At 46.2% G+C, this 55,814-nt stretch carries 69 protein-coding genes, 1 rRNA gene and 1 other annotated feature (1 of these 71 running past the window's edge); of the genes, 69 read left to right on the plus strand and 1 reads right to left on the minus strand.

Annotated elements, in window-relative coordinates:
- The 9 genes from rrf to pssA all read left to right on the plus strand — a co-directional run.
- A 5S ribosomal RNA gene (rrf, locus tag BMW94_RS27880) occupies nt 1-93 on the plus strand; the annotation flags it as partial.
- A 232-nt stretch (nt 94-325) separates the two neighbouring features.
- A complete protein-coding gene (locus BMW94_RS27885) occupies nt 326-1,501 on the plus strand; it encodes a GNAT family N-acetyltransferase (protein ID WP_091001932.1) in 1,176 nt (391 codons plus the stop codon).
- A 472-nt stretch (nt 1,502-1,973) separates the two neighbouring features.
- Nucleotides 1,974-2,435 (plus strand): CtsR family transcriptional regulator, encoded by a 462-nt coding sequence (locus BMW94_RS27890; protein WP_091001933.1) that lies wholly within the window; start codon nt 1,974-1,976, stop codon nt 2,433-2,435.
- Nucleotides 2,436-2,465: 30 nt separating this feature from the next.
- Nucleotides 2,466-2,990, plus strand: coding sequence for a protein-arginine kinase activator protein McsA (locus tag BMW94_RS27895; RefSeq protein WP_091001934.1), 525 nt, complete (start codon nt 2,466-2,468; stop codon nt 2,988-2,990).
- A gap of 28 nt (nt 2,991-3,018) precedes the next feature.
- Entirely contained in the window at nt 3,019-4,089 is a 1,071-nt protein-coding gene (locus BMW94_RS27900) for a protein-arginine kinase McsB (RefSeq protein ID WP_053779232.1), read from the plus strand.
- A 178-nt stretch (nt 4,090-4,267) separates the two neighbouring features.
- Nucleotides 4,268-6,730, plus strand: a complete 2,463-nt coding sequence (gene clpC, locus BMW94_RS27905) for an ATP-dependent protease ATP-binding subunit ClpC (RefSeq protein WP_091001935.1) — start codon at nt 4,268-4,270, stop codon at nt 6,728-6,730.
- Nucleotides 6,731-7,024: 294 nt separating this feature from the next.
- Complete coding sequence (gene radA / locus BMW94_RS27910; RefSeq protein WP_090905261.1) at nt 7,025-8,392, plus strand: DNA repair protein RadA; 1,368 nt, start codon at nt 7,025-7,027, stop codon at nt 8,390-8,392.
- A gap of 13 nt (nt 8,393-8,405) precedes the next feature.
- Nucleotides 8,406-9,482, plus strand: a complete 1,077-nt coding sequence (gene disA, locus BMW94_RS27915) for a DNA integrity scanning diadenylate cyclase DisA (protein ID WP_091001936.1) — start codon at nt 8,406-8,408, stop codon at nt 9,480-9,482.
- A 43-nt stretch (nt 9,483-9,525) separates the two neighbouring features.
- Nucleotides 9,526-10,257, plus strand: a complete 732-nt coding sequence (gene pssA / locus BMW94_RS27920) for a CDP-diacylglycerol--serine O-phosphatidyltransferase (protein WP_091001937.1) — start codon at nt 9,526-9,528, stop codon at nt 10,255-10,257.
- A 123-nt stretch (nt 10,258-10,380) separates the two neighbouring features.
- On the opposite strand, the gene BMW94_RS27925 is transcribed toward pssA, so the two are convergent.
- Nucleotides 10,381-10,776 carry a nucleoside triphosphate pyrophosphohydrolase family protein gene (locus BMW94_RS27925; protein WP_024633611.1) on the minus strand — a complete coding sequence of 132 codons (396 nt, stop codon included), beginning with the start codon at nt 10,774-10,776 and terminating at the stop codon, nt 10,381-10,383.
- Between the two features lie 175 nt (nt 10,777-10,951).
- Between BMW94_RS27925 and BMW94_RS27930 the strand changes: the two genes are divergently transcribed.
- The 60 genes from BMW94_RS27930 to BMW94_RS28230 form a co-directional block, all read left to right on the plus strand.
- A complete protein-coding gene (locus BMW94_RS27930) occupies nt 10,952-12,037 on the plus strand; it encodes a PIN/TRAM domain-containing protein (RefSeq protein WP_091001938.1) in 1,086 nt (361 codons plus the stop codon).
- 93 nt (nt 12,038-12,130) lie between these two features.
- A complete protein-coding gene (ispD, locus tag BMW94_RS27935; protein ID WP_091001939.1) occupies nt 12,131-12,823 on the plus strand; it encodes a 2-C-methyl-D-erythritol 4-phosphate cytidylyltransferase in 693 nt (230 codons plus the stop codon).
- On the plus strand, nt 12,820-13,296 hold the full coding sequence (gene ispF, locus BMW94_RS27940; RefSeq protein WP_053779226.1) for a 2-C-methyl-D-erythritol 2,4-cyclodiphosphate synthase: 477 nt from the start codon (nt 12,820-12,822) through the stop codon (nt 13,294-13,296). Before ispD ends, ispF begins: the two co-directional genes overlap by 4 nt.
- 33 nt (nt 13,297-13,329) lie before the next feature.
- Nucleotides 13,330-14,793, plus strand: a complete 1,464-nt coding sequence (gltX, locus tag BMW94_RS27945; protein WP_091001940.1) for a glutamate--tRNA ligase — start codon at nt 13,330-13,332, stop codon at nt 14,791-14,793.
- A 596-nt stretch (nt 14,794-15,389) separates the two neighbouring features.
- A complete protein-coding gene (cysE, locus tag BMW94_RS27955; RefSeq protein WP_063567438.1) occupies nt 15,390-16,055 on the plus strand; it encodes a serine O-acetyltransferase in 666 nt (221 codons plus the stop codon).
- 29 nt (nt 16,056-16,084) lie between these two features.
- Nucleotides 16,085-17,485, plus strand: coding sequence for a cysteine--tRNA ligase (gene cysS, locus BMW94_RS27960; RefSeq protein WP_091001942.1), 1,401 nt, complete (start codon nt 16,085-16,087; stop codon nt 17,483-17,485).
- Nucleotides 17,482-18,006 (plus strand): Mini-ribonuclease 3, encoded by a 525-nt coding sequence (locus BMW94_RS27965; RefSeq protein ID WP_254790400.1) that lies wholly within the window; start codon nt 17,482-17,484, stop codon nt 18,004-18,006. Before cysS ends, BMW94_RS27965 begins: the two co-directional genes overlap by 4 nt.
- Before the next feature lie 86 nt (nt 18,007-18,092).
- Nucleotides 18,093-18,839, plus strand: coding sequence for a 23S rRNA (guanosine(2251)-2'-O)-methyltransferase RlmB (gene rlmB, locus BMW94_RS27970; RefSeq protein ID WP_062329492.1), 747 nt, complete (start codon nt 18,093-18,095; stop codon nt 18,837-18,839).
- 5 nt (nt 18,840-18,844) lie between these two features.
- A complete protein-coding gene (locus BMW94_RS27975; protein ID WP_076292158.1) occupies nt 18,845-19,366 on the plus strand; it encodes an NYN domain-containing protein in 522 nt (173 codons plus the stop codon).
- 171 nt (nt 19,367-19,537) lie between these two features.
- Nucleotides 19,538-20,182 carry an RNA polymerase sporulation sigma factor SigH gene (sigH, locus tag BMW94_RS27980; RefSeq protein ID WP_024633601.1) on the plus strand — a complete coding sequence of 215 codons (645 nt, stop codon included), beginning with the start codon at nt 19,538-19,540 and terminating at the stop codon, nt 20,180-20,182.
- A 304-nt stretch (nt 20,183-20,486) separates the two neighbouring features.
- The gene (gene rpmG / locus BMW94_RS27985; RefSeq protein WP_072735843.1) at nt 20,487-20,636 is read left to right on the plus strand and encodes a 50S ribosomal protein L33; all 150 of its coding nucleotides are present in this window, start codon (nt 20,487-20,489) and stop codon (nt 20,634-20,636) included.
- Between the two features lie 21 nt (nt 20,637-20,657).
- Entirely contained in the window at nt 20,658-20,849 is a 192-nt protein-coding gene (gene secE / locus BMW94_RS27990; protein ID WP_053779219.1) for a preprotein translocase subunit SecE, read from the plus strand.
- A gap of 22 nt (nt 20,850-20,871) precedes the next feature.
- A complete protein-coding gene (gene nusG / locus BMW94_RS27995; RefSeq protein WP_024633599.1) occupies nt 20,872-21,405 on the plus strand; it encodes a transcription termination/antitermination protein NusG in 534 nt (177 codons plus the stop codon).
- A gap of 68 nt (nt 21,406-21,473) precedes the next feature.
- Entirely contained in the window at nt 21,474-21,899 is a 426-nt protein-coding gene (gene rplK / locus BMW94_RS28000) for a 50S ribosomal protein L11 (protein ID WP_024633598.1), read from the plus strand.
- Nucleotides 21,900-21,994: 95 nt separating this feature from the next.
- On the plus strand, nt 21,995-22,687 hold the full coding sequence (gene rplA / locus BMW94_RS28005; protein WP_024633597.1) for a 50S ribosomal protein L1: 693 nt from the start codon (nt 21,995-21,997) through the stop codon (nt 22,685-22,687).
- Between the two features lie 67 nt (nt 22,688-22,754).
- Nucleotides 22,755-22,903: a sequence feature (ribosomal protein L10 leader region), on the plus strand.
- A 23-nt stretch (nt 22,904-22,926) separates the two neighbouring features.
- Nucleotides 22,927-23,430: a 50S ribosomal protein L10 gene (gene rplJ, locus BMW94_RS28010; protein WP_091001943.1), complete on the plus strand. Its 504-nt coding sequence runs from the start codon at nt 22,927-22,929 to the stop codon at nt 23,428-23,430.
- 73 nt (nt 23,431-23,503) lie between these two features.
- The gene (gene rplL, locus BMW94_RS28015) at nt 23,504-23,866 is read left to right on the plus strand and encodes a 50S ribosomal protein L7/L12 (RefSeq protein WP_024633595.1); all 363 of its coding nucleotides are present in this window, start codon (nt 23,504-23,506) and stop codon (nt 23,864-23,866) included.
- A gap of 96 nt (nt 23,867-23,962) precedes the next feature.
- Complete coding sequence (locus BMW94_RS28020; protein WP_091001944.1) at nt 23,963-24,580, plus strand: class I SAM-dependent methyltransferase; 618 nt, start codon at nt 23,963-23,965, stop codon at nt 24,578-24,580.
- Between the two features lie 391 nt (nt 24,581-24,971).
- A complete protein-coding gene (rpoB, locus tag BMW94_RS28025; protein WP_090905283.1) occupies nt 24,972-28,517 on the plus strand; it encodes a DNA-directed RNA polymerase subunit beta in 3,546 nt (1,181 codons plus the stop codon).
- Between the two features lie 112 nt (nt 28,518-28,629).
- Nucleotides 28,630-32,244: a DNA-directed RNA polymerase subunit beta' gene (rpoC, locus tag BMW94_RS28030; protein ID WP_091001945.1), complete on the plus strand. Its 3,615-nt coding sequence runs from the start codon at nt 28,630-28,632 to the stop codon at nt 32,242-32,244.
- A 216-nt stretch (nt 32,245-32,460) separates the two neighbouring features.
- Nucleotides 32,461-32,709 (plus strand): ribosomal L7Ae/L30e/S12e/Gadd45 family protein, encoded by a 249-nt coding sequence (locus BMW94_RS28035; protein WP_091001946.1) that lies wholly within the window; start codon nt 32,461-32,463, stop codon nt 32,707-32,709.
- A gap of 153 nt (nt 32,710-32,862) precedes the next feature.
- The gene (gene rpsL / locus BMW94_RS28040; protein ID WP_056697677.1) at nt 32,863-33,285 is read left to right on the plus strand and encodes a 30S ribosomal protein S12; all 423 of its coding nucleotides are present in this window, start codon (nt 32,863-32,865) and stop codon (nt 33,283-33,285) included.
- A gap of 87 nt (nt 33,286-33,372) precedes the next feature.
- On the plus strand, nt 33,373-33,843 hold the full coding sequence (gene rpsG / locus BMW94_RS28045) for a 30S ribosomal protein S7 (RefSeq protein WP_024633590.1): 471 nt from the start codon (nt 33,373-33,375) through the stop codon (nt 33,841-33,843).
- A 47-nt stretch (nt 33,844-33,890) separates the two neighbouring features.
- Nucleotides 33,891-35,969: an elongation factor G gene (gene fusA, locus BMW94_RS28050; protein WP_063567424.1), complete on the plus strand. Its 2,079-nt coding sequence runs from the start codon at nt 33,891-33,893 to the stop codon at nt 35,967-35,969.
- Between the two features lie 95 nt (nt 35,970-36,064).
- On the plus strand, nt 36,065-37,255 hold the full coding sequence (gene tuf / locus BMW94_RS28055) for an elongation factor Tu (RefSeq protein WP_091001947.1): 1,191 nt from the start codon (nt 36,065-36,067) through the stop codon (nt 37,253-37,255).
- Nucleotides 37,256-37,691: 436 nt separating this feature from the next.
- Nucleotides 37,692-38,000: a 30S ribosomal protein S10 gene (gene rpsJ / locus BMW94_RS28060; RefSeq protein WP_017692074.1), complete on the plus strand. Its 309-nt coding sequence runs from the start codon at nt 37,692-37,694 to the stop codon at nt 37,998-38,000.
- Between the two features lie 46 nt (nt 38,001-38,046).
- Nucleotides 38,047-38,670, plus strand: a complete 624-nt coding sequence (gene rplC, locus BMW94_RS28065; RefSeq protein ID WP_091001948.1) for a 50S ribosomal protein L3 — start codon at nt 38,047-38,049, stop codon at nt 38,668-38,670.
- Nucleotides 38,671-38,695: 25 nt separating this feature from the next.
- On the plus strand, nt 38,696-39,319 hold the full coding sequence (gene rplD, locus BMW94_RS28070; protein ID WP_063567425.1) for a 50S ribosomal protein L4: 624 nt from the start codon (nt 38,696-38,698) through the stop codon (nt 39,317-39,319).
- Nucleotides 39,319-39,609, plus strand: coding sequence for a 50S ribosomal protein L23 (rplW, locus tag BMW94_RS28075; RefSeq protein WP_024633586.1), 291 nt, complete (start codon nt 39,319-39,321; stop codon nt 39,607-39,609). The genes rplD and rplW overlap by 1 nt, the downstream gene beginning before the upstream one ends.
- 30 nt (nt 39,610-39,639) lie before the next feature.
- On the plus strand, nt 39,640-40,470 hold the full coding sequence (gene rplB, locus BMW94_RS28080; RefSeq protein WP_024633585.1) for a 50S ribosomal protein L2: 831 nt from the start codon (nt 39,640-39,642) through the stop codon (nt 40,468-40,470).
- A gap of 71 nt (nt 40,471-40,541) precedes the next feature.
- Nucleotides 40,542-40,820 carry a 30S ribosomal protein S19 gene (rpsS, locus tag BMW94_RS28085; RefSeq protein WP_024633584.1) on the plus strand — a complete coding sequence of 93 codons (279 nt, stop codon included), beginning with the start codon at nt 40,542-40,544 and terminating at the stop codon, nt 40,818-40,820.
- 35 nt (nt 40,821-40,855) lie between these two features.
- Nucleotides 40,856-41,188 carry a 50S ribosomal protein L22 gene (rplV, locus tag BMW94_RS28090; RefSeq protein WP_024633583.1) on the plus strand — a complete coding sequence of 111 codons (333 nt, stop codon included), beginning with the start codon at nt 40,856-40,858 and terminating at the stop codon, nt 41,186-41,188.
- A 15-nt stretch (nt 41,189-41,203) separates the two neighbouring features.
- Nucleotides 41,204-41,869, plus strand: a complete 666-nt coding sequence (gene rpsC / locus BMW94_RS28095) for a 30S ribosomal protein S3 (RefSeq protein WP_024633582.1) — start codon at nt 41,204-41,206, stop codon at nt 41,867-41,869.
- Nucleotides 41,870-41,871: 2 nt separating this feature from the next.
- Nucleotides 41,872-42,306: a 50S ribosomal protein L16 gene (gene rplP / locus BMW94_RS28100; protein WP_024633581.1), complete on the plus strand. Its 435-nt coding sequence runs from the start codon at nt 41,872-41,874 to the stop codon at nt 42,304-42,306.
- A complete protein-coding gene (gene rpmC / locus BMW94_RS28105; protein ID WP_017692083.1) occupies nt 42,296-42,493 on the plus strand; it encodes a 50S ribosomal protein L29 in 198 nt (65 codons plus the stop codon). The genes rplP and rpmC overlap by 11 nt, the downstream gene beginning before the upstream one ends.
- Before the next feature lie 48 nt (nt 42,494-42,541).
- Nucleotides 42,542-42,808 (plus strand): 30S ribosomal protein S17, encoded by a 267-nt coding sequence (rpsQ, locus tag BMW94_RS28110; protein ID WP_017692084.1) that lies wholly within the window; start codon nt 42,542-42,544, stop codon nt 42,806-42,808.
- Nucleotides 42,809-42,843: 35 nt separating this feature from the next.
- Nucleotides 42,844-43,212 carry a 50S ribosomal protein L14 gene (gene rplN / locus BMW94_RS28115; RefSeq protein ID WP_024633579.1) on the plus strand — a complete coding sequence of 123 codons (369 nt, stop codon included), beginning with the start codon at nt 42,844-42,846 and terminating at the stop codon, nt 43,210-43,212.
- 39 nt (nt 43,213-43,251) lie between these two features.
- Complete coding sequence (rplX, locus tag BMW94_RS28120; RefSeq protein WP_024633578.1) at nt 43,252-43,605, plus strand: 50S ribosomal protein L24; 354 nt, start codon at nt 43,252-43,254, stop codon at nt 43,603-43,605.
- A 32-nt stretch (nt 43,606-43,637) separates the two neighbouring features.
- On the plus strand, nt 43,638-44,180 hold the full coding sequence (gene rplE, locus BMW94_RS28125) for a 50S ribosomal protein L5 (protein WP_024633577.1): 543 nt from the start codon (nt 43,638-43,640) through the stop codon (nt 44,178-44,180).
- A gap of 73 nt (nt 44,181-44,253) precedes the next feature.
- Nucleotides 44,254-44,439 (plus strand): type Z 30S ribosomal protein S14, encoded by a 186-nt coding sequence (locus tag BMW94_RS28130; protein WP_013312154.1) that lies wholly within the window; start codon nt 44,254-44,256, stop codon nt 44,437-44,439.
- Nucleotides 44,440-44,471: 32 nt separating this feature from the next.
- Nucleotides 44,472-44,870: a 30S ribosomal protein S8 gene (rpsH, locus tag BMW94_RS28135; protein WP_017692088.1), complete on the plus strand. Its 399-nt coding sequence runs from the start codon at nt 44,472-44,474 to the stop codon at nt 44,868-44,870.
- A gap of 30 nt (nt 44,871-44,900) precedes the next feature.
- Nucleotides 44,901-45,443, plus strand: a complete 543-nt coding sequence (rplF, locus tag BMW94_RS28140) for a 50S ribosomal protein L6 (RefSeq protein WP_024633576.1) — start codon at nt 44,901-44,903, stop codon at nt 45,441-45,443.
- 117 nt (nt 45,444-45,560) lie between these two features.
- Entirely contained in the window at nt 45,561-45,929 is a 369-nt protein-coding gene (gene rplR, locus BMW94_RS28145) for a 50S ribosomal protein L18 (protein WP_091001949.1), read from the plus strand.
- Between the two features lie 27 nt (nt 45,930-45,956).
- Nucleotides 45,957-46,454, plus strand: coding sequence for a 30S ribosomal protein S5 (gene rpsE / locus BMW94_RS28150; protein ID WP_017692091.1), 498 nt, complete (start codon nt 45,957-45,959; stop codon nt 46,452-46,454).
- Nucleotides 46,455-46,466: 12 nt separating this feature from the next.
- Nucleotides 46,467-46,652 (plus strand): 50S ribosomal protein L30, encoded by a 186-nt coding sequence (gene rpmD, locus BMW94_RS28155; protein WP_017692092.1) that lies wholly within the window; start codon nt 46,467-46,469, stop codon nt 46,650-46,652.
- A 44-nt stretch (nt 46,653-46,696) separates the two neighbouring features.
- Entirely contained in the window at nt 46,697-47,137 is a 441-nt protein-coding gene (gene rplO / locus BMW94_RS28160; protein WP_062329463.1) for a 50S ribosomal protein L15, read from the plus strand.
- Nucleotides 47,137-48,435, plus strand: a complete 1,299-nt coding sequence (gene secY / locus BMW94_RS28165) for a preprotein translocase subunit SecY (RefSeq protein ID WP_091001950.1) — start codon at nt 47,137-47,139, stop codon at nt 48,433-48,435. Before rplO ends, secY begins: the two co-directional genes overlap by 1 nt.
- 90 nt (nt 48,436-48,525) lie before the next feature.
- Nucleotides 48,526-49,170: an adenylate kinase gene (locus tag BMW94_RS28170; protein WP_024633570.1), complete on the plus strand. Its 645-nt coding sequence runs from the start codon at nt 48,526-48,528 to the stop codon at nt 49,168-49,170.
- A gap of 4 nt (nt 49,171-49,174) precedes the next feature.
- Nucleotides 49,175-49,927: a type I methionyl aminopeptidase gene (gene map, locus BMW94_RS28175; protein WP_053779202.1), complete on the plus strand. Its 753-nt coding sequence runs from the start codon at nt 49,175-49,177 to the stop codon at nt 49,925-49,927.
- 10 nt (nt 49,928-49,937) lie between these two features.
- Nucleotides 49,938-50,246 (plus strand): KOW domain-containing RNA-binding protein, encoded by a 309-nt coding sequence (locus BMW94_RS28180; RefSeq protein WP_024633568.1) that lies wholly within the window; start codon nt 49,938-49,940, stop codon nt 50,244-50,246.
- A gap of 3 nt (nt 50,247-50,249) precedes the next feature.
- On the plus strand, nt 50,250-50,465 hold the full coding sequence (gene infA / locus BMW94_RS28185) for a translation initiation factor IF-1 (protein ID WP_017692098.1): 216 nt from the start codon (nt 50,250-50,252) through the stop codon (nt 50,463-50,465).
- A 152-nt stretch (nt 50,466-50,617) separates the two neighbouring features.
- Nucleotides 50,618-50,731 carry a 50S ribosomal protein L36 gene (gene rpmJ, locus BMW94_RS28190; protein ID WP_003333770.1) on the plus strand — a complete coding sequence of 38 codons (114 nt, stop codon included), beginning with the start codon at nt 50,618-50,620 and terminating at the stop codon, nt 50,729-50,731.
- A gap of 20 nt (nt 50,732-50,751) precedes the next feature.
- Nucleotides 50,752-51,120 carry a 30S ribosomal protein S13 gene (gene rpsM / locus BMW94_RS28195; protein ID WP_053779200.1) on the plus strand — a complete coding sequence of 123 codons (369 nt, stop codon included), beginning with the start codon at nt 50,752-50,754 and terminating at the stop codon, nt 51,118-51,120.
- A 19-nt stretch (nt 51,121-51,139) separates the two neighbouring features.
- The gene (gene rpsK / locus BMW94_RS28200) at nt 51,140-51,535 is read left to right on the plus strand and encodes a 30S ribosomal protein S11 (RefSeq protein ID WP_017692100.1); all 396 of its coding nucleotides are present in this window, start codon (nt 51,140-51,142) and stop codon (nt 51,533-51,535) included.
- 136 nt (nt 51,536-51,671) lie between these two features.
- Nucleotides 51,672-52,616, plus strand: coding sequence for a DNA-directed RNA polymerase subunit alpha (locus BMW94_RS28205; RefSeq protein ID WP_017692101.1), 945 nt, complete (start codon nt 51,672-51,674; stop codon nt 52,614-52,616).
- A 34-nt stretch (nt 52,617-52,650) separates the two neighbouring features.
- Nucleotides 52,651-53,016 (plus strand): 50S ribosomal protein L17, encoded by a 366-nt coding sequence (rplQ, locus tag BMW94_RS28210; protein ID WP_017692102.1) that lies wholly within the window; start codon nt 52,651-52,653, stop codon nt 53,014-53,016.
- A gap of 158 nt (nt 53,017-53,174) precedes the next feature.
- Complete coding sequence (gene truA, locus BMW94_RS28215; RefSeq protein WP_091001951.1) at nt 53,175-53,948, plus strand: tRNA pseudouridine(38-40) synthase TruA; 774 nt, start codon at nt 53,175-53,177, stop codon at nt 53,946-53,948.
- A 205-nt stretch (nt 53,949-54,153) separates the two neighbouring features.
- A complete protein-coding gene (rplM, locus tag BMW94_RS28220) occupies nt 54,154-54,591 on the plus strand; it encodes a 50S ribosomal protein L13 (protein WP_024633564.1) in 438 nt (145 codons plus the stop codon).
- Between the two features lie 19 nt (nt 54,592-54,610).
- Complete coding sequence (gene rpsI, locus BMW94_RS28225) at nt 54,611-55,003, plus strand: 30S ribosomal protein S9 (RefSeq protein ID WP_024633563.1); 393 nt, start codon at nt 54,611-54,613, stop codon at nt 55,001-55,003.
- A 648-nt stretch (nt 55,004-55,651) separates the two neighbouring features.
- Nucleotides 55,652-55,814 carry the 5' portion of a phosphoadenylyl-sulfate reductase gene (locus tag BMW94_RS28230; RefSeq protein ID WP_091001952.1) on the plus strand. 530 nt of this gene lie beyond the right edge of the window, so only the first 163 of its 693 coding nucleotides appear in the window; its start codon is at nt 55,652-55,654; the stop codon falls past the right edge of the window.

The raw sequence follows: 55,814 nt of genomic DNA on the forward strand, positions 1-55,814 counted from the left end.
CCACACGTACCCATCCCGAACACGACCGTTAAGCCCTCTAGCGCCGATGGTACTTGGACCGCAGGGTCCTGGGAGAGTAGGACGCCGCCAAGCAAAGAACCACTGCCGATGTTATTCGGTGGTGGTTTTTATTTGCGTTTTTTTACTATAATTTATAGGTGCAACCATTTTAATACACGAAAAAGTTATACCCTGAGAGATGCATGGGCATCTCTTGTTTGACTTTGTTCCGTTCCTCTGACACACTCATAAATGGATACATACATCACGTATCAGGCCATGATTTGAAAGATATCATAACTTAGAGAACGGGGTGCAGGACGACATGGAAATTCAGAAATTAACCGTAGATGATTTTGAGCCAGCTATGGCACTTTCCGAGTATGCTTTTCAAGTGGTAATGAGTGAAGAACAAATGGAGAAGCGACGGAGTCAATTTGATTCACAGGATATATGGGGTGTATTTGAGGAAGGACAATTGGGTGCCAAACTTCACATTATTCCTTTTCAAACCTATATTCACGGAAGATCGTTCGAGATGGGCGGTATTGCTGGTGTAGCTACATGGCCAGAATATAGACGCAAAGGCTGGGTAGCTGGGCTATTGAAGCATGCGCTGGAGGAAATGAACCGTAACAAACAAAGTATATCGTTTTTGCATCCGTTTTCTTTTGCATTTTATCGGAGATATGGATGGGAGACGTATGTTGAGTTTAAACGATATAAAGTGCCTACAGCTCATCTGCCTGCGAAAAAGGCAACCCCTGGAACAATTCGTCGTGGCGATCCGGGACTCAGTATATTAAAGGAAGTATACAGTGCGTACGCTGAACGCTATAACGGAACCTTGATCCGAGATGATGCGAGATGGGAGAATTCAGTTCTTTCTAATGGAGCCAGCCAGAAGGCTGTATATTATGATGAAGCTGGTAAAGCACAGGGCTATGTTTTATATGAGGTTAAGGAAAGAAAGTTTACCATTAAAGAGATCATTTATCTGAATGAAGAAGCAAGACAAGGTTTGTGGACCTTTATTGCCAACCATGATTCCATGATTGAAGAAGTTACTTTACAGGCACCAGCTAGTGATATGCTTGCATTTCAATTGGATAATCCGCGGATTCAGCAGGAAATTGTACCTTACTTCATGGCACGTATTGTGAGTGTAGAACAATTTATTTCACAGTATCCTTTTGCGAGCCCAGACTCACCAGTACAGATTAATCTCCAGGTAGAGGATGCCCACGCACCATGGAATGAAGGGGTATGGCAGTTGAATGTGGCGATGAACGGTACAGCTTCGATTTGGAAAACTTCTGAATCGGCAGCTAAAAATCAGACTGTTAAAGTAGATATTCAGGCGCTCACCGCAATACTGATGGGGTATCGTAGGCCCACAGAGATGGCTCGAATAGGTAGAATTGAAGGACCGAATGGAGCGATTAAGGCTCTGGAGCAAGCGATTCCTGTTAGGGAAACGTATTTACTTGATTTTTTCTGATCCTCATAGAGTAACTAGAATTCCAGGATCAATTTCATAGACTTAACTTGTATAGCATTGCGTTGCTATTGTGAGACAAATGGACTTCTCCAGCTCTTTTGGAGAGGTTTTTTTGTGTCAGCCGAATATTTCGTGTGAAATCGTAAAAAATGAATAGTGCTCCCTCTTGGCAAAACCACAAAATATGCTATAATGTATATAAAGTCAAAGAAAGTCAAAGTCAACTAAAGGTTAAATACTTACGTAGCTTTCTTTCTGCAATCCGGTGGTGGGAGTCATATTAAAGGTAGTACACATCAGCGGATAAAAGCAATATTAAAGGACCTTCGAGCGTCCTTCGCTCTCCTGTTAAAGACCGTTGAAGATCAGTTTCGCTGTTTCCTTGATTGGTTAAATGGGTTGAGAAGGTGTACTCTGTAGGGGCGTGTGGGTCCTTATTGACTTAACGTTTCAGACAGTGGAGGATGAGTGGATGCGTAATATCTCTGATATTATCGAACAATATCTGAAGAGTATTTTGCATGAAAGTCCCGAAGGATTGGTCGAAATTCAACGTAATGATCTGGCTGATCAATTTTCATGTGTGCCTTCCCAGATTAATTATGTCATCAGCACCCGATTTACACTCGAAAAAGGTTACCTTGTAGAGAGTAAACGTGGCGGCGGCGGTTATGTTCGCATACAGCGGATTGATTTGCCGGCTCACTCGGCTCTGCATAACCATTTGCACCATAGTATTGGAGATGAGATAGGGCAGACAGCTGCCGAAGGTCTGATCTACCAGCTGGAAGAAGCACGTTTCTTGAGCAAAAGGGAAGCCGGGTTGATGCGGGCAGCTGTATCGAGAGAGATTATATTGGTCAAACTTCCTTACCGGGATCAAATTCGTGCCAGAATGTTAAAGGCGATGTTAATATCTTTGCTCGGTAAATGAAAACTATCGGGATCAAGGGGGTACATCATTGTGCTGTGCCAAGAATGCAACAAACGTCCGGCAACACTCCATTTCACGAAGATCGTGAACGGAGAGAAGACGGAATTCCATATTTGTGAGTCATGTGCTCGTGAAAAAGGGGAAATGATTCCCGGAACATCCAACGGATTTTCCATTCACAACTTATTGTCCGGGTTACTTGATTTTGAACCCTCAGGCAAGAATGGCAGTGCGGGAGCAACACCTGCGCAATCCCTTCGTTGTGAAGAATGCGGCATGACCTATTCACAGTTTAGCAAAATCGGCCGCTTTGGCTGTAGTTCTTGTTATAAATATTTTGACAGTCGTTTGGACCCGCTATTCAAACGGGTTCATGGCAGCACTTCCCACGTGGGTAAAGTGCCTGCACGAGCTGGTGGCCGCATCAAGGTCAAAAGACAGATTGCTGATCTGAAACGGGATCTTCAGGAGAGCATTACGCAAGAGGAGTTTGAAGAAGCCGCTCAAATTCGTGATCAGATCAGGAAACTTGAAAAAGAAATAGCTCAGGAGTAAAGTTTGTGATGAGTAGGAGGGATGCGTAATGCCTAATCTTCGTTTTACAGAGAAGGCGCTCAGCGACTGGATGCGCAGTGATGCGGCTGATTCCGAAATCGTCATTAGCAGCCGGGTCCGGATCGCACGCAACCTGCAGCATTATCCGTTTCCGATGCTGGCTTCCAATGAGCAATCGGAAGAAGTGCTGAATAAGCTGAGCGAAGTACTTCAATACGATGACGTTCATGCCTTTGGAGATTTTCATACCCTGGATCTGATTGATATCGATGACCTTGACAAACGGGTGCTGGTAGAGAAACATCTGATCAGTCCTAGTCTTGCGAACGAATCCAGAAATGGTGCTGTTATTCTCAGTGAGGATGAATCTGTCAGTATTATGATTAATGAAGAGGATCATCTTCGTATCCAGTGCCTCTATCCGGGGTTCCAGGTGAAAGAAGCCTGGGAGAAAGCTTCCGCCATAGATGATGCTTTTGAAGCGCATGTGGATTATGCTTTTGATGACCGCAGAGGATATTTAACCAGCTGTCCTACGAATGTAGGTACAGGTGTAAGAGCATCTGTCATGATGCATCTGCCCGCTCTGGTGATGACACAGCAGATTGGCCGCATTCTAACCGCAGTCTCCCAAGTCGGACTGACTGTACGGGGAATTTACGGTGAAGGCAGTGAGGCGATGGGTAACCTGTTCCAGATCTCGAACCAGATCACACTGGGGCAGACGGAACAAGAAGTCATTGATAACCTGCACAGTGTTGTGTTACAGATGATTGGGCATGAGCGTACCGCCAGAGAACGGTTAATTACCGACTCCAGATTGCGGATTACCGACAGGGTTATGCGTTCTTACGGCATTCTGTCCCATGCAGCCATCGTCGATTCGAAGGAAGCTGCACAGCGTCTGTCTGATGTTCGACTTGGTGTAGATCTCGGCTTGTTGGACGGCTTGTCCATAACCGTGATGAACGAGTTGAATGTGATGACGCAGCCGGGCTTTTTGCAGAAAACATTTGGGGAAGACATGCGGACAGATGAGCGTGACATATATCGGGCTCAGTTGATTCGTGATACGATCAGTGCAGCCAATCAATCTTAGGTTGTTCAAGAGTTGGTTATAAAGGTTTCACGCCGCATCTGCGGCTTTTATATAATAGAGCATTTTCTATAAATGCTGAATGATTTTATTCGCAGCACGGCTGCAGAAAAAAATGATATAAGAACACGGTGGGATCAATAGCCCCCGTTTTATCCAAAACCATGGAGGTGCAGGAGATATGATGTTTGGAAGATTTACGGAACGGGCCCAAAAGGTGCTCGCATTGGCGCAGGAAGAAGCTGTCCGTCTAGGTCATAATAACATCGGTACAGAGCACATTTTGCTCGGCCTCATTCGTGAAGGCGAAGGCATCGCAGCCAAAGCGCTGATCGGCCTGGGACTCGGATTGGAAAAAATTCAAGATGAAGTAGAAACGCTGATTGGCCGTGGCCAAGAGCAACCTACGAACATTGCATATACGCCTCGTGCGAAAAAAGTGATTGAACTTTCTATGGATGAAGCTCGCAAATTGGGCCATACCTATGTAGGTACAGAGCATATCCTGCTCGGATTGATTCGAGAAGGCGAAGGGGTTGCGGCACGTGTGCTGAACAACCTGGGTATTAGCTTGAACAAGGCACGTCAACAAGTGCTGCAACTGCTTGGTAGCAGTGAAGCCGTGTCCAGTCATAACGGTACGCCTGCCAATGTCAGCACACCAACACTGGACAGTTTGGCACGTGACCTTACGGCCTATGCCAGAGAGAACAACCTGGACCCCGTGATTGGACGTAGTAAAGAAATCGAACGTGTGATTCAGGTGCTGAGCCGTCGTACTAAGAATAACCCGGTACTGATCGGTGAGCCAGGTGTAGGTAAAACGGCCATCGCTGAAGGACTCGCACAAAAAATCATCGCCAACGAAATTCCGGAGACTTTGCGTGACAAACGTGTCATGACATTGGATATGGGTTCCGTTGTTGCGGGTACAAAATATCGTGGTGAATTCGAAGATCGTCTGAAAAAAATTATGGATGAAATTCGTCAAGCCGGTAACATTGTTTTGTTCATTGATGAATTGCACACCCTGATTGGTGCAGGCGGAGCGGAAGGCGCAATTGATGCTTCGAACATTTTGAAACCGGCTCTGGCCCGTGGAGAATTGCAGTGCATCGGTGCAACAACACTGGATGAATACCGCAAATATATCGAGAAGGATGCTGCTCTGGAGCGTCGTTTCCAACCTATTACGGTGGATCAGCCTTCTCCAGAAGAAGCGATTCAGATTTTACATGGCTTGCGTGACCGTTACGAAGCGCATCACCGGGTGAAAATTACGGATGAAGCGATTGTACAGGCGGTTAAACTGTCTGACCGATACATTACAGACCGTTTCCTGCCGGACAAAGCAATTGACCTGATTGATGAGGCGGGTTCCAAAGTAAGATTGAATTCTTACACCATCCCACCAAACCTCAAACAATTGGAAAGCCGTCTCGATGATATCCGCAAGGAAAAAGACGCAGCGGTTCAAAGCCAAGAGTTCGAAAAAGCAGCAGCACTGCGTGACACGGAACAAAAAATTCGTGAAGAGCTGGATGTAACAAAGAATCAATGGAAAGAAAAACAAGGTCGCACGGATTCTGAAGTGACGCCTGAGGATATCGCGCAAGTGGTAGCCAACTGGACTGGAATTCCGGTGAACAAGTTGAAAGAAGAAGAAACACAACGCTTGATGAACCTGGAGTCTATTCTTCATGAACGTGTCATCGGCCAAGATGAGGCTGTGAAGTCCGTCAGTCGTGCAGTTCGTCGTGCTCGTGCCGGATTGAAAGATCCGAAACGGCCGATGGGTTCATTTATCTTCCTGGGTCCTACAGGGGTAGGTAAAACCGAGCTGGCTCGTGCTCTTGCAGAAGCCATGTTCGGGGATGAAAATGCAGTCATCCGGATTGATATGTCCGAGTATGGCGAGAAGCATTCCACTTCAAGACTCGTCGGAGCGCCTCCGGGATATGTGGGATATGAAGAAGGTGGACAGTTGACAGAGAAAGTTCGTCGCAAACCTTACTCTGTCGTCCTGCTGGATGAAATCGAGAAAGCACATCCTGAAGTATTCAACATCTTGCTGCAAGTGCTTGAGGATGGTCGTCTGACCGACTCCAAAGGTCGCGTCGTGGACTTCCGGAATACGTTGATTATTTTGACATCCAATGTGGGTGCAGAAGCGATCAAACGTAACTCTACACTGGGCTTTACAGCAGTAGTGGATGCAGGTGCGGATTACGATAACATGAAGGGTAAAGTGATGGATGAGCTGAAGAAAAGCTTCCGTCCTGAGTTCCTTAACCGGATTGATGAAATTATCGTGTTCCATTCTCTTGAAGAAAAACACATTGCTGAGATTGTTACACTGATGAGTGAAGAGCTTCGTAAACGTCTGAATGAATACGAGGTCGACTTCGAGCTCACAGACAATGCCAAGGCTTTCCTTGCCAAAGCAGGCTTCGATCCAGCCTATGGTGCTCGTCCGCTTCGTCGGGCGATCCAGAAGCATATTGAAGACAAATTGTCTGAAGAGTTGCTCACGGGTAATGTGACTAAAGGTGATTCGTTGCTCATCGATGAAGAGAATGGAGCATTGTCTGTAACTAAAAAAGACGTTGTTGTTCCTTCCACTGAGGAAATCGAAACGAAATAAGTAACACTCAACTAGTGACATAACTACTGAGTCTGATGTATAAAACAAAATCCTTCCTGGCTTTAGTCGGGAAGGATTTTTTTGTGTTTATGTGCCAGTCAGAGACCCAGAGCTGTTGTTTATCAGAAAATAAACTTTGAAGTGCTACGAACATGTGTAAAGTTTGCGATAATCCTTTACGAAAAATCTCAAACAATGGTAAACTTTTATTAACCCTGCATGTCAGGGAGTTTAGGGCAAAATTCGTCGAAAAATGCAAAATGCTGTTATAAAATAAATCCTAGGAGTGCTGAAGTGGCCAAAGTTAAAACCAAGTTTCAGTGTACGGAATGCGGCTATGAAGCCCCCAAATGGTACGGCAAATGTCCGGGTTGTCAGTCTTGGAATTCAATGGTGGAAGAAACCGAAACGGTGGTCAAAACACAAGGGAGAAATTCCCCTCTCTTTGAGAGTAAAGATAAGCCACTTCCCATCATAGATATAGATAGCGGTCAGGAACCGCGTGTACAGACTGGAATTGAAGAGCTGAACCGGGTTTTGGGCGGCGGAATTGTTCCAGGATCTCTCGTTCTGGTGGGCGGAGACCCCGGAATCGGAAAATCAACATTGATGTTGCAAACATCTCATGCTTTGACTCACTCAGGTTTGCGTGTGTTATATGTCTCAGGTGAGGAATCAGTTAAGCAAACGAAATTGCGGGCTGACCGTCTGGGTGCGCTGTCTCCTGAGTTATATGTACTATGTGAGACCAATATGGAGCGGGTAGAGGAAGCGGTAGAGCAGATCCAGCCGCATTTTCTAGTCATCGACTCTATTCAGACCGTATATCTGCCAGAAGTCACCAGTGCACCCGGCAGTGTAGCTCAGGTAAGGGAATGTACCTCACGGTTCATGCGAATCGCCAAAGGGCGAGGCATTGCAACCGTACTTGTGGGGCATGTTACGAAAGAAGGCGCCATTGCAGGTCCACGTATGTTAGAACATATGGTGGACTGTGTTCTTTATTTTGAAGGAGAGCGGCATCATACGTATCGCCTTTTACGTGCGGTCAAGAACCGTTTTGGTTCTACCAATGAGATCGGCATTTTTGAAATGGGCGAAGATGGACTTCGTGAGGTGGGCAACCCTTCTGAGCTCTTTTTGTCAGAGCGTCCACTGGGTGTGGCTGGTTCTACGGTAGTTGCCAGCATGGAGGGCACACGTCCTCTGCTTGTGGAATTGCAGGCATTGATTTCAACCACACATTTCCCTTCTCCGCGGCGTATGGCAACAGGGGTAGATCTCCATCGATTAAACCTGATTATTGCGGTACTGGAGAAACGGATGGGCATGTTCTTGCAAACACAGGATGCTTATCTGAACGTAGCTGGTGGTGTGAGATTAGATGAGCCAGCAGTAGACTTGGCAGTTGCGATCAGCATCGCATCTAGTTTGAGGGACGTACCGACCAAGCCGGATGACGTCATCTTTGGGGAAATCGGCTTGACGGGTGAGGTTCGGGCCGTTTCACGGGCTGAACAACGTGTGAAAGAAGCTCAAAAACTGGGCTTCAAGCGTGTCATTTTACCAGAAAAAAGCTTAAAGGGCTGGAAACATCCTCGCGGGATACAACTGATCGGTGTGAATACCGTGGCAGATGCACTAGCGGTTGCTTTAGATTAGGGGGCATAATAAGATGAAAGATTCGAGCCAACTGGATAATATGAACGAATTGTTAAGGCTGATCGCACCAGGTACACCTTTCCGCGAAGGTCTGGAGAACGTGCTGCGCGCCAAGACGGGTGCACTGCTGGTTGTAGGATACAGCCCTGAAGTAATGGAAGTAGTGGATGGAGGATTCTCGATTAACTGTGATTTCTCCCCGAACTATCTGTATGAACTCGCGAAGATGGACGGTGCCATTATCCTTAGCGAGGATTTAAAGCGTATCCTATATGCCAATACTCAGCTTATTCCTGACTCATCCATTTCTTCATCTGAGACGGGGATCCGTCACCGGACGGCTGAGCGTGTGGCGAAACAAACAGGGAAATTAGTCGTATCTATATCGCAGCGCCGGAATATTATCACCTTATATCAAGGAACACTACGGTATTCCCTCAAGGAAATCGGGGTTATTTTGACCAAGGCGAATCAAGCGATTCAAACCTTGGAAAAATACAAAGCTGTCTTGACACAGTCCCTTACGAATCTAAGCGCCTCCGAGTTCGAGGAACTGGTGACGATTCCTGAGGTGGTCAACGTCATTCAGCGTACGGAAATGGTTATGCGCATCAAAACGGAAATCAAACGTTACATTCATGAACTCGGCAATGAGGGACGTCTGATCTCTATGCAGATGGAGGAACTCGTCGGTACAACGGAAGAAGAAGCTTGGCTGCTGTATAAGGACTATGCCCGTGATGACAGTGATGACAAAATCCGTGACATTATCGTTGGCCTGAAAAGGTTGTCAGACGATGAATTGCTGGATGCACATCATATCGTACGTCTGCTGGGATACCCTTCGTCAGCGGCTACGTCCGAAGATTCGGTTGCACCTCGCGGATATCGGGTATTAAATAAGATCCCCCGCTTGCCGAATGTCATCATCCATAACCTGGTGGATCAGTTCGAACAATTGCCTCATGTCATCATGGCTACAATTGAAGAGCTGGACGAAGTGGACGGGATTGGAGAGGTACGCGCCCGAACCATTAAGGAAGGTCTCAAGCGTTTGCAGGAGCAGATGTTTATTGACAGACAAATGTAAGGGTTTGCCTATAACGGCTTGAAAATAATGAGGTGAAACAACGATGTTAACCAGATTCATTCCGAATCTCTTTACCTTGGGTAATCTGTTTCTTGGAATGATGGCAATCCTGCTTGCAATTGATGGGAAATATAGTTTGGCTGCCATTCTGGTCATTATTGCGATGTTGCTGGATGGCCTGGATGGCCGTGTAGCACGTGCACTCAATGCCCAGAGTGAGTTTGGCAAAGAGCTGGATTCTTTGTCTGACATGGTTTCATTTGGTGCAGCTCCTGCCCTGATTATATTCATGGTCTCGTTTCAGGACGCGACTCCGGTGCTCGCCTGGATCTCAACCGCAAGCTTTCCAATTTGCGGGGCTATCCGGCTTGCCCGGTTTAACGTTCGCCCCGGTATCCCCGGGTACTTTACAGGTTTGCCGATTCCAGCAGCCGGAGGGGTACTGGCTACACTGTCCCTGTTTAATAAGGATATCGGTCCCGTGAGTATGATGATTGCGACGTTGCTGTTATCGTATCTGATGGTAAGTTCGCTGAAATATCCCAATTTCAAAAAGGTTGGTCTGCCGCGTAAAGCGATCTGGATTGCACCTTGGGTCATCGTCTTCGCGGTAGTGGTGGCGGTCATGTTTCCAGAACAATTGTCCAAATTGATCTTTATTCCACTTGTGTTATACGCTCTATATGGGATGAAGCATAATATGCGGACGGCAGCCTCACGTAACCGAGCCAAAAAGCGTAAAGAAGAGAAGTCTTCCCGTCCTTCTGATCGTTAGGCAATCCAGTATTGTGTAAAATACAAAGAAAGCACGTACACTCCTCAACAGGAGAATACGTGCTTATTTTTGTTTTTCAAATCTATACGGTAACTTAACCATTTGCAACGAACTACGTATCGTTTACGACAAATTGAACATCCCTAACGTCGAACATTTCTGTGACTCGTGATTTACGACCTCTTCCATGTTGATGTCCAGCAGATTGCAGAGAGCCGACATATAAAACAGGTTTCGCCCCAGTTCAGAGCTGATTACCTCTTTACAATTCTCGCACAATTCACCTTCCACATGCGTTTCCAGCAGGCCTTTTGATTGAGCAATATCACTCTCAGGGGCATATTTCTGCTTGGTGGCGTGCAGCTCAATGCAGCCGCATTCGGTAATGGCCTTGGACACGGCACGGTTGACAGAGGCGCCAGCTTGTCCCGTTTTGGACAGTACATCAATCAGACTGCGATGACGCAGCAACAGCTCCGAAACTTGATCCTGAAAAGCCTGTAAACTTAGCGTACTCATTTTTGCTACTCACCTCGGGATATGAATTGAATTCATTATATGCCAATAATTTACCTTCTTTCAACTGACGATTGCAACATTTCCAAAAAGTTCTTCAAAAGCGGGATTAGCAATCTGGGAATTGGATCATACTGGATATAAAGATGAAGATATATTGAAGGAGGTGCAGGGACTTATGTGGAAAAAAGGCATTTTAACTTTTACAGGATTGTGCGGTGCATGGTTCGGCTACACGGCATATCATCTGGCAGGAAAATCCGTCCCTTGGATGGCTGAATGGATTCAGTCAGCAGGATTACTGGGGGCTGGGGTATCAACCCTACTAGGTGCTGTGTTGTTTATGTCCGTGTGTAACATCGGTGGAACATTAATGGCAACCAGACTGCATAATGGTATTGATTCTTTGGCCAAAGTACCGATGAATGAATTGGCTGCAGGTGCGGCGGGTACAGTTGCAGGACTGCTGGTGGCCTTGCTGTTATATCCTTGTGTGGCATGGCTGGGAACGGCGGGAGAGGTGCTGCAGGTGGCGCTGACGGTCGTAAGTAGCTATACAGGCTACATGCTTGCCATGGCGAAGAAAGACGATCTGGGGGCCTTCTGGATGTCAGGGCGCTGGGGTCATCCCGAGATGGACGAGGACAGACGGATGGAAGAGCACAAAATTTTGGATACCAGTGTCATTATCGATGGTCGCATCGCAGATATATGCAAAACCGGATTTATCGAGGGCACAATTGTTATCCCGGAATTCGTTCTGGAGGAATTGCAACATATTGCTGATTCATCAGACTTGCTCAAGCGGAACAGAGGACGGCGCGGGCTTGATATTCTGAATAAAATTCAGAAGGAATTGGACGTCAAAGTGCTCATCTACGAAGGGGATTTTGAGGAGATTTCGGAAGTGGACAGCAAGCTGGTCAAGCTCGCCAAGGTCCTTCAGGGCAAAGTGGTCACTAACGACTTCAACCTGAACAAGGTCTGTGAACTGCAAGGCGTATCCGTACTAAACATCAATGATCTCGCCAATGCCGTTAAGCCAGTGGTATTGCCAGGTGAGGAGATTATGGTGCAGATTATTAAGGATGGTAAGGAACACGGTCAAGGTGTTGCCTATCTGGATGATGGCACGATGATCGTGGTGGAAGGCGGACGCGAGTATATCGGCATGATGATGGAAGTGCTGGTGACCAGTGTGCTGCAGACATCAGCGGGACGAATGATTTTTGCCAAGCCGAAACTGTTGGAAAAAGCCCAATAAAGCGGTATGATGGGTAGTGTATCGTTAGAGCTTATAATATAACTGTATTATATCTCCGAACGATAAACTGACAGACAAGGCAGGGATTGCGGCATGGATAAAGGGTGGGGTGTTGTCATTGTGGCGGCAGGTCGGGGTACCCGGATGGGAACAGCCGAGAGTAAGCAGTTTCTGCTGCTGCAGGACAAGCCCGTTTTCATACATACGCTTGAAGTGTTTGCGGCTATGGACGAGGTCAGCGAAATGGTGCTGGTCACGGGAGCTGCCGATGTTGAACGCTGCCACGATTGGGTAAAAGAATACCGACTGGAATCACGTGTCCGTGTCATCCCCGGAGGGAAAGAGAGACAGCATTCGGTCCACGAAGGCCTTAAGGCACTAGGGACAGATTGGGTCCTCGTTCACGACGGGGTACGTCCTTTTATAAACCGTGAGCAGATTATGGGGTGTATGAAGGCGGCCATGTCGGGTGGAGCAGCTGTACTTGCCGTTCCAGTGAAGGATACGATCAAACAAGTAAATGCGGATGGAATCGTAACAGCGACGCCGAACCGCAGCAGTCTGTGGAGCATTCAAACCCCGCAGGCTTTTCGTCTTTCTTCCCTGCTGATTGCGTACGAATCGGCGGACCGGGACGGATTTCTAGGAACGGATGACGCAATGCTGGCTGAACGCCAGGGAATGTCGGTCAAGGTTGTGGAAGGCAGTTATAAGAACATCAAATTAACGACGCCGGAAGATTTGGAATACGCCGCGTTTTTGCTCAAGGGAGAGAAGAAGCGATGATACGTGTAGGACAGGGATTCGATGTACATCAACTGGTAGAGGGACGCCCATGCATTATTGGCGGGGTAACGATCCCTTATGAAAAAGGACTGCTGGGTCACTCGGACGCAGACGTGCTGCTGCATGCCATCAGTGATGCCATTCTTGGTGCGCTTGCACTTGGGGATATTGGCAAACACTTCCCGGATACGGATCCGGAGTTCAAAGATGCTGATAGCCTGAAACTGCTGGAGCATGTCTGGCAGTTGGTGAAGGATCGTGGATACCGTCTGGGGAACATTGATTCAACCATTATTGCACAGAAACCGAAGATGGCACCTTATGTTCCGCAGATGGCCGAAGTTATTGCCAAGGCACTTGAAGCGGATGTAACTCAGGTGAATGTCAAAGCGACAACAACAGAGCAACTCGGATTCCCCGGACGGGGAGAGGGGATAGCTGCCCAATCGGTTGTTTGCCTTGTTCGCGTGTGATATTATCAACCAATTAGAGACGGAGGGGATATTATGAGCACCGAAGTTCGCGTGCGCTACGCGCCGAGTCCAACGGGACACCTGCATATCGGGAACGCCCGTACGGCGCTGTTTAACTATTTGTATGCCAAACATAATAACGGCAAATTCATTATTCGTATTGAGGATACGGACGTGAAACGCAACATTGCCGGTGGTGAGGAAAGCCAGCTGAAATACCTGAAATGGCTTGGAATCGAGTGGGACGAAAGTATTGATGTCGGCGGCGAGTACGGACCATACCGTCAGACGGAACGTTTGGACATCTATCGTAAATATACGCAGGAGCTGCTGGATAAAGGTCTGGCTTACCGCTGCTATTGCACGGAAGAAGAGCTGGAGCAAGAACGTGAGGAACAGACAGCACGTGGAGAAACTCCGCGTTATTCGGGTAAACACCGTGATCTGACACCGGAGCAACAGAGCGCATTTGAAGCGGAAGGCCGTGTGGCGAGTATTCGTTTCCGTGTACCGGAAGAACGCATCTATACGTTTGATGACATGGTCAAAGGAACAATCTCATTCAACAGCAAGGAATCCGGCGACTTCGTTATTGTGAAAAAAGACGGCATTCCTACGTACAACTATGCAGTTGCTGTCGATGATCACCTGATGAAAATCTCCCACGTCCTGCGTGGCGAAGATCACATCTCTAACACACCGCGTCAACTGATGATTTATGAAGCGCTTGGCTGGGAGCCACCGCAATTCGGTCATATGACGTTGATCGTGAATGAAAACCACAAAAAACTGAGTAAACGTGACGAATCCGTTATTCAGTTTATTGAACAATATGATCAACTCGGCTATCTGCCTGAAGCGATGTTTAACTTCATCTCCCTGCTTGGCTGGTCTCCTGAAGGAGAAGAAGAGATCTTCTCGCAGGAGCAGTTAATCTCCATTTTTGATACGAAGCGTCTGTCCAAGAGTCCGGCGGTATTTGATACCCACAAGCTCGCTCACTTGAACAACCACTACATCAAACATGCGGACCCGGATCGCATTGCCGAAATGGCGATTCCACATCTGCAAAAAGCGGGACGTATCGCTGCTGAGCTCTCACCTGAACAGAAAGAATGGGCATATACGCTTGTTCATCTCTACCAGGAGCAAATGAATTCTGCCTCCGATATCGTGGAATTGTCGGAAGTGTTCTTCCGTTCCCACCTGGAGCTGGAAAGTGAAGGGGCTGCTGTACTGGCTGAGGAGCAGGTGCCAACCGTTCTGAAGGCATTTGCTGATAAAGTGCAGGCTAGCGACGAATTTACACCAAGCAAGATGGCTGCGCTGATCAAAGAAGTTCAGAAAGAGACCGGATTTAAGGGTAAACAGCTGTTTATGCCGATCCGTGTAGCTCTGACAGGACAGACTCATGGCCGCGATTTGAACCAAACAATCGTACTGCTTGGCCGCAATACGGTCATTGATCGACTGCATGCTCAGGTAAAAGGCGCGTAAGTAACGCCCTTGTTTAGTCTACTTTGGACTTAAGAATGGAACTTCGTTTATACCGATATGAAGGAAGATTGTTGTCAGTCCATAACCTTTTCGCTATAATAGCAACACCAAGGTTAAATGGTATGATTTTATCATTCATCATAAAAACAGCAAAGACCGGGAGAAGTAGGCTGAACCGGACAGATTCAGAGAGGATGGTCCCGCAGTAAAGAACAAGATTCTTTGCTGAGGTGGCTGTGAGCCATCCGCTGTCCGCCAGTCGAAATGCACCCGTGAGCTGCATAGCCGAATCCGGCCCCGCCTCTTGTTTTGTAGGAGAGAGGAAAACGTCAGGATAGGTTGTGACGGTTGGTTCCCGTTACGGAACTGTTGAGGGTTCATACTTGTGCAAGGATATGAGGCGGCTATAACAGGCAGCCTAATGTTCTTGTATGTTAAGGCATGAACCGAGCAGAGTGGGACCGCGATAAACGCCTCTGCAGCTTACATAGCTGCAGGGGCGTTTTCTATTTAGGTCGAGTCGAAAGTACACTACCATGAGGGCCGCGCCGTCCGGTAAGCCGGAGGACGAAGACCTGAACAAGAGGGGAACGAGCATGTTCAAGAAGATCAGATCAGATATCCAGGCGGTGTTTGAAAACGATCCGGCGGCCCGGGGATGGTTTGAAGTTGTATTTACCTACTCGGGGCTGCATGCGATATGGGCGCACCGGGTGGCACACTTTTTATACAAGCGTAGATGGTTTTCTTTCGCCCGGTTCATTTCACAGGTCAGCCGTTTTATGACAGGTATCGAAATCCACCCTGGGGCTACGATCGGCAATCGGTTGTTTATTGACCATGGCATGGGCGTCGTGATTGGGGAAACGTGTGAAATTGGCGACGATGTTGTCATCTATCAGGGGGTCACACTTGGCGGAACGGGTAAAGAAAAAGGGAAGAGACATCCGACAATTGGCAATAATGTGGTTATCTCATCCGGAGCGAAGGTGCTAGGCTCATTCAGTGTGGGGGATCAATGTAATATTGGTGCAAACTCGGTTGTGCTGAAGGAAGTTCCTTCAAACAGCACCGTTGTAGGCATACCGGGCAGAATCGTGAAGCAGGATGGCCGCCGGGTGGACCGTCTGAATCAGCAGCTTCCCGATCCGGTCATCGATTCCCTGCGCACTATGCAGCAAGAAATCGAACGATTACGTGAAGAAGTGCGTACTCTGCAGAGTACGCGTGAAAGTGAGTTTTCCCGTGGTACAATAGAATAATGATGGAAACGGACGAAAGGAAAGTGACTATGACGCTTCAAATTTACAATACGATGAGTCGTACCAAAGAGAATTTTGTTCCCCAAGAACCGGGGAAAGTAAAAATGTATGTGTGCGGCCCGACGGTATATGATTACATTCATATCGGGAATGCACGTCCAGTTATTTTTTTCGACACGGTTCGCGGATATTTGGAACAGACCGGACATGAGGTGAACTATGTCGTAAACTTCACGGATGTCGATGACAAGCTCATTCGCAAAGCCGAGCAGCTTGGTACGGATGTTCCTCATGTTGCTGAGAAATTTATTGCAGCTTATTACGAGGACCTTGAGGGGCTGGGTATTCCAAAGGCAAGCAGTAACCCAAGAGTGACGGAAAACATGCCGCTCATTATTGATTTTATCCGTGAGCTGGTTGAAAAGGACTTCGCCTATGAAAATGGCGGTGACGTATATTATCGTACTGGCAAGTTTGCGGAGTACGGCAAACTTTCGAAGCAAAACCTTCAGGAATTACAGTTCGGAATTCGTATTGGTGTAGATGAGCGCAAAGAGCATCCGGAAGACTTTGTTCTTTGGAAAGCTGCGAAGCCGGGTGAGATTTTCTGGTCCAGTCCATGGGGCGATGGTCGTCCGGGCTGGCATATTGAGTGCTCAGCGATGGCACGGGAGTACCTGGGCGACACGTTGGATATTCACGGTGGTGGACAGGATTTGCAGTTCCCGCATCATGAGTGCGAATGCGCTCAATCCGAGGTGTTGACTGGAAAACCGCTGGCAAACTACTGGATGCATAACGGATTTATCCGGATTGATAATGAGAAAATGTCGAAATCACTCGGTAACGGCGTGCTTGTTAAAGACCTTCGCAATCAATATAAACGCGAAGCCATTCGTTATTTCATGTTGTCTACTCACTATCGCAATCCGTTAAACTTTACGGAAGATACGATGGAACAGGCACAGAATAGTGTTGACCGGATCGCCAATGCCGTAGGTAACCTTAATCATCGCTTGCAGGCTGTGAGCGTGGATCAGGCTGTGTCATCTGAGTTTGCAGCGAGACTGGAGCAGATTCGTCAGCAGTATCATGAGAAAATGCAGGACGACTTCAATACGCCTGATGCGATTACGGCAATGTTTGAGTGGGCTGGGGAAGCTAACCAACTGCTGCAGCAAGATGTGGTAAACGCTGCGGACATTCGCGCTCTGCTGGAATTGTTCAGTGAGCTTAATGCGGTGCTTCGTATCTATACCGAGGCTGAACCGGAGCTTTTGGACGAAGAAATTGAACGTCTAATTGAAGAACGTAACGAAGCACGCAAAACCAAAAACTGGGCGCGGGCTGATGAAATCCGGGATGAACTGTCTGCGCAGGGCATCTTGCTTGAGGATACGGCTCAAGGAATGAGATGGCGGCGCAAATGAGCGAGGAACAACTGAAAAAGTTGTCTGAATCCGTCGAGCATGCCGAGCAACGGGAGGAACAGCAGACAAATGAACGGTCTCTGAGCGTTGAACAGGGAGGATGGTTTCCTTATCCCCCCTCCCGGCCTACACGGTTGATTCCTCCCATCGCTCTCGCCTACATTGGTGATGCGGTATATGAGGTAGCCGTACGACAGTATCTGCTGTCCAAGGCCAACATGCGTCCCAACCATTTGCACCGTAGTGCAACCAGTTTGGTATCGGCGAAGGCTCAGAGCCGCATTCTCACTGGTATTGAGGCTGAGCTGACCGAAGAAGAACGTGACATTGTCAGACAAGGTCGTAATGCCAAGTCTGGCAGTATTCCCAAAAACGCAGACGTTTTGGAGTATAGACATGCCACGGCTCTGGAGTGTCTGATCGGTTACCTGTATAGCAGTGGTCGGCATGATCGCATGATTGAACTGATTCGCCGGGGCATTGAGCATGCGGAACAACATTCGCAATCACCGACAAAATAATATAAATTACAACAAAGCCGCTTCTGTAGGGTGCGCCGATTAGGGTGCAGTAAACCACAGGGCGTTATAGAGAGGATCGAACAAAGATGGAAGAAGAATGGATCGCCGGTAAGCACTCGGTAACGGAGGCGCTGCGTTCAGGCCGGACCATTAATAAAATATGGATTGCAGATACAGCGCAAAAACATTTGACGCAGCCTATTATCGCTGAAGCGAAAAAATTAGGTATTGTCATTCAGCACGTAGACAAGCGTAAACTGGATCAAACCGTGCCTGGCATTCAACACCAGGGTGTGGTGGCGCAAGCGGCTCCTTACGCTTATGTGGAGGTTGAAGACATTCTTGCTGCAGCCGCTGCAAAAAATGAACATCCATTTTTGATTTTGCTGGATGAGATCGAAGATCCACATAATCTTGGATCGATTTTGCGGACGGCCGACTGCACAGGTGCACATGGTGTCATTGTACCTAAACGGCGCTCAGCTGCAGTTACGGTGACTGTATCCAAAACATCAGCAGGTGCGGTGGAGTATGTGCCCGTGGCTCGTGTAAGCAATCTGGGTCAAACCATTGACCGTCTCAAGGAAGAGGGCGTATGGGTCGTAGGCACAGATGTTGCTGCTCAGGAGAGTGTGTTTGGTAACGGCGTCTTTACAGGCCCGGTAGCCCTCGTGATCGGAAACGAAAACAAGGGAATGGGACGACTCATTCGCGAGAAATGCGATGTGTTGATCAAATTGCCGATGCAAGGTCAGATTAATTCCCTGAATGCTTCCGTGGCAGCGGGTGTTGTCATGTATGAAGTGCTTCGCTCGCGCCAAGCGCAGGACTAGAAGATATGGCTGATTCCCGTGATGTACTTCTTGTAGACGGGTACAACATGATTGGTGACTGGCCGGAGCTATCCAGATTGGCGGAGAGCGGGTTGGAGGAGGCGCGCAACAGGCTTCTCTCCCGACTAGCCGACTATCAGGCATTCTCCGGCCGAAGAGTCATTGTTGTTTTTGACGCCTACCTCGTGCCTGGACTCGGTAAATCCTTTACACAGAGCAAAGTGCAGATCTTTTTTACAAAGGAAAAAGAGACGGCAGACGAATGCATTGAGAGACTCGTTCGGGAACTAAGCACGCGAAGACGCCAAATCTATGTGGCTACAAGCGATATGGTAGAGCAGCATGTCATTTTTGGACAAGGTGCTCTACGTGTATCCGCAAGGGAATTGCTGATCGAAGTAGAGCAGAACGAAAAAGAGTTACAGAAACGTTTGGAAGAAGATCAGGCTAAAGCAACGCGAAATACACTTGGCGGCAAGTTAAGTCCGGATGTTTTGAAGCAGTTTGAGCGATGGCGCCGGGAATAACAGCACGGTTTTACAAAAATTAGAATTTTGAAACTCTTGACAATTATGTTATTGATGTTCTTTTTTAGGCAGAGCGTGGTTGACGGTGTGAGGTACCATCATATATACTGATCCTATATTTCATAGAGTAGAGTAACGGGGTACCTTGCGTTGCAGCCGGAGGGATTGTCTGTGAGTGTCGACCTCAAAGATATCATGTTATCCAAGTATGATTACCAAAGTGACGAAGACATTGTCGAAGCGGTCCGTGAAGGTGAAAGCGAAGCGCTGGAGTTTTTGATTAACAAATATCGTAACTTTGTACGCGCCAAGGCAAGATCTTATTTTCTGATTGGGGCAGACCGGGAAGATATCATTCAAGAAGGAATGATTGGACTCTATAAATCCATTAGGGATTTCAAAGGGGACAAGCTCGCTTCTTTCAAAGCCTTTGCCGAGTTGTGTATTACACGACAGATTATTACGGCAATCAAGACAGCAACACGTCAGAAGCATATTCCGCTTAATTCTTATGTATCACTGGACAAACCTATTTATGACGAAGAGTCCGATCGTACGTTACTCGATGTGATTTGTGGAACACAGGTCAGCGATCCGGAAGAACTTATCATCAACCAGGAAGAGTTTGTGGGCCTGGAAGATAAGATGTCTGAGATTCTGAGTGATCTGGAACGTAAAGTATTGATGTTGTATCTGGACGGGAGATCTTATCAAGAGATTGCAGTGGATTTGGACAGACATGTGAAGTCCATTGATAATGCACTTCAGCGCGTGAAGCGTAAACTTGAAAAGTACCTGGAAGTTCGAGATAATTGAACACATGTTGTCGTTGACGGAAAAGGCTCGGGGTTTGAGTCTTTTTTTGCTGCCTCAAGTTTATAAAGTTAAAGAATGATTATACTAGTAATCGCTTGGTCCATGCAGGAGAAGAGAAAAACAGAGATGAGAAACTGAATATGTTTGATAGGAACTTTTTACCCATTGATGAAAGGCTATTCTTTCATTGACATGGTTATACCCTTATGATAAAGTGTTTTAGGTAGGCCTAAATTCGCGGCTTTTTTTTAGGATCAATTTAGAGACTCCGCTTGAATGTGGAAGTCTTCGGGAGGTGTACATCATGCGGGTAATTATTACTTTGGCTTGTACAAACTGCAAACAAAGAAATTACACTACGACAAAAAACAAGCGTAATCACCCCGACCGCATGGAGATGAAGAAATTTTGCAAGTTTTGTAACGAGCAGACTTCTCATCGCGAAACCAGATAGTTTTTTGGAGGTGTAGTCGGCGTGAAACGTAGTTTCAAATCTCTGATTTCCTTTTTCTCTGAAAGCTGGGCTGAACTTAAAAAAGTTCGCTGGCCTAATCGTAAAGAGCTGACCAACTACACATTGATCGTTCTTGGTACTGTTGTGGTTATGACGCTGTTTTTTTGGGTCATTGATATCGGCATCTCCGCTGTGATCGAAGCGATTATTTAAGAAGGGTCCCAGGTGGCTTGATATGGAAAAAAGATGGTACGTCGTTCATACCTATTCAGGGTATGAGAATAAGGTCAAAGCCAATTTGGAAAAACGCGTAGAGTCCATGGGCATGGAAGACAAGATTTTCCGCGTTCTTGTTCCTATGGAAGAAGAAGTGGTAAACAAAGACGGTAAGAAAAAAACCGTTATGCGTAAAGTTTACCCCGGATATGTCTTGGTGGAAATGGTCCAGACGGATGACTCTTGGTATGTTGTTCGCAACACACCAGGTGTTACGGGATTTGTCGGTTCGACAGGTTCCGGGTCCAAACCAACAGCCTTACTGCCTGAAGAAGTGGAACAAATTCTGAAGCACATGGGCATGGTTGAGCCGAAGCCTAAAATTGAATTCGATATTAAGGAATCCGTACGTATTAAAGTTGGTCCTTTTGCGAATTTTGTGGGCTCCGTGGAAGAAATCTTGGTAGACAAAAGCAAGTTGAAAGTGCACGTGAACATGTTTGGACGGGAAACACCGCTTGAGTTGGAATACACGCAAGTGGAGAAGATATAGTCTCTTCAAGTTTCTTGTGGGAGGGCTGAGAGGCCCGTTAACCACTATTTTGCAAGGAGGTGTCAATCATGGCAAAAAAGGTAATCAAAATGGTAAAACTGCAAATTCCAGCAGGTAAAGCGAATCCAGCGCCTCCGGTAGGTCCAGCTTTGGGTCAAGCAGGTGTCAACATCATGGCATTCTGTAAAGAGTTCAACGCTCGTACAGCCGATCAAGCGGGATTGATTATTCCTGTTGAAATCACAGTATTCGAAGACCGTTCCTTTACTTTCATTACTAAAACTCCACCAGCAGCAGTTCTGTTGAAAGTGGCAGCTAAAGTAGAAAAAGGATCCGGCGAACCGAACAAGAAAAAAGTCGCTACCGTTAAACGTGATGCGGTACGTCAAATCGCGGAACAAAAAATGCCTGACCTGAATGCTGCTGACGTTGAGTCTGCAATGCGTATGGTCGAAGGTACTGCCCGCAGCATGGGTATCACCATCGAAGACTAATTTTTCATCTGAAACATGGCTTCGTAAAGCCGGCCGATTCGCGGCCGGTTGATGTGGGAGGTATATCCGCTAACACCACAAAGGAGGAATATAACATGGCTAAACACGGTAAAAAATACCTGGAAGCTGCTAAGCTGATTGACAGCGAAGCAACTTACGAGCCTTCAGAAGCTGTAGAGCTTGTGAAAAAGGCAGCCACTGCAAAATTTGATGAAACTATCGAAGCAGCAGTACGCTTGGGCGTTGACCCACGTAAACAAGACCAGGCAGTACGTGGTGTTGTTGTCTTGCCACACGGCACAGGTAAAACACAACGCGTATTGGTATTTGCAAAAGGTGACAAAGCGAAAGAAGCGGAAGCGGCTGGCGCGGACTATGTTGGTGATGCAGACATGATCAACAAAATCCAACAAGGCTGGTTCGAATTCGACGTCTGCGTAGCGACACCGGACATGATGAGTGAAGTAGGTAAATTGGGCCGTCTGCTCGGCGGTAAAGGTCTGATGCCTAACCCTAAAGCCGGAACGGTAACTTTCGATGTATCCAAGGCTGTTCAAGAAATTAAAGCCGGTAAAATCGAATATCGTCTGGATCGTGCAGGTCAAATTCATGCACCGATCGGTAAAGCTTCATTCTCGGCAGAGCAATTAAATGAGAACCTTAAAGCTCTCATGGACGCTTTGACTCGTGCTAAACCGGCGGCAGCAAAAGGTGTTTATCTGAAGAATGTAAGTCTTTCTTCCACGATGGGCCCTGGCGCACGCGTGAACGCAGCTTCTTTTAGATAATATCACTTGACAGGCTTGTCCTGTTCTGATAATCTATAAAAGTTGTGAGTCCGAGTGACTGACCGTTGACATTTGAATATGCTTACCGTAGACAGTAGGTGCCATTTTGGCTTAATTTCCTGCCGAGGTGTGATTATAGAACTTAGAGCGATGAAAATCGGTTGTGAGTATATATCAAGCCTTCGTGATTCTACGGAGGCTTTTCTTAATGGGATAAATTTGATCAGGAGGTGTACAGTTTGGCAAACGCAAAAGTGATTCAAGCAAAACAAGAGTCCGTTGATGCAGTAACAGCAAAATTGCGCGAGAGCGCTACTAGTGTTGTTGTTGACTATCGCGGTTTGAACGTTGCCCAAGTAACTGAGCTGCGTAAGCAGCTTCGTGAAGCCGGAATCGAATTCCAAGTGCTGAAAAACTCGTTGCTTCGCCGCGCAGCAGCTGCAGCAGAACTGACAGAACTTAACGAAGTACTGACAGGTCCTAGCGCAATTGCATTCAGCGTAGACGACGTAGTGGCTCCAGCCAAAATTCTGAACGACTTCGCGAAAAAGAACGATGCACTGGAATTGAAAGGTGCAGTCGTAGAAGGTCGCGTAATTGGAGTAGAAGAAGTCAAAGCGTTGGCAGAATTGCCATCCCGCGAAGGTCTCCTTTCCATGCTCCTCAGCGTGCTTCAAGCGCCAGTGCGCAACTTCGCGCTTGCGGTTAAAGCTGTTGCTGAAAAAGAAGAACAAGGGGCGTAAGCAACTTGATCTGAATGCTGCCTAGGCAGTGGTGAATTACAAAAAAAATAATATTATATATGGAGGTTCAATCATGAGTAAAGAGCAAATCTTGGAAGCAATCAAAGGCATGACTGTACTGGAATTGAATGATCTCGTTAAAGCAATCGAAGAAGAATTCGGCGTAACTGCTGCAGCTCCAGTAGCTGTTGCAGGTGGCGGAGCTGCTGCAGCTGAAGCTGAGCAATCCGAGTTCGACGTAATCTTGACTAGCGCTGGTGCTTCCAAAATCAACGTTATCAAAGCAGTTCGCGAAATCACAGGTCTTGGCCTGAAAGAAGCGAAAGAAGTAGTTGACAATGCTCCAAAAGCATTGAAAGAAAAAGTTAGCAAAGAAGAAGCAGAAACGGTTAAAGCTAAGCTTGAAGAAGCAGGCGCTTCAATCGAAGTTAAATAATTTAGCTTTCATTAGCTAGATGAACAAAACAACAAACCCCTTGACTTATATCAAGGGGTTTGTTGCTGTAATTGTAAATGGAAAGTGAGTGAGGACATGTCCAATCATTATTATTCGGACAAACCGCAGGTGGCACATGACAGACGGGCTACAGAAGCGGAGCTACGCGGATGGAAATTACGACTCGTTACGGATGCAGGGGTATTTTCCAAAAACGGAATCGATTACGGCAGCAGAGTGTTGATTGATGCTATAGAGTTGCCTGCTGGAGCTCATGTACTGGATGTGGGCTGCGGGTATGGACCTATTGGTCTTACAGCAGCTAAACTTGTACCGGATGGACATGTCACCATGATCGATATCAATGAGAGAGCGGTTGAGCTTTCCAAGGAAAATGCAAAAGCGAACGGCATAACGAATGTAACGGTTATGCAAAGCAATCTTCTGGCTGAAGTTAAAAAGGAAGACTTTGACGCGGTTCTGACCAATCCCCCGATCCGTGCAGGTAAGGAAACCGTGCATACGATCTTTGAACAGGCATATCGTCATTTGAAGGTGGGCGGAGCGTTATGGATTGTCATTCAGAAAAAGCAGGGAGCACCTTCGGCAAAAGCGAAGCTGGAATCTCTTTTTGGACGAGTGGAGGAAGTAACGAAGGATAAAGGCTACCGAATTTTCAAAGCAGTAAAATTGGAAGAGGCGCCTTTAGGCTAATCCTGATTTGTAAAGTAAGCAGGGTAGCATTTTTTTTGCAATAGGACTATTGACTTGAAATTCGGTTCGTGGTATTATTGTAAAATGTCAGTATTAAGATGCCCTATTTGGCTTTAGCTATCTAAAAATGTCAACCTTTTTTACGCCGAACGGGCTTATTATGCCTACGTTTGGCGTATAATATGTACATTTTGGGCAAACTGGGGATATGTATGATTTGGAAAGACATCCGCCGATCAAAGTTGCTCTTTTTTCGAACGACATTCGAGTAAGGGCTTTTCTTTATTTGTGGATGCATTGCTTTGCTCTGTATGTGTACCATTATAAGGTTACAAACAGAGGTTCGCAACGAAATTTTTAAAGTGAGTAGACATTGAGGGGTGAGTTTAAGTTGGCAGGACATCTTGTTCAATATGGTCGACGCACTCGGCGCAGTTATGCACGAATTAACGAGATACTCGAAGTTCCGAACCTGATTGAAATCCAACAAAAATCTTACGATTGGTTTTTGGAGGAAGGGTTGCGCGAAATGTTCCAGGATATCTCGCCGATCCAGGATTTTACAGGTAACTTGATTTTGGAATTTATCGATTACAGTCTCGGTGAACCGAAGTATACAGTAGACGACGCGAAAGAGCGTGACGTTACTTATGCAGCACCGCTTCGGGTCAAAGTCCGGCTCATTAATAAGGAAACCGGAGAAGTCAAAGAGCAGGAAGTATTCATGGGAGATTTCCCGCTGATGACCGATACCGGCACATTTATTATTAATGGTGCGGAACGGGTTATTGTCAGCCAGTTGGTTCGCTCTCCTAGCGTTTACTTCAGTACCAAAGTAGATAAAAACGCCAAAAAAACGTATACCGCTACAGTTATTCCTAACCGCGGCGCTTGGCTCGAACTGGAGATGGACGCGAAGGATGTTGTTTACGTCCGGATCGACCGCACACGTAAAATACCGGTGACGGTTCTCCTGCGTGCACTTGGTTTTGGCACAGACGCTGAGATTCTGGATCTGCTCGGTAATGACGAATATATCCGAAATACGCTGGACAAAGACAATACGGATTCCACGGAGAAAGCGCTGATTGAAATTTATGAGCGTCTTCGTCCGGGCGAGCCGCCAACGCTGGATAATGCGAAAAGCTTGCTCGTAGCCCGTTTCTTTGATCCAAAACGTTATGACCTGGCTAATGTGGGTCGTTACAAAATCAACAAAAAGCTTCATATCAAGAACCGTTTGTTCAACCAACGTTTGGCTGAGTCTCTTGTAGATACCGAAACTGGCGAAATTATCGCCGAAGCAGGTCAAATGATTGACCGTCGTCTGTTGGATGAAATCATGCCGCAACTCGAGAAAAGCGTTGGTTTCCGCACATATCACGTGGGTAACGGCGTTTTGGATGCCAATGATATCCCGATGCAAACGATTGATGTATTTTCACCGATTGAGGATGGTAAGGTCGTTAAACTGATTGCCAATGCTAACATTGATAAATCAGTGAAGAACGTTACACCGGCTGATATCATTTCCTCCATCAGTTACTTCATTAACCTTCTGCATGGCATCGGAAGCACAGATGATATCGATCACCTGGGTAACCGTCGTCTCCGCTCGGTTGGTGAGCTCCTACAAAACCAATTCCGTATCGGTTTATCCCGTATGGAACGTGTAGTTCGTGAGAGAATGTCCATTCAGGATGCTAACGTAATCACGCCTCAGGCTTTGATTAACATACGTCCTGTTATCGCATCCATTAAAGAGTTTTTCGGTAGCTCCCAATTGTCACAGTTTATGGATCAAACGAACCCACTGGGTGAGTTGACGCATAAACGCCGTCTGTCCGCACTCGGACCGGGTGGTTTGACACGTGAGCGTGCCGGCATGGAAGTCCGTGACGTGCATCCATCCCACTATGGCCGGATGTGTCCAATCGAGACACCAGAGGGACCGAACATTGGTTTGATCAACTCCCTGTCGACATTTGCCCGTGTGAACGAATATGGATTCATTGAAGCTCCTTATCGCTGGGTAGATCCTAAGACTGGTGTCGTAACCGAGCAAATCGACTACCTGACAGCAGACGAAGAGGACAACTATGTCATCGCTCAAGCGAATGCGAAGCTGAATGAAGATAGTACCTTTGCAGAAGAAGCGATCATTGTACGTTACAACAAGCAGTCGGATAACATCCTTACGATGCCGAGTGAACGCGTTGACTACATGGACGTATCTCCTAAGCAGGTTGTATCTGTCGCTACAGCGCTCATTCCGTTCCTTGAGAACGATGACTCCAACCGTGCACTCATGGGATCGAACATGCAGCGGCAAGCCGTTCCACTCTTGATTCCTAAAGCTCCGCTGGTGGGAACAGGTATGGAACACAAAGCCGCAAAAGATTCCGGTGTATGTATTGTCTCCAAATATGACGGGATTATTGAACGTTCTTCTGCGAATGAGATTTGGTTGCGTCGTGTTGAAGAAGTCGATGGTCAAGAAGTCAAAGGCGATATCGTTAAATATAAATTACACAAATTTATGCGTTCGAACCAAGGAACATGCATTAACCAACGTCCGATTGTCAAAAGAGGTGCTGTTGTCAAAGCTGGCGACATCCTTGCAGATGGTCCTTCGACGGAAATGGGTGAATTGGCTCTGGGACGTAACGTCGTAGTTGCCTTCATGACTTGGGAAGGTTACAACTACGAGGATGCGATCCTGCTCAGCGAAAAACTCGTTAAAGAAGATGTGTATACATCCATTCATATCGAGGAATATGAGTCTGAAGCACGTGATACTAAGCTCGGACCTGAAGAGATCACGCGTGATATCCCGAACGTAGGGGAAGAAGCGCTGCGTAATCTGGATGAGCGCGGTATTATCCGTATCGGTGCAGAAATCAGTGCTGGTGACATTCTGGTTGGTAAAGTAACACCAAAAGGTGTAACGGAACTGACTGCAGAAGAACGTCTCCTGCATGCGATCTTCGGTGAGAAAGCGCGTGAAGTACGTGATACTTCCCTGCGTGTACCTCACGGTACTGACGGTATCGTAGTTGATGTAAAAGTCTTTACCCGTGAAAACGGAGATGAACTGCCTCCAGGTGTTAACCAACTCGTTCGTGTCTATATCGCTCAAAAACGGAAAATTTCCGAGGGTGATAAAATGGCCGGTCGTCACGGTAACAAAGGGGTCGTGGCCCGTATCCTGCCGGAAGAAGATATGCCTTTCCTGCCGGACGGTACACCAGTTCAAATCGTTCTTAACCCGCTGGGCGTACCTTCCCGGATGAACATCGGTCAAGTGCTTGAAGTTCACTTGGGTATGGCTGCCATGCAGCTCGGTATTCACGTAGCTACTCCTGTATTCGACGGAGCGAAGGAGTATGACGTCTTCGATACGATGGAAGAAGCAGGGATGCAGCGAAATGGTAAAACCGTTCTGTACGACGGACGTACGGGAGAAGAGTTCGAACGTGAAGTTACTGTTGGCGTCATGCATATGATCAAGCTGGCGCACATGGTTGACGATAAAATCCATGCTCGTTCCACAGGTCCTTACTCACTCGTTACACAACAGCCTCTGGGTGGTAAAGCCCAGTTCGGTGGACAACGTTTCGGGGAGATGGAAGTATGGGCGCTTGAGGCTTATGGTGCGGCCTATACACTGCAAGAAATCTTGACTGTTAAGTCCGATGATGTTGTAGGTCGGGTGAAAACGTATGAGTCCATCGTCAAAGGCGAGAATGTTCCTGAACCAGGTGTTCCTGAATCATTCAAAGTATTGATCAAAGAGCTGCAAAGCTTGGGTATGGATGTTAAGATTTTGAGCGAAGATGAGCAAGAGATTGAAATGAAAGAAATGGACGATGAAGATGACGCTGCGAGCGATAAGCTCAGCCTCAACCTTGAGGGTACAGAGGTCGGAGCGGAGTAACCGCTTCGGGCGCATGATGACCGGCGTTTTTCATCAGGCTCGCGTCTTGCTCCGGCTTCGGCCGGAGGGGGCGTAACCTAGAATACAGGACTTGGTTAAGGAGGGTTGCTCCTTGTTGGACGTCAACAATTTCGAATACATGAAGATCGGGCTTGCTTCCCCAGAAAAAATTCGTTCTTGGTCCCGCGGAGAAGTGAAAAAACCGGAAACGATCAACTATCGTACGTTGAAACCGGAAAAAGAAGGGCTGTTCTGCGAAAAGATTTTTGGCCCTACAAAAGACTGGGAATGTCATTGCGGTAAATACAAACGCGTGCGTTATAAAGGCGTTGTCTGTGATCGTTGTGGTGTTGAAGTTACACGTGCGAAAGTACGCCGCGAACGGATGGGTCATATTGAGCTCGCTGCTCCGGTATCGCATATCTGGTACTTCAAAGGTATTCCGAGCCGCATGGGTCTCGCTCTGGATATGTCTCCAAGATCTCTCGAGGAGATTATTTATTTTGCATCATATGTAGTAACTGATCCAGGAGAAACTCCACTGGAGAAAAAACAGCTGTTGTCCGAGAAAGAATACCGCAGCTACCGTGAGAAATACGGATATGGGTTCCAGGCTGGCATGGGGGCAGAAGCAGTTAAGAAATTGCTTCAAGACCTTGATATAGACAAAGAGCTTGAATTCCTGAAGGAAGAGCTCCGCACTGCACAAGGACAACGCCGTAACCGTGCAATCAAACGTCTGGAAGTTATCGAAGCGTTCCGCAACTCGGGTAATAAACCTGAGTGGATGATCATGGATGTACTTCCTGTGATCCCGCCGGAACTTCGTCCGATGGTACAACTGGATGGTGGACGTTTTGCAACGTCTGACCTGAATGACCTGTATCGCCGTGTAATCAACCGGAACAATCGTCTGAAACGTTTGCTTGACTTAGGCGCGCCAGACATTATCGTGCAAAATGAAAAACGGATGCTGCAGGAAGCTGTTGACGCATTGATCGACAACGGCCGTCGTGGACGCCCTGTAACGGGTCCTGGTAACCGTCCTTTGAAATCCCTCAGCCACATGCTGAAAGGTAAACAAGGACGTTTCCGTCAGAACTTGCTCGGTAAACGGGTTGACTATTCCGGTCGTTCCGTTATCGTAGTTGGACCTTACCTGAAAATGTATCAGTGTGGTCTGCCTAAAGATATGGCACTTGAACTGTTCAAGCCTTTTGTTATGAAAGAGCTTGTAAATAAAGGGCTTGCCCATAACATCAAGAGCGCTAAACGTAAAGTTGAGCGTGTAAGTCCTGAAGTATGGGATGTTCTTGAAGAAGTTATTAAGGAGCACCCGGTTCTGCTGAACCGTGCCCCTACGCTTCACAGACTCGGTATTCAAGCGTTTGAACCGATTCTCGTTGAAGGTAAAGCAATTCGTCTTCATCCGCTCGTATGTACGGCGTACAATGCCGACTTTGACGGTGACCAAATGGCCGTGCACGTTCCGTTGTCTGCTGAAGCTCAAGCAGAAGCACGTATCCTGATGCTTGCATCAGGTAACATTTTGAACCCGAAAGACGGTAAACCGGTTGTTACCCCTTCCCAGGATATGGTGCTTGGTTCTTACTACCTGACCATGGACAACAAGGAAGAAAAGGGAACAGGTATGATCTTGCGCACGGTTAACGAAGCTGTATCCGCGTACCAACGTGGTACTGCTGGTTTGCATGCACGTGTAGCGATTCCGGTTAGAGCGCTTGGCAAAACAATCTTTACCGAAGAGCAACAAGATGCAATGATGTTGACTACGGTCGGCAAAATCATCTTTAATGAAATCTTCCCGGCAAGCTTCCCTTACATCAATGATGCAACTCGTGCGAACCTCTACCAGGGTACCGCTGAGCATTCATTTGTTTATGAGAAGGGAGCTGACCTTAGAGAAGCGATTATGAACGCTCCTTTGGCTGGTGGTGTCGGTAAAGAATATCTTGGTTCTATCATCGCACGTTGTTTTGAAATTTATCATACAACGGAAACAGCCGTTATTTTGGATAAAATCAAACAACTCGGATTCACATACTCCACTCGCGCTGGTATCACTGTAGCGGTGTCGGATGTTATCGTTCCACCTGAGAAATTTGAAATCCTTAGACAGTCTGAGGAAAAAGCACAAATCGTTACGAATCAATACCGTCGTGGTCTGATTACGAACGAAGAGCGCTATGACCGCATCATTGATATCTGGTCGAAATCGAAAGATGATATCACCGAGATTCTGATGAAATCGATGGATCGCTACAATTCCATCATGATGATGGTTGACTCCAAAGCACGGGGTAACAAATCGCAAATCACCCAATTGGGCGGTATGCGTGGACTGATGGCCAACCCATCTGGTCGAATCATCGAACTCCCAATCAAATCGAACTTCCGTGAAGGTCTGACGGTACTCGAGTACTTCATCTCGACTCACGGAGCGCGTAAAGGTTTGGCGGATACAGCCCTGCGTACAGCCGATTCAGGTTACCTGACTCGTCGTCTCGTAGACGTAGCCCAAGACGTAATCGTGCGTGAAGATGATTGTGGTACAGATAAAGGCTTTACCGTAAGCCGTATCCAGGATGGTAAAGAGGTTATTGAGGATCTCTACGACCGTATTGAAGGCAGATACTGCTTCGAGACTGTTCGTCATCCGGAAACAAAAGAAATTATTGCCCACCGTAATGAACTGATTGACTCTGATAAAGCAGAGGCAATCATCAAAGCTGGCGTAACCAAACTACAAATCCGCTCCGTACTTAGCTGCCGTGCACGTCACGGTGTCTGCAAGAAGTGTTATGGTCGCAACTTGGCGACTGGTAAACACGTGGAGATCGGTGAAGCAGTTGGTATTATCGCAGCACAATCCATTGGTGAGCCAGGAACACAGCTGACAATGCGTACATTCCACACCGGTGGTGTAGCCGGAGACGATATTACGCAAGGTTTGCCGCGTATCCAGGAGTTGTTTGAGGCTCGTAATCCTAAGGGTCAAGCAACAATCAGTGAGATCGACGGTGTTGTTAAAGAAATTCGCGAAGCGAAAGATCGTCGCGAAATTGAAATTCAAGGTGAAGCAGAATCCAAAGTTTACTCTGTTACCTACGGTTCCCGTGTACGCGTTAGCGAAGGCATGGAAATTGAAGCAGGCGACGAGTTGACAGATGGTTCTATCGATCCAAAAGAAATGCTGCGCATTAAAGGCGTACGTGGCGTACAGAACTACATTTTGCAGGAAGTACAACGCGTATACCGTAACCAAGGCGTAGAAATCAATGATAAACACGTTGAAGTTATGATCCGTCAAATGTTGCGTAAAATCCGTATCGTCGATGCAGGGGACACTACGTTGTTGCCAGGATCGTTCGTGGATACGCATGAGTACGAAAGAGCTAACAAAACAGCGATTCTAAGTGATAAAGAGCCAGCGGTTGCGAAACCAATCCTGCTCGGTATTACGAAAGCATCCCTGGAAACAGACTCCTTCCTCTCAGCGGCTTCGTTCCAAGAGACTACACGTGTTCTGACAGATGCAGCGATCAAAGGTAAAGTCGATCAGTTGCTCGGTCTGAAAGAGAATGTAATCATCGGTAAATTGATCCCTGCAGGTACAGGTATGCACCGTTATCGCAGCATCAAATTTGCCGAGCCGGAAGATGGCCAATCTTCAGTAGAAGAACTTGAGCCAGTTTCGGTTGATTAACATATTGATCTCTATTCATCCTTGTTTAAAGGATAAATAGAAGTTTTGTACGCTGGGAGACGACGACTGTTTCACACAGGAGGACGTTTCCCAGTGAAGCAAAACTTTAAATAAAAATGTTTTGGCATTAGCATTGACATTGCTTGCGCTAGATGCTAATATATCAAAGGTGCGTGGGCAGCTGATTGTATATGGTCCTATTCGGAGGAATGAATAATGTCTAATGAAAAAGGTCTGCAAGATGCTCATGTCAAAATTGGTACCAAACAGACCGTGCGGATGGTCCAGTCAGGAATGGCTGCTGAGGTCTATGTGGCTGAAGATAGTGATCCGCAGCTCACTTCCAAAATCATTGCCTTGTGTGAACAACACAATGTAAAGTACACGAAAGTGGACACAATGAAAAATCTCGGCAAAGCTTGCGGGATTGGAGTGGGAGCAGCAATGGCTGCTGTCGCAAAATGATACAGTAAGGAACGTTTTTGTCCGAGAACTTTTAGGGATTCTCTAAGGCAAAAACTTTTCATTTGTCTTTTTATGAACCGCCTGGGTCTGTGGACTTAGCGTAAAGAGGTTTATAAAGAAACATGAACAATTGAGGAAGGGGGTGGCAATCACATGCCAACTATTAACCAACTGGTACGTAAAGGACGTCAAGCTAAAGTTGATAAGTCCAAATCACCAGCTTTGCAAAAAGGGTTCAACGCTTTGAAACGTGAATCAACTAACATCAGTGCCCCACAAAAACGTGGTGTCTGCACTCGTGTAGGTACAATGACTCCACGTAAACCAAACTCTGCACTTCGTAAATATGCCCGTGTTCGTTTGACGAACCGTCTCGAGGTAACTGCTTATATCCCGGGTATCGGACATAACCTTCAAGAGCACAGTGTTGTGTTGATCCGTGGAGGTAAAGTTAAAGACCTTGCAGGGGTTCGTTATCACATCGTTCGCGGAGCTCTTGATACTGCAGGCGTGAACAACCGTATGCAAGCTCGTTCGAAATACGGTGCTAAACGTCCAAAAGCTAAAAAAGCCTAAACTATTATAAGTAGCAGTCCTGAATATCTTCTGGGTTAATCCCAGGAGGTGAAGGATGTGCTCATGAAGAAAGAAAGGGGGATATCCATGCCACGCAAAGGTCCAGTTACGAAAAGAGACGTGTTGCCAGATCCGGTATACAGCAGCAAGCTGGTTACTCGTTTGATCAACCGCATCATGCTCGACGGAAAACGCGGTGTTGCTCAAAGCATTCTGTATAATGCGTTTAAGTTGATTCAAGAACGTACGGGTAATGACCCTATGGAAGTATTTGAAGCAGCGATCAAAAATATCATGCCAGTCCTGGAAGTTAAAGCTCGCCGTGTCGGCGGTGCCAACTACCAAGTACCAATCGAGGTAAAACCAGAGAGACGTACTGCTTTGGGATTACGTTGGCTCGTGAACTACTCCCGCAACCGCGGTGAGAAAACAATGGAAGAGCGTTTGGCGGCTGAGATCATCGACGCTTCCAACAACACAGGCGCTTCCGTTAAAAAACGTGAAGATACGCATAAAATGGCTGAAGCGAACAAAGCGTTTGCTCACTACCGTTGGTAGGATTCGGTTCACAATAATAACTTCAATTTTGAAGGGAGACCCATTTCATGGCAAGAGAGTTCTCCTTGAAAAATACACGTAATATCGGGATCATGGCTCATATTGATGCGGGTAAAACCACGACAACTGAGCGGATCTTGTTCTACACAGGACGTACGCACAAAATCGGTGAAGTACACGAAGGCGCTGCGACAATGGACTGGATGGAACAGGAACAGGAGCGCGGAATTACAATTACTTCCGCTGCGACTACCGCTGCTTGGAAAGGCCACCGCGTTAACATCATTGATACCCCGGGACACGTTGACTTCACTGTTGAAGTTGAACGTTCCCTTCGTGTATTGGACGGAGCAGTTGGTGTATTCAGTGCGAAAGAAGGCGTTGAGCCTCAGTCCGAAACCGTATGGAGACAGGCTGACAAGTACGGCGTACCTCGTATCGCTTATGTAAACAAAATGGATATCATCGGTGCTGACTTCCTGAACGTTGTATCTGACATGCGTGATCGCCTTCAAGCGAACGCAGTTGCGATTCAACTTCCTATCGGCGCTGAAAATGATTTCAAAGGTATCATTGATATCGTTGCACAAAAGGCTCATATGTACAAAGATGACCTTGGACAAGATATCGAAGAAACCGAAATTCCTGCGGAATTTGTTGAGCAAGTTGCAGAACTCCGTAACGAATTGGTTGAGCGTGTTGCAGAACTCGACGAAGATTTGACAATGAAATACCTGGAAGGCGAAGAGATCACTATTGATGAGATCAAAGCGGCCCTCCGTAAAGGTGTTGTTGATGTTAAGATCTTCCCGGTTATCTGTGGATCCTCGTATCGTAACAAAGGTGTTCAACTGATGTTGGATGCTGTTATCGACTACTTGCCGGCTCCAACAGACGTTCCATCTATCACTGGTCATCTTGAAGATGGAACTGAAGCAATTCGTAAGTCATCCGATGAAGAGCCTTTCTCCGCATTGGCATTCAAAATCATGACTGACCCTTACGTTGGTAAATTGACATTCTTCCGCGTATACTCCGGTGTTCTTCAATCCGGATCTTACGTATTGAACGCAACTAAAAACAAACGTGAGCGTATCGGTCGTATCCTTCAAATGCATGCAAACAGCCGTCAAGAAATCACTGAAGTTTACTCCGGTGACATTGCAGCTGCTGTAGGTTTGAAAGATACGGGTACAGGTGATACACTGTGTGATGAGAAAAATCCGGTTATCCTGGAGTCAATGAACTTCCCTGATCCGGTTATCGAAATCGCCGTTGAACCTAAAACCAAAGCTGACCAAGATAAAATGGGTGTTGCTCTCGGTAAGTTGACAGAAGAGGATCCTACTCTTCGTGCTCATACTGACGAAGAAACAGGTCAAACAATCTTGGCAGGTATGGGTGAGCTTCACCTTGATATCATTATTGACCGTATGCGTCGTGAGTTCAAGGTTGAAACTACTGTGGGTAAACCACAAGTAGCTTACCGTGAAACATTCCGTGCACCAGCGCGCGTTGAAGGTAAATTCGTTCGTCAATCCGGTGGTCGTGGTCAATACGGTCACGTATGGGTTGAGTTCGAACCTCTCGAAGCGGGTACAGGCAGCCAGTTCGAAAGTAAGGTTGTCGGTGGTTCTGTTCCAAGAGAATACATTCAACCAGCTCTTGCAGGTATCGAAGAGCAAATGAAAAACGGCGTTATCGCAGGCTTCCCGCTTGTTGACGTTAAGGCTACAATCGTAGACGGATCTTACCATGATGTCGATTCCAACGAGATGGCATTTAAAATTGCCGGATCGATGGCGCTGAAAGCTGCGAAAGACAAATGTAAGCCGGTTCTGCTTGAGCCAATCATGAAAGTAGAAGTAACCGTTCCAGAAGAGTATATGGGTGACGTTATGGGTATGCTTAACTCCCGTCGTGGCCGCATCGAAGGTATGGATTCCCGTAGTGGAGCCCAAATCATCCGTGCTAAAGTACCTTTGTCTGAAATGTTCGGATACTCTACAACTCTTCGTTCCGGTACTCAAGGACGCGGCGTATTCTCCATGGAGCTTTCTCACTATGAAGAAGTTCCTAAGAGCATCGCTGAAGAGATTGTTGCCAAAACAAAAGGAACCGAGTAGTTTTCTCTCATTGAATGAAAGTGTATAAGTCATGTATTCTTTGCACTTCATTTAGTGGAAACATAAAATTATAATTTTAAGGAGGCCACGTTCAAATGGCAAAGGCTAAATACGAACGTAATAAACCCCATGTTAACATTGGTACTATTGGTCACGTCGACCATGGTAAAACAACTCTGACTGCTGCAATCACTACTGTATTGTCTAAAACTTACGGTGGCGCAGCAATTGCATTCGATCAAATCGATAAAGCTCCAGAAGAGCGCGAGCGCGGTATCACAATCTCAACATCACACGTTGAGTATGAAACTGACACTCGTCACTACGCTCACGTAGACTGCCCAGGTCACGCCGACTATGTTAAAAACATGATTACTGGCGCGGCTCAAATGGACGGAGCTATCTTGGTAGTATCCGCAGCTGACGGCCCAATGCCACAAACTCGTGAGCACATCTTGCTCTCCCGTCAAGTAGGCGTACCTTACATTGTTGTTTTCTTGAACAAATGTGACATGGTTGAAGACGAAGAGTTGTTGGAATTGGTTGAGATGGAAGTTCGCGACCTTCTTAACGAATATGAGTTCCCAGGTGATGATACTCCAATCACTCGTGGATCCGCTCGTGAAGCTCTGCAAAACCCTGATGGTGAGTGGGCTCGAAAAATCGTTGAGATGTTCAAAGAGATCGATACGTACATCCCATTGCCTGAGCGTCAAACTGACAAACCTTTCTTGATGCCTGTCGAGGACGTATTCTCCATCACTGGTCGTGGTACTGTTGCTACTGGCCGTGTAGAGCGTGGTACTGTTAAAGTCGGCGAAGAGATCGAAATCGTTGGTATTACTGAAGAAACTAAAAAATCCGTAGTTACGGGCGTAGAAATGTTCCGTAAATTGTTGGACTCTGCTCAAGCGGGCGACAACATCGGTGCATTGTTGCGTGGTGTTGATCGTACTCAAATCGAGCGCGGTCAAGTACTTGCAAAACCAGGTTCTGTTAAGCCACACACAGAATTTACTGCACAAATCTACGTTTTGACTAAAGAAGAGGGTGGCCGTCACAAGCCTTTCTTCACTGGATACCGTCCACAGTTCTACTTCCGTACAACTGACGTAACAGGCATCATCAACTTGCCTGAAGGTACTGAAATGGTAATGCCTGGTGATAACATCACGGTTACTGTTTCCTTGATCTCCCCAATCGCGATTGAAGAAGGAACTAAGTTCTCCATTCGTGAAGGCGGACGTACAGTAGGTGCAGGTTCCGTAGCATCGATCCAAAAATAATTCGGCTTAACGCTGAATAAAGCATATGCAACAGTGTACTGGAACGAGTAACATTGTATTGTAACGAAGCTTCGGAAGAGTTCTTTATCCGACATCGGATAAAGAACTCTTTTATTATGTAATAGTTTCGGAACCTGCGTCATACGAAATGAACATCATTTACGAATGTAGATGGATTGGTAAGGCAGCATGAATATTGAAGATAAACACTGCACTAAACGAAGTCATTTCATCAGAAAAGATAAGTTTAAATGTTTTTCTTAAATATGCTTGCAATACGCCCATCTTTTCTATATAATAATGAATGTTGTTCTGTGACGTTGCGATGATGTGAGAGGTTACTGGCACACCCGGCCCCTTTGCCATGGGACAGTGGCTAGAAAATTTTCACGGAGTATGTCCGATAAAAAATTGGGCGATAGAAGGAGGGACTAAAATGGCAAAGCAAAAAATTCGTATTCGTTTGAAAGCTTACGACCACAGAATTCTTGATCAATCCGCGGAGAAAATTGTTGAAACAGCAAAACGTTCGGGTGCAGGTGTATCCGGTCCGATTCCGCTTCCTACTGAAAAACAAATCATTACTATTCTTCGTGCGGTGCACAAGTACAAGGATTCTCGGGAACAATTCGAACAACGCACACATAAGCGTTTGATCGACATCGTTAACCCGACTCCACAAACTGTGGATGCCTTGATGCGCTTGGATCTGCCGTCCGGTGTAGATATCGAAATTAAATTGTAATACAAGCTACAACAAAGACCATGTATAAAGGAAAAGAGGTGTCAACATGAAAGCAATCTTAGGAAAAAAACTCGGAATGACTCAAGTATTTACACCTGAGGGTAACGTTGTACCAGTAACGGTTATCGAAGCAGGCCCTTGTGTTGTTTTGCAAAAGAAAGATATTGAGAATGATGGCTACGAAGCAATTCAAATCGGTTATTCCGATAAGAAAGAGAAAAATGCTAACAAGCCAGAAGCAGGTCACGCTAAAAAAGCGAACACTGCCCCTAAGCGCTACGTTCGTGAAGTTCGCGGTATCAACATCGCAGAATATGAAGTTGGCCAAGAACTGAAAGCTGACATTTTCGTTGAAGGCGAATTCGTTGACGTAACGGGTATTTCTAAAGGTAAAGGTTTTGCCGGCGTTATCAAACGTTGGGGACAAAGCACTGGACCTATGTCACACGGTTCGCGTTACCACCGTGGCCCTGGTTCAATGGGTTCGATCCAAGCTAACCGCGTTCCTAAAGGCAAACGCCTGCCAGGACACATGGGACATGATACTGTTACAATCCAACGTCTTGAAGTAGTTAAAGTAGACGCTGAACGTAACGTGTTGCTCGTGAAAGGTTCCATTCCTGGACCGAAAAACAGTCTCATTAAAGTTAAAGAAACGGTGAAAAAATAACCACTGAAGAAAGGAGGAACACAAAATGCCAAAAGTATCAGTTTACAATGTAGATGGTAGCCAAGTGGGCGAAGTTGAATTGAACGATGCGGTTTTCGGAATTGAGCCGAACCAACACGTTCTGTATGATGCAGTTCTTATGCAACGCGCTTCCCTTCGTCAAGGTACCCACAAAGTAAAAGGACGTTCTGAAGTACGTGGCGGTGGACGTAAGCCTTGGAAACAAAAAGGTACAGGTCGCGCTCGTCAAGGTTCGATTCGTTCTCCACAATGGAAAGGCGGCGGTATCGTATTTGGTCCAACACCACGGAGCTATGCGTATAAACTGCCTAAGAAAGTTCGCCGTTTGGCGATCAAATCAGCTCTTTCATCCAAAGTGATCGACAATGACATTATCGTTCTGGACGCTCTCACGCTGAGCTCACCTAAAACGAAAGAATTTGCAGCCATCTTGAACAACTTGAAAGTTGGACGCAAAGCTTTGATCGTAGCTCCTAGCTATGATGATAATGTGGCTCTTTCCGCACGGAATATTCCAGGCGTGAAATTCGTAGCTGCTGACGGCATTAATGTTCTTGACGTGCTCTCGCACGACAAACTGATCATTACGAAAGAAGCAGTTCAGAAGGTAGAGGAGGTGCTCGCGTAATGAAGGATCCTCGTGATATTGTAAAACGTCCGATTATTACGGAACGTACTGCTGACATGATGAATGACTTGAAATATGTATTTGAAGTCGATATCCGTGCAAACAAAACCGAGATCAAGAAAGCCGTGGAAGCTATTTTCAACGTAAAAGTGAAAAACGTGAACACGCTTCGTGTTCCAGCTAAGCCTAAACGGTACGGACGTTATTCCGGATATACTAGCGAATGGAAAAAAGCGTTTGTAACGCTGACACAAGACAGCAAAACGCTTGAGTTCTTTGAAACTGTATAATTGAATTTTTGAAGTAAGGAGGGAAACCCAGTGCCAATCAAAAAGTATAAACCAACTTCCCCGGCAAGACGGAACATGTCCGTTTCTACATTTGAGGAAATCACCACAGATCAGCCGGAGAAATCGTTGTTGGCCCCATTGAGCAAACAAGCAGGCCGCAACAACCAAGGTAAAATTACAGTTCGTCACCATGGTGGTGGACACAAACGTAAATACCGTATCATTGACTTCAAACGTACTAAAGATGGAATACCGGGCCGCGTTGCTACGATTGAGTATGACCCGAACCGTACATCTAACATCGCTCTGATTCACTATGCCGATGGTGAAAAACGTTATATCATCGCTCCTAAAGGTTTGAAAGTTGGAGATCAAGTATTCTCCGGACCTGAATCAGACATCAAAATCGGAAACGCATTGCCACTCGAAAATATTCCAGTAGGTACTGTTATCCACAACATCGAGTTGAAACCAGGTAAAGGCGGACAATTGGTTCGTGCTGCTGGTACAGAAGCTCAATTGCTTGGTAAAGAAGAAAAATACGTTTCCGTTCGTCTCTCTTCTGGAGAAGTTCGTCGTATTCTGAAAGTTTGCCGCGCAACAATCGGATCTGTTGGTAACCAAGACCACGAGCTCATCAAAATCGGTAAAGCCGGTCGTAGCCGTTGGTTGGGTAAACGTCCTGAAGTTCGTGGTGTAGTAATGAACCCTAACGATCACCCACACGGTGGTGGTGAAGGTCGTGCTCCAATCGGACGTAAATCGCCAATGTCACCATGGGGTAAACCTACTCTTGGTTACAAAACGCGTAAGAAAAATAAAGCTTCTGATAAATACATCATTCGCCGCCGCACGAAGTAATACACACTGTGCATAACTTCGTGAGGCATCTGCGGATGCATAATAGCTACGTTTGAAGGGAGGATCTCCACATGGGTCGCAGTTTGAAAAAAGGGCCATTCATTGATGGCTACATGCTGAAAAAGGTAGAAGAGATGGAAGCATCCGGTAAAAAGCTTGTTATTAAAACCTGGTCCCGTCGTTCTACAATTTTCCCGCAATTCATCGGACACACATTTGGCGTATATGACGGTCGTAAACACGTACCAGTATACGTAACTGAGGACATGGTCGGACACAAACTGGGTGAGTTCGCTCCAACCCGTACGTACAAAGGCCATACTGATGATGATAAGAAAACAAGAAGATAAATGAACATCTTTAATGTTTGAGAGGAGGTTACACAATGGAAGCAAAAGCACATGCTAAGTTTATCCGGATTGCTCCTCGTAAAGTTCAACTCGTTGTTGACTTGATTCGCGGCAAGCAAGTTGGTGAGGCGGTTGCCATTCTCCGTCACACTCCGAAATCCGCTTCTCCGATTGTTGAGAAGTTGCTTAACTCCGCGATTGCAAATGCGGAACATAACTATTCTTTGGATGTTAATAACTTGGTCATTTCTCAAGCTTACGTGAACCAAGGACCGACAATGAAACGTTTCCGCCCTCGTGCAATGGGACGTGCAAGTCGTATTAACAAACGTACTAGCCACATCACTTTGGTGGTATCTGAAAAGTAGAAGGAGGGGAAATGTGTGGGCCAAAAGGTAAATCCAGTCGGACTCCGTGTTGGAATTATCCGTGACTGGGAATCTAAGTGGTATGCAGGTAAAGACTTCGGCGATCTTTTGATGGAAGACGTGAAAATTCGTGAATTCCTGAAAAATAAATTGAAAGACTCCGCTATGTCTCGTGTTGAAATCGAGAGAGCGGCTAACCGCGTAAACGTAACGATTCACACTGCGAAACCAGGTATGGTTATCGGTAAGGGTGGTTCGGAAGTTGAAAATCTGCGTAATCAAATTACGAAAATCGCAGGCGGTAAAAAAGTACACATCAACATTTCTGAAATTAAGAACCAAGACCTGGACGCAATCCTGGTAGCTGAAAGCATCGCACAACAATTGGAACGTCGTGTTTCTTTCCGTCGTGCTCTGAAACAAGCTATTCAAAGAACAATGCGTTCTGGTGCAAAAGGTATTAAAACTCAAGTGGGCGGACGTCTTGGCGGTGCTGAGATTGCTCGTTCGGAAGGCTACAGCGAAGGAACTGTTCCACTGCACACGCTTCGTGCCGACATCGACTACGGTACAGCAGAGGCTCATACTACTTACGGCCGTATCGGCGTAAAAGTATGGATCTATCGTGGAGAGGTTCTTCCTACGGCTAAGAAACAAGCTGCTAAGGAAGGAGGCAACTAATCATGTTGGTACCAAAACGTGTAAAACACCGTAAGCAACAACGCGGACATATGAAGGGCCAAGCTAAAGGCGGAACTACGCTGAACTTTGGCGAATACGGTCTGCAAGCTACGGAACCGGCTTGGATTACGAACCGTCAAATCGAAGCGGCTCGTATTGCGATGACTCGTTACATCAAACGTGGTGGTAAAGTTTGGATCAAAATCTTCCCAGACAAACCAATCACTCAAAAGCCTCTCGAGGTTCGGATGGGTAGCGGTAAAGGTAACGTAGAAAAATGGGTTGCAGTTGTGAAACCAGGTAAGATCATGTTTGAACTTGCTGGTGTACCGGAGGATGTTGCTCGTGAAGCAATGCGTCTTGCCGCTCATAAACTGCCAATCAAAACGAAGTTTGTGAAACGTGAAGAATTGGGTGGTGAAGCAAATGAAAGCTAGTGAATTTCGCAACCTAACCTCTGCTGAAATCGAGCAAAAGATTGCCGGATTTAAAGAAGAACTCTTTAACCTCCGCTTTCAACTCGCTACCGGTCAGCTGGATAACCCGACTCGAATCCGTGATGTGCGGAAAGAAATAGCTCGTGCTAAAACCATTATCCGTGAAAGAGAATTGGGAATCGGTTAATTAGGGATCGGATGTATAATCCGTCCGTAATCAGGAAGGAGGCCAACAATGAGCGAAGAACGTAACGCACGTAAAGTGCAAACCGGTAAAGTGGTCAGCGATAAAATGGACAAAACGATTGTTGTTGCTGTAGAAACTTACAAAAAACACAACTTGTACCATAAACGCATTAAGGTTACTAAAAAATTCAAAGCGCATGACGAAGAAAACACTGCGAAAATCGGTGACACGGTGAAAATCATGGAGACTCGTCCGCTTTCGAAAGATAAACGCTGGAGACTTACTGAAATCGTAGAAAAAGCGGTTATCATCTAATGCATCAGCAGCATAGCTGAAAGGAGGAATACTAAATGATTCAACCATTTACACGTTTGACTGTGGCTGACAACTCCGGTGCGAAGGAACTGATGTGTATCCGCGTACTCGGCGGTACGGGACGTCGTACAGCTCAAATCGGTGATCTGATCGTTTGTTCTGTAAAACAAGCAACACCAGGCGGCGTTGTCAAAAAAGGTGATGTAGTTAGAGCGGTTGTCGTTCGTACGAAGCGTTCTGTACGTCGTAAAGACGGTTCCTACATCGGTTTTGATGAAAATGCAGCGGTTGTTGTAAAAGACGACAGAAGCCCGCGTGGAACACGTATTTTCGGACCTGTTGCTCGTGAACTCCGCGAGAAAGACTTCATGAAAATCGTTTCCTTGGCCCCAGAAGTTATCTAAAGCTTAATCTCGTGATGTTAGAAACAGGAGGTGTACGAAATGCCAAGAGTGAAAAAAGTTCTGGAATCCCATAACAATAAACTTCATGTTAAAAAAGAAGATACAGTTATGGTGATCAGCGGTAAAGACAAAGGTAAAAAAGGCCGTGTCATCGCTGCTTATCCTCGTGAGAACCGCGTCCTTGTGGAAGGTGTTAACATGATTAAAAAACACCAGAAGCCTAACCAGCAAAATCCGCAAGGCGGCATTATCGAGAAGGAAGCTCCGATTCACGTTTCCAACGTAATGCACATCGATCCAAAGAGCGGAAAAGTAACCCGTGTAGGTTACAAAGTGTTGGATAACGGAAAGAAAGTGCGCGTTGCTAAACGTTCCGGAGAAATTATCGACTAATTGAACCGAATGAGAAAGGAGGTCTATGATTCATGGCAGCAAGAATGAAAGAACGTTACCTGAACGAAATTGCTCCTGCTTTGATGCAGAAGTTTAACTATACAACGGTAATGCAAGTGCCGAAAATCGAGAAAATCGTTATCAACATGGGTGTGGGCGACGCTGTCCAAAACTCCAAAGTGTTGGATTCCGCAGTAAACGATTTGCAATTGATCGCAGGTCAAAAACCTGTAATCACTCGTGCTAAAAAATCTATCGCAGGTTTCAAACTGCGTGAGAACATGCCTATCGGTGTGAAAGTAACATTGCGCGGCGAGCGCATGTACTTCTTCCTCGATAAACTGCTCAACGTTACGCTTCCTCGTGTCCGCGACTTCCGCGGTGTATCGAGTAAAGCTTTCGACGGACGTGGTAACTACACACTGGGTCTGAAAGAACAACTGATCTTCCCAGAGATCGAGTATGATAAAGTAGACAAAGTCCGCGGTATGGATATTGTCATCGTAACAACGGCGAAAACAGACGAAGAATCCCGTGAATTGCTCACGCAACTCGGAATGCCTTTCGTAAAATAATGTTGCTATAACGTTTCCGGGTGTCTGGAAAGACTCCCTTTTCTCCGAAATTATTTAGGAGGTGTCAGGCTAAGTGGCAAAAACTTCGATGAAAGTTAAACAACAACGTACACCAAAGTTTAAAGTACGTGCTTATACACGCTGTGAGCGTTGCGGACGTCCACATTCGGTACTGCAGAAGTTCAAAATTTGCAGAATTTGCTTCCGTGAATTAGCTTATAAAGGCCAGATCCCTGGCGTGAAAAAAGCAAGCTGGTAAAAAGTCCTGAACGGGAAGGAGGTTAACTCACAATGACTATGTCTGATCCAATTGCAGATATGCTTACTCGTATTCGTAACGCGAACACAGTTCGTCACGAAACAGTAGAAATGCCTGCTTCAACAATGAAAAAACAAATCGCCGACATCCTGAAGCGTGAAGGTTTTATCCGTGACGCTGAAGTTATCGATGATAACAAACAAGGGATTATCCGTGTTTTCCTGAAATACGGTCAAAATAACGAGCGTGTTATTACTGGTCTGAAAAGAATCAGTAAACCTGGTCTTCGTGTTTACACGAAAAGCAACGAAGTACCTCGTGTACTTGGTGGTCTGGGAATCGCTATTATCTCGACATCCAAAGGTATCATGACGGACAAAGAAGCTCGTCAATCGAAATCCGGCGGAGAAGTCGTCTGCTACGTTTGGTAATATAACGTCACAAGATAGGAGGTGCAACATATGTCTCGTATTGGTCGCAAACCAATTACAGTACCAAGTGGTGTGGACATCACACTGGACAACACCGTTATTACGGTAAAAGGACCAAAAGGATCTTTGACTCGTGAACTTCATAAAGATATGAAGGTAACAGTTGAAAACAACGAAATTACAGTTGTGCGTCCTTCCGATAACAAAACTCACCGTTCTTTGCACGGCACAACGCGTAGCGTTGTAAACAACATGGTGAGTGGTGTTACTGAAGGATTCGCAAAATCTCTGGAGCTGGTTGGGGTCGGATATCGTGCAAGCAAATCCGGAGATAAAATCGTTCTGAACGTTGGCTACTCTCACCCGGTTGAAATTACACCGGAAGCGGGAATCGAATTCGAAGTTCCTTCGAATACGAAAATCATCGTTCGCGGAATCGATAAAGAGCGTGTAGGTGCTTACGCTGCTAAAATCCGTTCCGTTCGTGAACCTGAGCCGTACAAAGGTAAAGGTATTAAATATGAAGGCGAGCGTATCATCCGTAAGGAAGGTAAAGCCGGTAAGAAGAAATAAGATTTTTCTTACCGCCTTTGCGCGGTTTTCGGCTTGCTTGCTTCTTATGTTTCTAATATACCCCGTGGCTTCCGGTATGAAGCCAGCGAGGTAACCTGAAAGGAGTGAATCCCTGAGATGATTACGAAAACAGATAAAAACAAGGCACGTCTGAAAAGACACTTGCGTGTTCGTAAGAAAATCCAAGGAACGGCAGCACGTCCTCGTTTGAACGTATTCCGTTCTGGTAAACATATGTATGCTCAAATCATCGATGACGTAGCTGGTGTTACGATCGCTTCCGCGTCTACTGTAGACAAAGAATTGAGCGGCGACATCAAAAACGGCGCATCTGTTGAATCTGCTCGTAAAGTTGGCGAACTCGTTGCTAAACGTGCGAAAGACAAAGGCGTTTCAAACATCGTATTTGACCGTAGCGGTTATCTGTACCATGGTCGTATCGCAGCATTGGCTACAGCGGCTCGTGAAGCAGGACTTGAGTTTTAAGATATTTTTCAAAAGGAGGTTAACGACTTGCGTGTAGATCCGAATACTTTGGAACTGACTGAAAGAGTTGTAAATATTAATCGCGTAGCTAAAGTAGTAAAAGGCGGACGCCGTTTCAGCTTTAGCGCACTGGTTGTAGTCGGCGACGGCAACGGCTGGGTTGGAGCTGGTATCGGTAAAGCGGGCGAAGTACCTGATGCAATTCGCAAAGGTATTGAAGACGCTAAGAAAAACCTTGTACACGTTCCACTCGTAGGAACATCGATTCCTCACTTGGTAACAGGTAAGTTCGGCGCAGGACGCGTTCTGTTGAAACCAGCATCTGAAGGTACTGGTGTTATCGCTGGTGGTCCTGTACGTGCGGTTCTCGAACTTGCTGGTGTAGGTGACATTTTGACAAAATCTCTGGGTTCTTCGAATTCCATGAACATGGTCAATGCGACTTTGGAAGGTTTGTCCCGTTTGAAGCGTGCTGAAGACGTGGCTAAACTGCGCGGAAAATCCGTCGAAGAGCTTCTGGGTTAAGGAGGGAATCTCATGGCTAAATTAGAAATTACCCTCGTCCGCAGCTTGATCGGACGTCCGGAGACGCAAAGAACAACTGTGAAAACATTGGGCTTGCGCAAAATCAACAGCAAAGTGGTTCAAAACGACAATCCTGCCATTCGTGGTATGATTAACAAAGTAAGCCACTTGGTAGCTGTTAAAGAAGTAGAAGCTTAAAAAAAGGGTTAATCCCACAAATCTTTAAGGAGGTGCAACGAACGATGAAGTTACATGAGCTTTCACCATCTCCTGGATCCCGCAAAGAACGTAAACGTCTTGGTCGCGGTCCAAGTAGTGGTACTGGTAAAACATCAGGTCGCGGTCACAAAGGACAAAACGCTCGTTCCGGCGGTGGTGTTCGTCCGGGCTTCGAAGGTGGACAAAATCCATTGTATCGTCGCTTGCCAAAACGCGGTTTCGTAAACCCAACTCGCAAAGAATATGCAGTTGTGAATACTGAAGACCTGAACAGTTTTGCTGCGGGTACTGAAGTAACTCCAGAATTCTTGATGACGAATGGCGTAGTTAAAAACGCTAAATCCGGAATCAAAATTCTGGGTAACGGTGAAGTCACTGTGAAGTTAACTGTTAAAGCTAACAAGTTTTCTCAATCTGCGGTGGAGAAAATTGAAGCTGCCGGCGGTAAAACCGAGGTGATTTAATGTTCAAGACCCTAAAGAATATCTGGCGGGTTGAAGATCTGCGCAAAAGGGTATTATTTACCCTTTTTGTACTGATCATTTACCGCATCGGATCCTTCGTTCCAGTACCTGGGGTTAATAAAGAGGTTTTCGAAGCGACAAATTCTGCGGGTAAAGAAGTTTTTGGACTTCTAAATACGTTCTCGGGCGGAGCGCTCTTTCAGTTCTCGATATTTGCGCTCGGGATCGTGCCTTACATCACTGCGTCTATCATAGTGCAGCTGCTTTCCATGGACGTTATTCCAAAATTAGCGGAGTGGGCAAAGCAGGGTGAACAAGGTAAGAAGAAATCTGCACAACTGACCCGTTATTTAACGGTAGGTCTGGCATTGATTCAAGCGTTTGGTACGTCGATCGGATTCAACCGCTTGTACAATACAGAAATGGTGCCTAATGCAACATTTGCAGATTATATCTTGATCGCAATTGTACTTACGGCCGGTACTTCATTCCTAATGTGGCTTGGTGAGCAGATCACCGAGAAGGGCATAGGAAACGGGATTTCGATTTTGATCTTTGCAGGTATCCTATCAACGGTTCCTAACATTATCAAACAAACGATCGAATCCGACTTTATCCAAGCTGATCAGCTGTTCATGAACATTCTTAAAGGGGTAATCGTCGCAATTGTTATTGTGCTGATTATCATAGGTGTCATTTACATCCAGCAGGCGATTCGGAAAATTCCTGTACAGTATGCTAAACGCGTCGTAGGTAACAAAATGTACGGTGGACAGAACACACATATCCCGCTGAAGATTAATGCAGCAGGTGTTATCCCTGTCATCTTTGCTTCATCTCTGTTGATGTTCCCATCGATCATCGCAAACTTCTGGGCTGATCGTGCATGGGCACAGTGGATCGGAGCCAATCTCACTACACATAAACCTCTGGGTATGTTACTGTATGTAGTGATGATTTTCGGGTTCACATTCTTCTATACTTTTGTACAGATGAATCCACAGCAGATGGCTGACAACATGAAAAAGAACGGCGGTTACATCCCAGGCATTCGTCCGGGTAAAGCAACCGAGAAATATCTGACCCGTGTCATGACTCGTTTGACAACGGCAGGTGCCATCTTCTTGGCAGTAATTTCCGTTCTGCCTGTAATTTTGGGGGCACTTTCTGGTTTGCCTCAATCTGCGCAAATTGGAGGAACATCTCTCCTGATCGTTATCGGTGTTGCGCTGGATACGATGAAGCAAATTGAAAGCCAATTGATCAAACGCCACTACAAAGGTTTTATCAATAAATAGGCAATAGGTACCGGTCAAGCTAAGATTTACTTGCCGGCACCTATTGTGCTGTTTGTTGATGTAGGGTAGTCTTGGAGGGAGTGACATAACGTGAACATCCTATTCATGGGCCCTCCGGGGGCAGGAAAAGGAACGCAAGCAGACGTCATTGTGAAAGAGTTCGGTATTCCCCACATTTCAACAGGCGATGCATTTCGTCTCGCGATTAAGCAGGGAACTCCCATTGGCCTGAAAGCCAAGGAATATATGGATCAAGGATTGTTAGTACCAGATGATGTAACGATCGGCATCGTTGAAGAACGTTTGCAGCAGCCTGATTGTAGAGAAGGATTCCTCTTGGATGGTTTTCCAAGAACCCTGTCTCAAGCAGAAGCGCTCGATGGTATTCTGGATCGACTGAACTCAGGTCTCGATCATGTAATCAACCTGAAAGTGGACCGCAACAAATTGCTCGCCCGTTTGACGGGTCGTCGTATTTGTAAGAACTGTGGCGCCACATATCATGTCGTGTTCAATCCGCCCAAGCAGGAAGGTATTTGTGATAAATGCGGCGGTGACTTGTACCAGCGCTCTGATGATAATGAAGAGAGCGTAGGCACACGTCTCGACGAATATATCAACAAAACAGCACCACTCCTCACATTTTATGAGAACAAAGGCCTTCTTCGTCAAATGGACGGAGAGCAGGATATCGATCAAGTTTCCCATGAAATCGTGTCCCTGCTGCGAGGATAATTGAATGATCATTGGTAAGTCCGAAACGGAACTGGGCTTGATGAGGGAAGCAGGGAGAATTGTTGCGGAAACGCATCGTCTCTTGGCAGAGCATATCGCTCCCGGTATTACGACTGGAGAACTTGACCATATGGCCGATCAATACATCCGCAGTCAAGGAGCTGTGCCGTCTTTCAAAGGTTATAACGGTTTCCCTGCCAGTGTGTGCGCTTCAGTGAATGAAGAGTTGGTGCATGGATTTCCCGGCAAACGAAAGTTGAACGAGGGCGATATCGTTACGTTTGACATTGGCGCGCAGTACCAGGGTTATCACGGAGATTCCGCCTGGACTTATCCAGTCGGCCGTATTTCCGAAGAAGCCCGTCGTCTTCTGGACGTTACCGAGGCTTCGTTATACGCAGGTCTGGCGCTGGTAAAACCGGACGTTCGCTTGTTTACAATATCTCATGCGATTCAGAAATATATTGAAGATGAAGGGTTCTCGGTAGTACGTGAATATGTCGGTCACGGTATAGGAGCGGATCTGCACGAAGAACCACAGATTCCGAACTATGGTCTTCCTGATCGGGGACCACGGCTTAAAGCGGGCATGGTGCTGGCCATAGAGCCGATGGTTAACGCAGGCAGACGGTATGTGAAAACGTTGGAAGATAACTGGACTGTCGTCACTGTTGATGGATCGTTATGCGCCCACTTTGAACACACCGTAGCAGTTACACATGAAGGCATGGAAATTTTCACAAAACTGAATGCGTAGGTGATAAGGCATGAACAATCAGTCTAATCCGCAGCTCGGTCAACTTGTGAAGATCCGTAAAGGCCGCAATGCGGACCAAGCCGCAGTAATTGTTGCTATAGCGGACAGTAAGTTCGTATATATTGCGGATGGGGACAAACGTAAGTTTGATCAACCCAAGAAGAAGAATATTCTTCATCTGGAACTCCAGCCGATGATTAGCAGCGAGGTTGTAAACAGTTTAAACGAGAGTGGTCGGGTGACAAACGGAAAGCTCCGCTATGCGGTTCATTCGTTTCTGGAATCCACCAACATTCAAGCTGAAGAGAAAGGAGACTGACTAATGGCCAAGGAAGATGTCATTGAAGTGGAAGGTACGGTTCTCGAACCGCTACCGAATGCAACGTTCAAGGTTGAGCTTGAGAACGGTCATCAAATTCTCGCTCACGTTTCCGGCAAGTTGCGGATGCACTTTATTCGTATCCTGACTGGAGACAAAGTAGTTGTTCAGTTATCACCTTATGATTTGACAAAAGGTCGTATAACTTACCGTAAATAGTAGTAGACAGTTGCAATGAACTGTGAAGCTTATGAAGCGGGTTTTGCCCGGCAAAACTTGCGAAAGCTTCGAAGCCGGTTTTACAATGGTAAAACAAGGTCAATGCTTACGAAGAGGGTTTTGCTAAGCAAAACTTTGAGGAGGTAATTCACATGAAGGTAAGACCTTCGGTCAAGCCGATTTGCGAAAAATGCAAAGTCATTCGCCGCAAAGGGAATGTTATGGTTATCTGTGAAAATCCGAAACACAAACAAAAACAAGGTTAAAGAAGGGGGTGTAGCGTAAAATGGCACGTATAGCTGGTGTGGATTTGCCACGTGATAAGCGCGTTGAGATCGCCTTGACTTATATTTTCGGAATCGGTAAAACGACTTCCCAGAAAATTCTGAGCACAACAGGCATCAATCGGGACACTCGTGTCCGTGATTTGACGGAAGATGAAGTCAGCAAATTGCGTGAAAGTATCGACAAAGAGGTCAAAGTTGAAGGTGACCTGCGTCGTGAAATCTCTTTGAATATTAAACGTTTGACGGAGATCGGTTGTTACCGTGGAGTTCGTCATCGTCGTGGTCTGCCTGTTCGTGGACAACGTACGAAAACGAATGCTCGTACTCGTAAAGGTCCTCGTCGTACTGTAGCGAACAAGAAGAAATAATAAGGGGGGATAAGAGAAAATGGCTAAACCGAAAAAAGTCGTACGTACTAAACGTCGTGACCGTAAAAATATTGAATCTGGCGTGGCACATATCCGCTCCACGTTCAATAACACTATCGTTACCATTACGGACCCTCACGGAAACGCAATTTCGTGGGCAAGCTCCGGCGGCCTCGGATTCAGAGGTTCCCGTAAATCGACTCCGTTTGCTGCACAAATGGCTGCTGAGACTGCTGCCAAAGCTGCAATGGAACATGGGATGAAAGCCGTTGAGGTTATGGTTAAAGGACCAGGCGCAGGCCGTGAAGCAGCGATCCGCTCTTTGCAAGCTGCTGGTCTTGAAGTTAACCTGATCAAAGACGTAACTCCAGTCCCACATAACGGATGCCGTCCTCCAAAACGTCGTCGTGTCTAATGAGATTTGCCCCTGCGTGTGGTATATTTCCGCCACAATCTGCTAATAATGGTTGTTTAGGCATACTACTACATGTTTTCGCAAGAGAAGGTAAATGTTTCATAGAGGACCGACGTTTTGAAGGAGGGGTATTGCAGTGATTGAAATCGAAAAGCCGAAAATTGAGACGGTAGACGTCAACGATGATGGCACCTATGGGAAATTCGTAGTAGAACCGCTGGAGCGCGGATACGGTACGACGCTTGGAAACTCGCTTCGTCGTATCTTGCTCTCGTCACTGCCGGGTGCGGCAGTGTCTTCGGTTCAAATCGATGGCGTTCTGCATGAATTTGCTACAGTTCCTGGCGTAATGGAAGATGTTACGGAGGTTATTCTTAACCTGAAAGCTTTGTCGCTCAAAATTCACTCAGACGAGGAGAAAGTGCTCGAGATTGATGCTGAAGGCGAGGGAGCAATTACGGCTGGAGATATCCGTGCTGACTCCGATGTGGAAATCCTTAACCCGGATTTGCACATTGCTACGCTCGGACCAGGTTCGAGACTTCACATGCGTATTTTTGCCAATCGCGGTCGCGGCTACGTCCAGGCAGATCGGAATAAACGCGATGACCAGCCGATCGGCGTCATCCCAGTCGATTCCATCTTCACCCCGATCAGCCGCGTTAACTACGCTGTGGAAAATACGCGTGTTGGCCAAGTAACCAACTATGACAAGCTCACGTTGGAAGTTTGGACTGACGGAAGTATTCGTCCTGAAGAGGCTGTAAGCCTTGGCGCTAAAATTTTGACCGAGCATCTGATGCTCTTCGTGGGTCTAACAGACGAAGCGAAAGATGCAGAGATTATGGTCGAAAAAGAAGAAGACAAAAAAGAAAAAGTACTCGAAATGACGATCGAAGAGCTGGATCTCTCTGTTCGTTCTTACAACTGCCTCAAACGTGCCGGTATTAATACCGTACAAGAGCTGACTACGAAAACGGAAGAAGACATGATGAAAGTCCGTAACCTCGGACGCAAGTCTTTGGAAGAAGTTCAAGAGAAGCTTGAGGAACTTGGTTTGGGACTCCGTACAGAAGAATAGACAGCCGAGTGCTTGAAGTGAAGGAGGGAAAACAATGGCATACCAAAAGTTGGGCCGTAATTCCAGCGCACGTAAAGCTTTGTTCCGTGACCTGGTAACCGACCTGTTCTTATACGAACGTATTCAGACAACTGAAGCGAAAGCAAAAGAGGTTCGCTCTATTGCTGAAAAACTGATCACTAAAGCGAAAAAGGGAGATCTTCATGCCCGTCGCCAAGTGGCAGCTTATGTTCGCCGCGAAACTATCGATGGTGAGCAAGATGCAATCCAAAAACTGTTTAGCGAATTGTCCGGTCGTTACGCTGAGCGTCCAGGTGGATACACTCGTATCCTGAAACTGGGACCTCGTCGTGGTGACGCTGCGCCTATGGTTTACTTGGAACTGGTTGACCGCGCGTAAAACAGATGAGATGAGGAAAGGGGACAGAATCACTGATTCTGGATTAACCCTTTTTTTCTCTTCATTCGGAATTCGTGCTGTAATAGAAGCTCCGAAAGGGGCTTCTTTTGCTGTTCGGGATAGGCACATGTATAGTATGGAACAAAGGTGTGGTAATGATGCGCAACTTGTGTATGACGTTAACTTATGATGGCACTGCCTATTACGGCTTTCAGGTTCAACCAGGAGGGAATACCATTCAGGACCATCTTGAAGATGCCATTCGTGCTTTAACCGGTGAGAAGGTTAAAATTACGGGTTCAGGCAGAACGGATGCAGGCGTTCACGCACGCAGACAGATCTTCAATTTCCCTACGGAATCCCAGATCCCGATTGAACGATGGTGTATGGCGCTCAACTCCAGATTACCATCCGATATTATCGTGATTGATGCGGTTGAAGTACCAAACGATTTTCATTCTCGCTATGCTGCGAAAAAGAAAACGTATCGGTATACCGTCAATGCGAATCAATTCCCGGATGTATTCAACCGGAGGCTGCAATATCATCACCATGCCAAGCTGGACATTGCGGCAATGCAGGAGGGGTTGCGTCATTTTATTGGTACGTATGATTTCACCTCCTTTGCTTCACGCAAGTCTCAGAAAGACAATCATGTACGTTCGGTATACGAAGCATGGATAGAAGTGGACCGTTCCATGTGTAGGGACCATCCACGCGATCAGGGTGTCATTCACATCTATGTGAGTGGTAACGGCTTTTTGCAGCATATGGTTCGTATTATTGTAGGTACACTGCTGGAGGTCGGAGAGGGCAAACGGAAAGCCTCTGACGTACCGAATGTGATTGCTGCTTGTAATCGTTCTGCTGCAGGACCTACTGCGGTTAGCTGCGGTTTAATGCTCTGGGACCTTGAATACAGAAAAGATTAAATTAGCGAAGTGAAATGCTTAATTAACACTTGCGATTTAAGCTCCTATCATGTAATATAAAAGTTGTGTTTTCTTAATGGCTTTCCCACAGCCCCAATTAAGAGGGTCACAACGAAAGAACTATCCATCAACACCTAAAGTTATCACTTAATGAATGAAGATAAATGAATATAATGATGTTGAACATTTTAAGGAGGAACTTTTCATGCGTACCACGTACATGGCGAAGCCTAACGAAGTTGAGCGCCAATGGCACATCATTGATGCCGAAGGCAAAACGCTCGGACGTTTGGCGAGCGAAGCAGCTGCTTTGATCCGCGGCAAACATAAGCCACAATTCACTCCACATGTGGACACTGGCGATTTCGTTGTTATCATCAATGCAGAGAAAATTGTATTGACTGGTAAAAAAATGCAAGGTAAAAAATACTACCGTCACTCGATGCACCCAGGTGGTTTGAAAGTAACTACTGCTGAAGAGATGGTTAAAAACAAACCGGAACGTATGTTGGAATTGGCTGTTCGCGGTATGCTTCCTAAAACTCGCATGGGCGAGAAAATGAAGTTGAGACTTAAAGCGTACAGAGGCACTGAGCATCCACATGCAGCACAAAAACCAGAAGTTTATGAACTTCGCGGTTAATTAAAAGGAGGACAGTTTCATGGCACAAGTACAATACTATGGGACAGGTCGTCGTAAACATTCGGTAGCTCGTGTTCGCCTTGTACCGGGTGAAGGACGCATTGTCATCAATAAACGTGATATTAATGAATACTTCGGTTTGGAAACACTCAAACTGATCGTAAAACAACCACTGAACCTGACAGAAACACTCAGCAACTATGATGTTCTTGTTATCGCTCATGGTGGCGGAATCTCCGGTCAAGCCGGCGCGATCCGTCATGGTATCTCCCGCGCTCTGTTGAAAGCAGATCCGGAATACCGTGCTTCCCTGAAAAAAGCAGGATTCCTGACTCGTGACCCACGGATGAAAGAGCGTAAAAAATACGGTCTCAAAGCCGCACGTCGCGCACCTCAGTTCTCCAAACGTTAATATGCATTACAAGCCTTTGGCCTCGGTCAAAGGCTTTTTTGTATTTACAGACCAATAGGTGTATTAAATGCTTTTTACTTCAGAAGATGCACCAAAGTATCTTCAGGTTCCTCTGTATCGGTTAAAGTTTCTTCCTCCAGCTAATATCCCAGTAAACTCAACCCTCCTATAGCACAAAGATCAAATTTGCAGGTTAGGTTCATTTTTCATTCTCATTTTACATCAGTATTTCTTATGGTTTTGATAAAGGTTCCTTACAATTGAAGAAGACGTCCTCCCCTTTTATTTCAATATTAGATCCTTCTCGCTCTTCTAAATTTCTTCGGATCTATAGAGTTGTTCTATACTTCTTTTTATCAAATAGACCCCATAAACCCAGTAGTAGCAAAGGATTTCAATGATCAGGAGATGAGAACAAGGTGAAAATCGATGATGCTCCCCATGATGATTTTATCCACAAATCAATTCAATGCGTAATTAAGACCAATTTATTTTCAAAATGAACACCAAATAAATGGGCTTAAACTGATGTATTTTACCATATGGCAGGCATTGACATCCCCAATGAAAGATTTATACTATACATAATTCATATTAGATTAGTCGGCTTTAGTGATTGTTGAAATGCAGAATGGGGGAAATGCAGACATGAACTTGTTGGAGAAAGAAGAACTTGCACGGACGAAGGCTGAAGAATTGGAAAACGCAAGTCCAGAGGATATTATTCGTTACGCTATTGAGACGTTTCCAAATATCACTTTTGCATGCAGCTTTGGTGCAGAGGATGTTGTACTTGTAGATATGCTTCAGA

Origin of the sequence: Paenibacillus sp. OK003, assembly GCF_900109515.1 — a bacterium.
Taxonomy (GTDB): domain Bacteria; phylum Bacillota; class Bacilli; order Paenibacillales; family Paenibacillaceae; genus Paenibacillus; species Paenibacillus marchantiae.

Excerpts from the sequence above, each read along its gene's own strand:
- BMW94_RS27885 (WP_091001932.1), top strand. The coding sequence starts at position 326 with ATGGAAATTCAGAAATTAACCGTAGATGATTTTGAGCCAGCTATGGCA.
- BMW94_RS27890 (WP_091001933.1), top strand. The coding sequence starts at position 1,974 with ATGCGTAATATCTCTGATATTATCGAACAATATCTGAAGAGTATTTTG.
- BMW94_RS27900 (WP_053779232.1), top strand. The coding sequence starts at position 3,019 with ATGCCTAATCTTCGTTTTACAGAGAAGGCGCTCAGCGACTGGATGCGC.
- clpC (WP_091001935.1), top strand. The coding sequence starts at position 4,268 with ATGATGTTTGGAAGATTTACGGAACGGGCCCAAAAGGTGCTCGCATTG.
- disA (WP_091001936.1), top strand. The coding sequence starts at position 8,406 with ATGAAAGATTCGAGCCAACTGGATAATATGAACGAATTGTTAAGGCTG.
- pssA (WP_091001937.1), top strand. The coding sequence starts at position 9,526 with ATGTTAACCAGATTCATTCCGAATCTCTTTACCTTGGGTAATCTGTTT.
- BMW94_RS27925 (WP_024633611.1), bottom strand. The coding sequence starts at position 10,776 with ATGAGTACGCTAAGTTTACAGGCTTTTCAGGATCAAGTTTCGGAGCTG.
- BMW94_RS27930 (WP_091001938.1), top strand. The coding sequence starts at position 10,952 with ATGTGGAAAAAAGGCATTTTAACTTTTACAGGATTGTGCGGTGCATGG.
- ispD (WP_091001939.1), top strand. The coding sequence starts at position 12,131 with ATGGATAAAGGGTGGGGTGTTGTCATTGTGGCGGCAGGTCGGGGTACC.
- ispF (WP_053779226.1), top strand. The coding sequence starts at position 12,820 with ATGATACGTGTAGGACAGGGATTCGATGTACATCAACTGGTAGAGGGA.
- gltX (WP_091001940.1), top strand. The coding sequence starts at position 13,330 with ATGAGCACCGAAGTTCGCGTGCGCTACGCGCCGAGTCCAACGGGACAC.
- cysE (WP_063567438.1), top strand. The coding sequence starts at position 15,390 with ATGTTCAAGAAGATCAGATCAGATATCCAGGCGGTGTTTGAAAACGAT.
- cysS (WP_091001942.1), top strand. The coding sequence starts at position 16,085 with ATGACGCTTCAAATTTACAATACGATGAGTCGTACCAAAGAGAATTTT.
- BMW94_RS27965 (WP_254790400.1), top strand. The coding sequence starts at position 17,482 with ATGAGCGAGGAACAACTGAAAAAGTTGTCTGAATCCGTCGAGCATGCC.
- rlmB (WP_062329492.1), top strand. The coding sequence starts at position 18,093 with ATGGAAGAAGAATGGATCGCCGGTAAGCACTCGGTAACGGAGGCGCTG.
- BMW94_RS27975 (WP_076292158.1), top strand. The coding sequence starts at position 18,845 with ATGGCTGATTCCCGTGATGTACTTCTTGTAGACGGGTACAACATGATT.
- rpmG (WP_072735843.1), top strand. The coding sequence starts at position 20,487 with ATGCGGGTAATTATTACTTTGGCTTGTACAAACTGCAAACAAAGAAAT.
- nusG (WP_024633599.1), top strand. The coding sequence starts at position 20,872 with ATGGAAAAAAGATGGTACGTCGTTCATACCTATTCAGGGTATGAGAAT.
- rplK (WP_024633598.1), top strand. The coding sequence starts at position 21,474 with ATGGCAAAAAAGGTAATCAAAATGGTAAAACTGCAAATTCCAGCAGGT.
- rplA (WP_024633597.1), top strand. The coding sequence starts at position 21,995 with ATGGCTAAACACGGTAAAAAATACCTGGAAGCTGCTAAGCTGATTGAC.
- rplL (WP_024633595.1), top strand. The coding sequence starts at position 23,504 with ATGAGTAAAGAGCAAATCTTGGAAGCAATCAAAGGCATGACTGTACTG.
- BMW94_RS28020 (WP_091001944.1), top strand. The coding sequence starts at position 23,963 with ATGTCCAATCATTATTATTCGGACAAACCGCAGGTGGCACATGACAGA.
- BMW94_RS28035 (WP_091001946.1), top strand. The coding sequence starts at position 32,461 with ATGTCTAATGAAAAAGGTCTGCAAGATGCTCATGTCAAAATTGGTACC.
- rpsL (WP_056697677.1), top strand. The coding sequence starts at position 32,863 with ATGCCAACTATTAACCAACTGGTACGTAAAGGACGTCAAGCTAAAGTT.
- rpsG (WP_024633590.1), top strand. The coding sequence starts at position 33,373 with ATGCCACGCAAAGGTCCAGTTACGAAAAGAGACGTGTTGCCAGATCCG.
- fusA (WP_063567424.1), top strand. The coding sequence starts at position 33,891 with ATGGCAAGAGAGTTCTCCTTGAAAAATACACGTAATATCGGGATCATG.
- tuf (WP_091001947.1), top strand. The coding sequence starts at position 36,065 with ATGGCAAAGGCTAAATACGAACGTAATAAACCCCATGTTAACATTGGT.
- rpsJ (WP_017692074.1), top strand. The coding sequence starts at position 37,692 with ATGGCAAAGCAAAAAATTCGTATTCGTTTGAAAGCTTACGACCACAGA.
- rplC (WP_091001948.1), top strand. The coding sequence starts at position 38,047 with ATGAAAGCAATCTTAGGAAAAAAACTCGGAATGACTCAAGTATTTACA.
- rplD (WP_063567425.1), top strand. The coding sequence starts at position 38,696 with ATGCCAAAAGTATCAGTTTACAATGTAGATGGTAGCCAAGTGGGCGAA.
- rplW (WP_024633586.1), top strand. The coding sequence starts at position 39,319 with ATGAAGGATCCTCGTGATATTGTAAAACGTCCGATTATTACGGAACGT.
- rpsS (WP_024633584.1), top strand. The coding sequence starts at position 40,542 with ATGGGTCGCAGTTTGAAAAAAGGGCCATTCATTGATGGCTACATGCTG.
- rplV (WP_024633583.1), top strand. The coding sequence starts at position 40,856 with ATGGAAGCAAAAGCACATGCTAAGTTTATCCGGATTGCTCCTCGTAAA.
- rplP (WP_024633581.1), top strand. The coding sequence starts at position 41,872 with ATGTTGGTACCAAAACGTGTAAAACACCGTAAGCAACAACGCGGACAT.
- rpmC (WP_017692083.1), top strand. The coding sequence starts at position 42,296 with ATGAAAGCTAGTGAATTTCGCAACCTAACCTCTGCTGAAATCGAGCAA.
- rpsQ (WP_017692084.1), top strand. The coding sequence starts at position 42,542 with ATGAGCGAAGAACGTAACGCACGTAAAGTGCAAACCGGTAAAGTGGTC.
- rplN (WP_024633579.1), top strand. The coding sequence starts at position 42,844 with ATGATTCAACCATTTACACGTTTGACTGTGGCTGACAACTCCGGTGCG.
- rplX (WP_024633578.1), top strand. The coding sequence starts at position 43,252 with ATGCCAAGAGTGAAAAAAGTTCTGGAATCCCATAACAATAAACTTCAT.
- rplE (WP_024633577.1), top strand. The coding sequence starts at position 43,638 with ATGGCAGCAAGAATGAAAGAACGTTACCTGAACGAAATTGCTCCTGCT.
- rpsH (WP_017692088.1), top strand. The coding sequence starts at position 44,472 with ATGACTATGTCTGATCCAATTGCAGATATGCTTACTCGTATTCGTAAC.
- rplF (WP_024633576.1), top strand. The coding sequence starts at position 44,901 with ATGTCTCGTATTGGTCGCAAACCAATTACAGTACCAAGTGGTGTGGAC.
- rplR (WP_091001949.1), top strand. The coding sequence starts at position 45,561 with ATGATTACGAAAACAGATAAAAACAAGGCACGTCTGAAAAGACACTTG.
- rpmD (WP_017692092.1), top strand. The coding sequence starts at position 46,467 with ATGGCTAAATTAGAAATTACCCTCGTCCGCAGCTTGATCGGACGTCCG.
- rplO (WP_062329463.1), top strand. The coding sequence starts at position 46,697 with ATGAAGTTACATGAGCTTTCACCATCTCCTGGATCCCGCAAAGAACGT.
- secY (WP_091001950.1), top strand. The coding sequence starts at position 47,137 with ATGTTCAAGACCCTAAAGAATATCTGGCGGGTTGAAGATCTGCGCAAA.
- map (WP_053779202.1), top strand. The coding sequence starts at position 49,175 with ATGATCATTGGTAAGTCCGAAACGGAACTGGGCTTGATGAGGGAAGCA.
- BMW94_RS28180 (WP_024633568.1), top strand. The coding sequence starts at position 49,938 with ATGAACAATCAGTCTAATCCGCAGCTCGGTCAACTTGTGAAGATCCGT.
- infA (WP_017692098.1), top strand. The coding sequence starts at position 50,250 with ATGGCCAAGGAAGATGTCATTGAAGTGGAAGGTACGGTTCTCGAACCG.
- rpmJ (WP_003333770.1), top strand. The coding sequence starts at position 50,618 with ATGAAGGTAAGACCTTCGGTCAAGCCGATTTGCGAAAAATGCAAAGTC.
- rpsM (WP_053779200.1), top strand. The coding sequence starts at position 50,752 with ATGGCACGTATAGCTGGTGTGGATTTGCCACGTGATAAGCGCGTTGAG.
- rpsK (WP_017692100.1), top strand. The coding sequence starts at position 51,140 with ATGGCTAAACCGAAAAAAGTCGTACGTACTAAACGTCGTGACCGTAAA.
- rplQ (WP_017692102.1), top strand. The coding sequence starts at position 52,651 with ATGGCATACCAAAAGTTGGGCCGTAATTCCAGCGCACGTAAAGCTTTG.
- truA (WP_091001951.1), top strand. The coding sequence starts at position 53,175 with ATGCGCAACTTGTGTATGACGTTAACTTATGATGGCACTGCCTATTAC.
- rplM (WP_024633564.1), top strand. The coding sequence starts at position 54,154 with ATGCGTACCACGTACATGGCGAAGCCTAACGAAGTTGAGCGCCAATGG.
- rpsI (WP_024633563.1), top strand. The coding sequence starts at position 54,611 with ATGGCACAAGTACAATACTATGGGACAGGTCGTCGTAAACATTCGGTA.